Raw genomic sequence first — 40,536 nt, 5'->3', positions numbered from 1 at the left:
GTCGTCGAGCGGCTGGCGGCGCGCGTGCGGCGGGTCGTCCTGCTCACCTCCCCGCACCGGACGCCGCACCCCTTCTTCCAGCAGCCCAATCCAGTGGCGGCGATGCACGCCGACCTCGAACGCCTCCTCGCGGCCACCGGGGTCGAGTCGACGGTCATCCGGCCCGGGATGCTCGCCTCGAACGCGCTGGCGTGGTGGGCCCCGGCGATCCGGGCGGGCGAGGTCGTCCGCTGGCCCTACGGCGCCGCCGAGACCGCGCCCGTGGACGACCGCGATGTGGCGGCCGTCGCGGCGCGCACGCTCCATCAGGACGGGCACGCCGGAGGCGACTACGTCCTCACCGGCCCCGAGTCGCTGACCCAGGCCGCGCAGGTGGGCGCCATCGGCGACGCCCTGGGGCGCCGGATCGCCTTCGAGGAGATGACGCCGCAGGAGTTCCGGAGCCTGTCGAAGGACGTGCCCGCGCCGGCCGTCGAGATGCTGCTCGCCGCGTGGAACGCCGCGCTCGGCCGGCCCGCCCACGTCACCTCCACGGTCGCCGACGTCCTCGGGCGGGCGCCGCGCACGTTCGGCCGGTGGGCCGCCGACCACACCGCCGCGTTCACCCGGGAGGCACGGGAGCTCCAGTAGGTCCAGCAGGCCCAGCAGGTCCAGGGCCCCCTGGGTCCGTGAACTCCTCGGGCCCGGGATGGTTCGTTTCCCGACCGTGCGTCGGTCGTTGAGCGCTGCACCACATCTCAACGGAGAGCCACCCCATGCCCGTTCGCCCCCGGCGCGCGGCGGCCGCAGCCGTCCTCGCCGCCGTCCTGCTCCTGTCCCCCGCCGCCGCCCGCGCCGCGGAGCGGCCGGTGACGTACAGCCTGCGCAACGCCCGGACCGGCACCTGTCTGCACCACGTCCCGGGCACCACCCAGGTGCGGCTGGAGCCGTGCGACGCGGCGGCGCCCGGGCAGCGGTGGGAGCTGCGGGCGGTGGGAGCTGCGGTGAACGTGGCGGCGCTCGACCCGGAGAAGGGCGCCTGGGGGTGTGTGGCGATCGGTGACAACTGGAGCATCCGCTACGGCCAGTGCCGTGCGACCGAGGCGGCGTGGAGCGTGGCGGACGGCGGCCGGTCCCGGGTCCGCTCGGAGTCGGACCTCAACGACAACGACCTCTACCTGACGGAGACCCGCGAGGGCGGCCTGGGCGCCCGGCCCGGGGGCACCGGCCCGTCCGCGGACTGGACCGTGACGGCCGATAATCCGTGAAGCGCCGCGGCGCCCCCTGCTACGGTGCCCGGATGTCAGCGATCAAGCAGTTCCAGGTCACCTTCGACTGCGCGGAGCCCGCGCGCGTCGCCCGCTTCTGGTGCGAGGTGCTGGGGTACGTCATGGCAGCGCCGAAGGGGTTCGCCTCCTGGGACGCGTACGAGGCCTCCCAGTCGGCGCAGGAGCGGGGTTCCTGGTCGGCGTGCACCGACCCCTCGGGGGCGGGTCCGCGGCTGTACTTCCAGCGCGTGCCGGAGGGCAAGGCCGTCAAGAACCGGGTGCACCTGGACGTGCGGGTGGGCACCGGGCTGACGGGTGAGGAGCGCCTGGCCGTGCTCAAGGCCGAGGCCGCGCGGCTGGAGGCCCTGGGCGCCACGCTGGTGCAGGTGCTGTACGACGGCCAGGACTCGTGCATCCCGATGCTGGACGTCGAGGGCAACGAGTTCTGCGTCGACTGAGCACCCCCGTACGTGGTGGCGACGGCCGTCCGACAGCGGGGACAGCGCTCTGCCGGTGAGGTGTGAGCGGCCCGCGCGAACCTGGGGCCGGGGCGTGATCGACGCGCCCCGGCGACCGCGCACAGCACACCCAGGGAGCACCCGTGCCCAACTCCGCACTCCAGAGCCCGCCGTGGGACGTCCACCGGCTGCCCCGCGCCGAGGGGAAGGTGTTCCTGGTCACCGGCGCCAACGCGGGCATCGGCTACTTCGTCGCCGAGCAGCTGGCCGCCACCGGCGCCACCGTCGTCCTGGGCAGCCGCGACCGCGCCAAGGCCGCGGCGGCGATCGCCGCGATCGGCGCGCGGGTGCCCGGCGCGAGGCTGCGCCACCTGCCGCTGGACCTGGCCGACCCGGCCTCGGTCGAGGCGTCCGCGGGGGCACTGCGACCGGAGCGCCTGGACGCGGTCGTCCTCAACGCGGGCATCGCCCTCGACGACCCGCCGCGCCGCACCGCCGGGAGCGGCCACGAGCTGATGTTCGCCACCAACCACCTGGGCCACTTCGCGCTCACCGCCCGCCTGGCCCCGCTGCTGCTGGCCACCCCGGGCAGCCGGATCGTCACCACCGGCAGCTTCGCCGCCAAGTCCGAACGCCTGGACCTCGCCGACCTCCAGAGCGCCCGCGGCTACCGGCCCAAGCGCGCCTACGCCCGCTCCAAGCTGGCCCAGATGCTGTTCGCCGTCGAGCTCGACCGCCGCCTGCGCGCCGCCGGGAGCGCCACGCTGAGCGTCCTGACGCACCCGGGCGGCGCGCTCGACGCCCTCACCCCCGCCCGCCCGCCGCTGCACGGGCGCACCCCCGGCGAGCGGCTGAGCCGCCTGCCGCTGGGCCTGGTCGTCCAGGGCAAGGACGCCGCCGCCTGGCCGGCGGTACGGGCCGTGCTGGACACGGGAGTTCACGGCGGCCCGGTGCTGTGGAGCCCGCGGGTGTTCGGGCTGCGCGGCGAGCCGAGGCCCGAACCGCTGTGGGAGCACCTGGCCGACAAGGCCACCGCGGCCTGGCTGTGGGAGGCCAGCTGCGAACTGGCGGGCTGCGAGCCGGTGTTCTCGATCGGGTGAACTCCCCGACGCCGTGGGGTTGTGCGGGGTGGGGCCCGGCCCCGGTCCGGCAGGATCGGCGGTCTGGGCCGGCAGCGGACCGGGCGGCCGACCACGGGGGGAGGGCCGTGCTTCGCAGGAGCGCGGCACTCCCGCGGGTCGTCGCCGGTGCGTGCGGCAACCGAGCAGCAGGTGATGGAGGGAGTTCGTGCGGGTGGAGGAGACGGATGACTCGGGTCGGGCCGAGGACACGGCGGGACCGTTCCTGATGGGGATCGACGACACCTTCCAGGTCCCCGGGCGGGGGTGCGTGGTCACCGGCCGCGTCGAACGCGGCACGATCACGCCGGGCGGCAAGGCGGAGGTCGTCGGGGTCGGCGCGAACCGGACGGTGGCCTGCGTCGAGATCGAGCGGACCGGCACGCGGGGCGCGCAGGAGCAGGCGCGGGCGGGTGAGTCGGTGGGCCTGCTGCTGAGCGGTGTGACCAGTGAGCAGCTGGCCCGTGGCCAGGTGCTCGCCGAGCCGGGCAGCATCAGCGCGTGCACCACCTTCGAGGCCGACGTCGAGCTGTCGCCCGCCGAGGTGAGCGGGCGGCACAAGGCGGTCTCCCGCGACGACTGGCCGGTGTTCCACGTGCGCGGCCTCGACATCGCCGGGTCGGTGGAACTGCCGGAGGGCACCGAGGCCGTCGAGCCCGGTGCGAGCGTGAGCCTGACGGCGACGTTGACGACCGCGGTCGCGCTGGAGGCGGGGACGCCGTTCCTGCTGCGCAAGGCCGGGAGCACGCTGGGCTCCGGCGTGGTCACGCGGGCCCTCGGGTAACACCCCGCGGGCCGGGCCGGCCGCGGGAGGGGATCCCCCGGCCGGCCCGGCTCACCGGGGCCGGTGTCACCTCAGGTGGCGGTCGTAGAAGCGGCTCGTGTCCTCCAGCTCGAAGGCGGGGGTGCCGGTGTGCCCGCCGAGGTTGGCGTGCAGGGTCTTCTCGCTGGCGGCGAAGGCGTCGAACAGGTCGAGGGCGCGCTCGCGGGGGTTGCCCTCGTCGTCCCACTGGAGCAGGAACAGCAGCGGGACGGTGACCTGCCGGGCCTGTTCACGCACGGCGCGGGGCACGTAGCCGCCGGCGAACAGGCCGACGGCGCCGATGCGCGCGTCGGTGGCGGCCAGGCGGATGCCCAGCGCCGTCCAGCCCGAGTAGCCGACCGGGCCGGTGGCGACCTCGGGCAGGGTCAGGAGGGCGTCCAGGGCGGCCCGCCACTCGGGGACGGCGGCCTCGACGAGGGGGCCGACGAGGGCTTCGAGGATCCCGTCGACCACCTCGCGCGGCTCGCCGGCCCGCATGGCGCCGCGCAGGTCGGCGCGGGCCTGCTCGGCGGCCTCCGTGCGGGGGCGGTCGCCGCAGCCGGGGGCGTCGATGGTGGCCGCCGCGTAGCCCTGGGCGGCGGTGTGGCAGGCCCGGGCGACAAGGCGGGGCTCGCGCCGGGGCAAGCCGTTGTTGTGGGCCATCAGGATCAGCGGGGCCGGCTCGGTGCCGGTCGTCCACAGGGTGCCGGGGGTGTCGCCGAGGAGGAACTCGCGCTCCAGGACGCCGTCGGCGTGGCGCCGTTCGGCGGTGAAGGCCAGGGAGGCGGAGGGGGTGAAGTGCACGGTCGTGCCTTTCGGGAGAGCTGCTGAACGGCGCTCCCGGGCGACGACCTATCGCCCGACCGTGACCCCGGAGGAGAGCACCCATGTCATCGTGTTCACGGGTACCACCTCCTCGTTCTCTCGCACGGCCTGCCGGAAAGGTAGCAGCGCCCGCCGCCCCGCGCCAAACGGTTTCGGACCACGCCCGTTGATCGGTTGTCTACCCGGCGCTGTTGTCCTGTCCTACGCCCCGCCCGCCCGCCGGCCGGCGGTCCGCCGAGCGTAGGAGATCCCCGTGTCCCACCCGTCGTCCACCCCCGCCAGCCGTCCGGCCCCGGGCGCGCGCCGCCGCACCCGCCTGGCGGCCCTGGCGTTCGCCGTCTCCGCACTGTCCGCGAGCGGTGCCACCCTGCTGGCGGCGCCCGCGAACGCCGCGACCGCCGGCACCGCCGCGACCGCGGGCGTGGTCGAGCAGATGGTCACGATCCAGGACCACCAGAACCACCACTCGCTGGCCAGCTCCGACGGCGAGGGCTCGCGGATCGTCGCCCGCGGCTACCAGGACGCCTCCACCTCGTTCTGGATCTCCAACAAGCCCGGCGACCGGGTCGACTTCGCCCGCAACGTCAACGGCACCGAGCGCGTGCTGGAGATGGACACCCGCGACAACCGCACCACCCAGTTCATCCACTGGTGGGCGGGCGCCAACCAGCAGTGGACCCTGGAGTCCGCCGCCGAGGGCGGCACCTACCTGCGCAACGCCCAGGGCAACGGCTGCCTGACGTACCACGGCCTGGACCGGGAGGTCACCGTCGAGGGCTGCGACGGCAGCACGTCCCAGCGCTTCGACCTGGTCGCCTCCGGCGGCACCGGCACCAACCCGGGCAACGGCGGCGGCCCGGTCACCTCCGACCAGCAGCGCTTCCTGGACCGGCTGAACGCCCTGCGCGCCCAGTACGGCAAGGCTCCGGTGCGGTTCAACGCCACGCTCGCCCAGGCCGCCAAGTGCAACGCCGACCAGATGGACCAGCGCCGGGTCTCCGGGCACTTCTGCGACTCGGGCCGCATAGCCTCGGGCCTGGGCTACACCGGGCGCGGCTTCGGCGAGATCGCCTTCTGGGGGCCGACGAACATCGACGCGGCCGTCGACGGCTGGATCAACTCCCCCGACCACCTGGGCATCATGATCGGCAACTACAACGAGGTCGGCCTGGCGCGTACCGGCGCGGCCTCCTGGAACGCCGATTTCAGCACCCGCTGACACCGGCACCCCGTGGACGCCGGCACGGGCCGGCGTCCACGGGAAAGTCCGGTGCGGCGGCGGGGTGCCGCCTCTAGCATGCGCGGGGTGAACCTCTCCCACCTCGGCGTGCCGCTCGGGCCGATGATCCGCGTCCACGGCGGGTTCGCCAACCGGACGTACCGGCTCGACACCGACCAAGGGTCCTTCGCGGTCAAGGAGTTGAGCCCCGCCGACCGCCGCCGCCCCTACCGGGTCGAGGACGTGTTCGCCTTCGAGCGGGCGGCCTTCGCCGCCGGTGTCCCGATGCCGGAGCCGGTCGCCGCCGACCCGCACACGCTCGTGCACCGCTGGGTCGAGGGCGAGAAGGTGCCGGAGGAACCGGTGCCGGAGGCGTACGCGTTCGAGGTCGGCGAGATCCTGGCCCGCCTCCACGCGCTCGACGTCCCGTGGGCCCCTGAGCCGGCCGAGTCGGCCGAGGGGCCGACCCCCCGGGACTGGCCCGCACTCGCCGCGCGGGCGCAGGCGAGCGGACAGCCGTGGGCCGGTGAACTCGCCTGCCGCGTCGGCACGTTCCTGGCCATCGCCGACTTCCTCGACGCCTGCGAGCGGCCCGGCCCCGTGGTGCTGACCCACCGCGACGTCCAGCCGTGGAACCTGCTCGCCCGGGCGGGCCGCCCGGTCCTGCTCGACTGGGAGCTCTCCGGCCCGCTCGACCTCTCCGGCGAGCTCGGCTCGACCGCGCTGGGCATCGCCAAGGGCCCCGGCCTCGACGACATCAGGCCCGCCGTCTTCCGCCGCGTCCTCGACGGCTACGCCGCGGGTGGCGGTGCGCTGCCGCCGCCGGGCCCGAGCTGGTTCGCGTACACGGTCGGCGGCTGGCTGGGGCACACCCGGTGGAACGTCCTGCGCTGCCTGGCCGGGGCCGAGGCGGGCACCGGCCCCGAGCTCGCGCTCTCCCACGCGTCCGTACGCGGCGGCCTGAACGGCCTGCCCGACCTGTTCGACCGGCTCCCGCAGCTGGAGGCGCTGCTCGCGTGAGGGCGGGCCCGCACGCGAGAGCGCTCCGGACAGGCCCTACTCGCTGATGAGGGCCTCGTACTGGGCGACCGTGAGGAGGGTGTCCAGCTCGGCGGGCTTGGTCAGTTCCAGCTCGATGAGCCAGGTGGCGTGCGCGTCCTCGTTGATGTCCTCGGGCGCGTCGTTCAGGTCCTCGTTGATGGCCGTGACCTTGCCGGAGACCGGGGCGTAGAGCTCGCTGGCCGCCTTGACGGACTCCACGCTGCCGAACGGCCGCCCGGCGTCGAAGGTGTCCCCCACCTTGGGGAGTTCGACGAAGACGATGTCGCCGAGCTGGCGTTGGGCGTGGTCGGTGATGCCCACCCGGGCCTTGTTCTTGCCGGTGGGCTGCACCCACTCGTGCGAGTCGGTGTACTTGAAATCCTTCGGGTAGGCCATGGCGTCTCTCCGTGGGGACGAGTTCTTCACTGACGGTCCGTCAGCCAGGGAGGAGCCTGCTACAGATCTCCGCCGCCGAGTGCGACCTTCACCCGACCGGGTGAGCGGGTGAACCACCACGCCAACGCGAGGTTGGGCACCCAGCACAGCCAGGCGATCGCCAGGTAGGAGGTGCGGAAGTCCAGGTGGGCCACCTGGGCGGCCACCAGCATGAGGCGCAGCGTGACGGCGGCGAAGGTGAGCGCGAAGCTGCGGACCATCCAGCGCCGGTGGTCCTCCACCCGACCGCGCAGGATCATCCGCAGTCCGGTGGCGCCGGTGAGCAGCCAGGCGACGCCCAGGCAGGCGAAGCCGAGCCCGGAGACCGCGCCGCCATAGGCGTGCGGCGCCAGCAGGAGTGCGCCGATGCCGCCGACCAGGCAGCCCAGCAGGTAGGTGGTGCCGACGGCGCGGTGCAGGCGCGGGGAACGGCGGCGCAGCCGGGTGGAGAACTGCCAGGGCCCGAGGAGCAGAGCGACGGCGGCGCCGAAGATGTGGAGGCCCAGGGGCAGTTGGTGCGCCAGGTAGGTGGCGCGCTGTTGGGTGAAGTAGGTGTCCGGGTCGAAGCTCGCGTACTTGGCCGCGTACAGGACGATCAGTGTGGACAGCACGGTCATGACGGCCCAGCCGCCCCGAGTGATGCGCATGGCCCGAGTGTCGGGCGCACCGGCGGGCAGCGGGATGGGGGCATCCCCCCGATCCGCCCTGGGGCTGACCGGGGGATGGACATGTGACGGAGCATCAGTCGGGGCGCTGGCCGTGGAGGAGGAGGGGGAGGGCGCGGCCGGTGAGGGCTTCGGTGGTGCGGGCGGCCTGGGAGGGGGCCATGTGGTGGGGGAGTTCGTGGACGGGGACGAAGCGGGCGCCGTGCAGGCGGCTTCGCTTCTGCGGGGGGACGGTGAGGGGGTGTTCGTCGCGCAGGGTGCCGCCGTCGAAGACGAGGTTGAAGCGTTCCAGGTAGCGGTCGGAGGGGGTGTAGTCGAGGGCGACGGCGTGGGTGAGCCTGAGGATGATGCCGGTCTGGGCGTGGAGGTGGCGGGCGGCGGCGCGGTGCGGGGGTTCGTTGGCCTTGCCGGGGCCGCCGGGCAGGATCATGCCGTCGAGGTAGTCGGGGTCGACGAGCAGGACGTCGCCGCTCTGGTTGCGGACCAGGACGAGGCAGCCGAGCCGGCAGATCGGGGGCTTGGCGAGGAGGCGGGGGTCGTGCACGGGGTTCACTTCCTGAGGACGTACAGCAGGACAGCGGAGAAACAGGCCCACCAGAGGAGGCGGGCGAGGAGTTCAGTCGTCATACGTGAGGCGCTCGTAGCGCAGGCCCTTGCGCAGCAGGTCCACGATCCGAAGGAGGTCCAGCGGGCGGGCGGTGAGGTGCAGCAGGTACTCGCAGGTGGAGCGGCCGGTGTCCCAGTCGACTTCGAGGGTGGGCAGGTGGACGCGGCCCAGGGCGAGGACGGTGGTCAGGTCGTCCAGGACGGCGGCGGCCTGCCGGCGCTGCTCGGCCGTGACACGGGAGAGGGTCACAACTCCCCCGGCCGCTTGTGGACTTCGAAGAGCCGCCAGGCGGAGAACGCCTCGGTGAAGGAGGAGAAGCCGCTGCGCTCACCGTTGGGCCTGCACAGCCACGCTCCGGTGCACTCGTTGCGCACCCGGTAGCACCGGGCCTCGGTGTCCCAGCGGACACCGTAGCCATGGAGACGGGGGATCTGATCTTGAGCCATGGGAATAGGACTCTCTGCGACGGGAGTTTCACGTTCCGTTGCACATGGTGAGGCAGTGGCGCCTACGATCGGAAGCAGCCTGCGACTTGCCACGGGCTCGCCAGAAGTTGGGGACTGCCATGAACAAGAAGAAGATTGACCCGGAGTCGAGCCCTTGGGCGCCGTTCGGCATCCAGCTCCGCAACTTCCGCGAGGCCAAGGACATCCTCCAGGAGGAGCTGGCGCCGTTGCTGGAGTGCTCGCCGTCGCACCTCTCCTACATCGAACTTGCGCACCGGCCGCCGAGTCGCAGGCTCGCAGAGCTGGCGGACATCGCGCTCAACACCGGCGGCACGATGTTGCTGATGTGGTATCAGCTGAAAAATGCGGCGATCCTGGAGGGCTTCCCGGAGTACGCCCGCTACGAGGGTGTCGCAGAGCAGATCAGGGTCTTCGAAAACGACGTCATGTCAGGGCTTTTTCAGACCCGGGCATACGCAACCGCAATCGAGACGGGCTATGCCAGGCAAGGCAATGTCCCCCTGAAACTAGCCGAGGAACGTATCGAGTTCAGGCTTGCACGACAGCAGCTCCTGGAACGCCCCTCTCCCCCACTCGTACACGCGGTACTGGGCGAGACCTGCCTCAGGCGAATCGTCGGCGGACGGGACGTCATGGTGGAACAGCTGCTGTACCTGGAGAAGTTGATTGATCGGCCCAACGTAGTGATCCAGATCGCGCCGTTCACCCTGGGTGAAACTCGCCCCCTCACCCACCCAGTAAGCCTCCTTACCATGCCGAGCCGAAAAGTTCTCGCCTACGGCGAGATCGAGCAGCGTGGCTACATCGACCGCGATACCAAGTCTGTTGGTGCCTTGGTGAAGCAGTACGATCGGCTGGCGGTCGAGGCTCTCGGCCAGGCCGAAACACTGGCTTTCGTTCGTGCGGCAAGGAGGGACCTGGAGTGGATGTCGACCTGACTGGCACTTCCTGGCGGAAGAGTTCGTTCAGCGGCGGGGGCGGCGCGAACTGCGTCGAGGTCGCCGACGGCTTCACCGGCGTCCAGCCCGTCCGCGACTCCAAGGACCCCCACGGCCCCGCCTTGGTCTTCTCCGCCACCGCCTGGCAGTCCTTCGTCACCGCCGTACGCACCGGCGAACTCGATGCCCGCTGACCCCAGCGCCAAGCCCCGCCGCCCCGGCCCCGGGACGGCGGGGCTTTCTCCGTTCCCCGGGCCACCGCGACTCCGGCCGGGAAGTCGACCCTGCCGACTTCCTGATCCGCCCCCGGTGTACTTGACCTCAACCTCGCTTGAGGTCGAAGAATCCACGGTGTCGAAGTCGCCGTCACCGGACAGGAATGTGATCAGCATGCGGACCGTACAGGCAGTGCGTTTCGGGGGCCCCGAGGTTCTCGTCCCCATCGAGGCACCGGAACCCGCTCCCGGGCCGGGGCAGGTACTGGTCGACGTCTCCGTCGTCGGCATCACCTTCGTCGAGACGCAGATCCGCCGCGGCGTCGACCCGTGGCACCCCAGGCCCGAACTCCCCTACGTGCCGGGCGGCATGGTGGCCGGCCGGGTGAGCGCCGTCGGGGAGGGCGTGGACCCCGGCTGGGCCGGCCGGTCGGTGCTGGCCGACGCCGGGTCGACGGGCGCCTTCGCCGAGCGGGTGGCGGCCGACGCGGGGAGCCTGGTCGCGGTCCCCGAGGGGCTGGGCCTGCCCGAGGCGGCGGCCCTGCACAGCGACGGCGCCACCGCGACGGGCCTGGTCGAGGGGGCCCGGATCGTCCCCGGGCAGTGGGTGCTGGTCGAGGCGGCGGCCGGCGGACTCGGCAGCCTGCTGGTGCAGTTGGCGCGCTCCGCCGGGGCCAGGGTCATCGGCCTGGCCCGCGGGGAGCGCAAGCTCGACCTGGTCCGCGGCCTGGGCGCCGAGGCCGCCATCGACTACTCCTCCCCCGACTGGAGCGAGCAGGTCCTGCGGGTGACCGGCGGCGCGGGCGTCGACGTCGTGTTCGACGGCGTGGGCGGGGAGATCGGCCGTGCCGCCTTCGAGGTGACGGCCCGCCACGGCCGCTTCTCCGTGCACGGCGCCTCCAGCGGCCGCCTCACGGCGATCGCACCCGAGCAGGCGCGGCGGCGCGGGGTGGAGGTGCTCGGGATCGAGCAGCTGTTCTCCTTCCGGGCGCGGATGCGGCCGTGGCTGGAGCAGGTGATGGCGCAGGCCCTCGCGGGCCGGGTGCGGCCGGTGATCGGGCAGACCTTCCCGCTGGAGCGGGCCGCGGACGCGCACGCCGCGATCGAGGGCCGCACGGCCCTGGGCAAGACCCTGCTCCTGGTCCGACCGCGGCCGTCCCGGGGTGGCGGGTCCCGCGAGCGGTCCGTTCCGGTCGCTTTCGGCCAATAGCGGTCAGCAGCTGGTGCGGTGAGTGACCGACCCATTACGGTCGGCCACGAACCAACCCCCGACCGAGGCGGTACACCATGGCCGTGAACCCCCGTATCGACGTCTCCACCTCCCTCGCCACCAGCGGGACCGACCTCACCCCGGAGGAACTCGCCGAAGTCGCGGCGACCATCGCCTCCGACATCTTCTTCACCACCGACATCGGCCTGCCGGGCGTGCGCGTGCCCGACGAGGTCTGGGAGCTACCGGGCGAGCGGGCGAGCGGCACCGCGGCCGTCTACTACGGCGACGGCCGCACCCACCTGGAGAAGCCGTTCCTGTTCGCCGACGGCTTCAACTACGGCCCCAGCGACCTGCCCGCGCTGTTCAACCACTTCAACTCCCCCTACGAGAGCGGCCGTCCGGGCTTCCTCGACCAGCTCCTCACCCGCGGCCACGACGTCGTCCTGATCGGCTTCGACGAGCGCCACACCCACATCCAGCACAACGCCGACGTCGCGATCCAGGCGATCCGGCGCGCCATCGCCGAACGCGTCGGCGACCAGCCGCTGACCGTCGGCGGCGTCAGCATGGGCGGCATCATCACCCGCTACGCGCTCGCCAAGCTGGAGAACGACGGCATCGACCACCAGGCCACCACCTACCTGTCCTGGGACTCCCCCCACAACGGCGCCTGGATCCCGCTGATCCTCCAGCAGATGGCGTACTTCTTCGAGAAGCTCGCCCCCGCCAAGCCCGGCGAGCCCTCCCAGGCCGACCTGATCCGCAGCCCCGCCGCCCAGCAGCTGCTCTGGGCCTGGGTCCCGGACGCCAAGTACTCGGGCGAGGTCGCCACCGCCAGCGAACTGCGCACCGCCTTCGTGCGCGAGCTCGCCGACCTCGGCGACTTCCCGCGCCGCCCGCGCCTGCTCGGCGTCGCCAACGGCCGCGGCGACGGCACCGGGCGCCCGCTGCCCGCCGGCGAGATCGCCTTCGACTGGCAGGCCCTGGTCGCCAGCGCCACCGCCCGCTTCCAGCCCGACCGGGGCACCGACCAGCGCATCGGCGGCATGCACGCCGGCCTGTCGCTGCGCCGCTCCACCACCACCGAGGTCCCGGCCCTGGACGGGGTGCCCGGCGGCACCCTGGACTCCTTCGGCAAGGTCGCCGACGCCATCAAGGCGAAGATCAGCGAGGAGCACCGCAGCGGCGCCTTCGTCCCGGCGGTCAGCGCCTCCGCGCTCGTCTACGACCCCATCGCCTGGGACGTCGACCCGAACCTCAACCTCCTCGACCAGGGCCCCGAGCGCTTCCACCTGAACGAGGTCGCCTTCGACGCCGAGAACACCGAGCACAGCCACGTCTCCGGCGTCCTCGTGGAATGGATCCTGGGCCGGCTCGACTGAGCAGCCACCCGCGCGTCGCAGGAAGCAGAACAGGGAGCGCAGTGGGAAGTCGGCCCGGCCGACTTCCCACTCCCCGCACAGCCCTCACCCGCTCCGGCCGCCGGTGTGCCGGTGGCGGCGGGCCCGGGGTGCCGCCAGGCGGGCGACGGTGCGGCGGGCGGCCTCCCGGTGGTCGGGGCGGGGCGCGGGCACCCGGGGGCCGGTCAGGTCGCGGGCGGTGAGGCACTGCGCGCCGACCCCGGTCCAGTCGGCGCGGTGGACGACGGCGAGGTGCCCCTCCCCGTGGGCCTCCTCGCCGTCCTCGTCGTCCGCAGGAGCCATCAGCACGCGCAGGTCCCGGTCGTTCGACCACTCCAGGGCGAGGACCTGACGGCCGCATCCGAAGCCGCACCCGATCAGGGACCGGACCTCGCCGCTGTCCAGGTGCACGAGCAGCAGCTCCCCCTCGAAGTGGTAGCCGCCGTCGTAGTCCCCGGTGCCCACGGCCGGCAGGGGGCGGGCCGGACGGAAGGCCATCGCGTGCACGGGCAAGCCCGTGCCGATCAGCAGACGGCGCCGGGGGCCGCCGCTGACGTCGAAGACGCCGACCCTCCCGTCCCCGTCGTCCCCGCAGCCGTCCCCGCAGTCGTCCCCGCACGCCCCGGCGACGGCGAGCAGGGCGCGCCGCCGGTCCGGGACGGCCAGGACGGGCTCGCCGAGCACGGCGAACGGGTCGTCAGGGGTGCCGGGGGTGCCGGGGGTGCCGGGGGTGCCGGGGCCGGTGGGCGGCGGTGGCGTCATGCCGGTGGTCCTCGCAGGGCGCGCCGGGCGGTGCCGCACCCCGTCCGAACTGCCCGTACGGGCACGCAGCGCTGCCCCCACGGCCCTTCCGCCGCACCGCGCCGCCGGATGACCATGGAAGGCCAGCGGACACCCCGGGGGGACACACCCATGCGCACACACGACGGCCGGCGGCAGCAGGGCGGCCGGGAGGACGGCACCCGGGCGGCGGGCACCGACCGCACCCCCGGCCCCGACCGCCGGCCCGCCCCGCGGCTGCTCGCCCTCCAGGCCGCCGCGGGCAACGCCGCCGTGGTCCGGATGGTGCAGCGCTCCGCCGTCGACGGCGTACTGCGCAGCGCGGGGCGCCCGCTGCAGGAGGCGACCCGCGCCGAGATGGAGGCCCGCCTGGGCGCCGACTTCTCCAACGTCCGCCTCCACGAGGGGGCGGCGGCCCGCGCCTCGGCGGCCGAGGTCGGCGCCCGCGCCTACACCTCCGGCCACCACGTCGTCATCGGGGAGGGCGGCGGCGACAAGCACACCCTCGCCCACGAGCTGACCCACGTCGTCCAGCAGCGGCACGGCCCCGTGGCCGGCACCGACACCGGCACCGGACTGCGGGTCAGCGACCCCTTTGACCGCTTCGAGCGCGAGGCGGAGGCCACCGCCCGCCGGGTCATGTCCGGGCCCGCCCCCGAGGCCGGGCCCGCCGCCGTGGTGGAGCAGGGCACGGCCCGTGCCGGGGCCGGCGGCGCGCTCCAGCGCACCGCCTCCGACGACCTGCCCCAGCCCGAGGAGCCGTCGGCGGCCGTCCCCGAACTGCCGGCCGCCCTCGTCCAGCAGTTGCAGGAGGCGAAGGAGACGACCGGGTCGGACGCGAAGGCCGTACGCCAGGCGGCGCTGGACGCGCTGCTGCGCTACGTCCTGGACCACCTGCCGCAGGCCGTGGCGGACGAGGGCAACCTCGTCCTCGGCTACAAGCACTCCCGCCAGGGCGCGGGCAAGGCCATGGCCCTGACCACGACCGGCACTTCGGGCGACAAGGTCACCATGGCGCTGTACCGCAACCTGTTCGACGACTACGGGCCCGCCGTCATCCACAGCACGCTGCGCCACGAGCTCATCCACGCCGCCCAGGCGATGCTGATGCCCGACGAGGACGCCGCCGACGGCGGGGACCCGCACGTCTACATGGACGTGATCAGCGACATCGGGCAGGAGACCTTCACCCTGCTCCAGCAGCCGATGCGCGAGATCGAGACCCACGTGTGGGAGTTGGAGCACGCGGGCCGCACCGGGATCGACGCCGGCTACCTGAAGGAGACCGTCGACTACCTCGTCCAGTACGTCGACGAGTTGTCCGCCAACCTCGGCCAGGCGGCCGTCACCGACCGGCACGTCGAGTACTGGAAGGCGTACCTGGAGAACTCGGTGACCGCGCTCGGGAAGGCCGCCGCCACGCCCGCCGTCACCACCCACCCCGACCGGGCCCTCGCCGGCAGGATCACCGGGGCGCAGGCGCAGCTGCGCGGCGCCGTCGACGCCAAGGAGGCGGCGGCCCCGGCGGGCGGCAAGCGGGCGGGGGGCACCGGGCGCGGTGCCACCGGGCAGCGCAAGCGCGGCAAGGGCGGCGAGGACTGACGGTCCGTCAGCAGCCTCAGGGTTGCGGGGAGTTGCGCCGGCCCCACGGCCTGCGGGGGTGGCGCACGGTGACCCGCCCGAAGCTCTTCCTGCCGATCAGCTCGATCCGCAGCCGGACCGGGGTGCCCGGGTCCGGGTCCCGGTGGCCCTTCACCTTGGAGAACTCCAGGCTCAGGCCGTAGGGGTCGACCACGATGCCCGGGCCGACGATCAGCGTCAGGTTGCCGCCCTGCATGTCGACGTCGACCTCCAGGGTGTCGTGGGTGATCACCGCCCGGGTGAAGTCCAGCTTCACGTGGCACCACTCGGCGGCGATCTCCAGGCGGCGCGGCAGCACCCAGGCGCCCACCCGCTCGGTCCTGGTGAACTTCTGCTCGATCCGCAGGACGTCCCGGCCCTCCGCCACCACCCCGGTGGCCGAGACCGACACCGGCGGCAGGTCGGCGGTCAGCGCGGCCAGGTCGGCGACGGTGCGGGCCGACAGGGCGGCCTCCACCCGCTCGTCCAGCTCCTCCGGGCTCAGCCGGCCGTCGCCCGCGGCCACGCCCAGGGCGGCCACCACCCGGTCCCGGTCCGCGTGCGAGGCCCGCAGCGCGGGCGGGGCGGCCTGCGGGGCCGCGGGCCGCGGGGAGGGTGAGGTCTCTCCAGGCATGGCTTCCGGTCCCCGTCCTGAATTCGGTGAAGGTCCTCGCACCGGGGTGAGCGGCACGCGGACGGCAACTTACGCTATATCGCGATACGGTATATCGCGTTGTGCGCTCCCCGCCAGGCCGGGGCACCCGGCCCCCGCCCCGCTCCCGCTCCCGCCCCCGCCCCCGCCCCCGTGGAAGCGTCGACACCCTTTCCCTCCGAGGGTTCTGTCCACAACGGCGGGGCCCGAAGCAGCCGTCGGCCCCGGGAGCCTCAGGAACCGGCGGACTTGCGCAGGCGCTTGGCCAGGGCCGGGTCCGACTCCCACCACAGGCCGTTGCCGGCGCCCTCCCCCTCGACGCCCTCCCCCTCGGCGGGCCCGGCGGGCTCATCACCCTGGACGGCCGGGAGGTAGGAGTCGCCCACGGCCCGCACCCGGAACAGCAGGCCGGGGACGGCCCAGAAGAGCGCGCACATCAGCAGCAGCATCGCGACCGTGCAGTACCAGGGCAGCACGGTGCGGGCCAGGACCGGCAGCAGGAAGGCGTACCCGAGTCCGGTGCCCCGGCCCGCGACCAGGAACTCCCGGTCCTCGCCGACCTCCACCGTCACCGCGTTGGAGCGGGTGCCGTCCCAGACCGTGAGCCCGACGGCATGGGTCCCGGCGGGCACCGGGAAGCGGGCGACGGCGCCCTGTCTCACCCGGCCGACCCGCACCCCGTCGATCACCACGCCGTACGAGCCCTTCACCAGGGCCACCAGCGGCGATTCGGCGTGCACGACGACGGTACCGGCCATCAACAGTCCCCCAGGAGCGGTGATCATCAAGCGAAGCGCGCCCATCATAGGGGCCGCCCCGCGGCCCGCGGCACCTCAGCCCGGACGCCGTACGTCCTCGTAGCACGGGGCCGTGCGCCCCCAGTCGTGGTAGCCGCGGATCCAGGCGGCGTGGGCGTCGGCGTAGCGGGCCAGTTCGGGTACGCGGCCGCCCAGGTCGCGTTCCAACTGCGCGAGTCCGGCGCGTAGTTGGAGGAAGGTCTCGACGGAGCGGCGGGCCGTGCCGCCGACCTCGCGCAGGGCCTCGGGGCGGGCGCGGCCCTGGTGGCGCATCAGGCTCAGCACGAGGTTGGGGCGCCCGGCCGCCTCGTCGCGTTCCAGGGCGTGGACCTCGTTCATGGCGATGATCGCGTCGCAGGCGGCGATCCGCATGCCCTCCAGGTGGCTGGAGCACCAGGCCGGCAGCGGGACCTCGTAGTGGCCGGCCCGCTCGGCGAGGGCGAGCAGCGGGCGCAGGCCGATCGTGCGGCGGCGGGCGCGCAGGTGGGCGGCGGGGTCGGGCAGGACGCCCAGGACGCGGTCGGCGATCTTGGTGGGCCAGCCGGCCAGGTAGTCGACCCAGTCGTGGGCGGTGCGCCGGCGCCACTCCTGGGACATGCCCTGGCCCATCCGCTGCCAGCAGTCGGCGAAGGCGGCCACGGCGGGGGCGGCCCCCGCGCCGGGGCGGGTCCCGTAGCGCAGGTGGTCCACCAGGTCCTGGCACAGGGCGACGGCGTCCTCGGTGCGGGCGGCGGCGGGCCGTGCGCCCGACCCGTCGTCCAGGCGGCCGTCGAGGCGGCCGTCGAAGTGGTCGTCGAAGTGGTTGTCGAGGAGGTAGAGCCAGCCGAGCAGGTCGAAGCAGAGGTCGAGGTCGGCGCCGGCGGCGTACGGGAAGCCGTACGCGGCGCTGTCGGCCACCCGGGAGGAGGCGTAGCGGCGCAGCGCGTCCTCGCCGTGCAGCAGGCCCGACTCCCGTACCCAGGCCAGGTGGTGGCGGCGGGCCCGGGGCAGGTCGGGGCTGACCCGACTCTCCAGGGGCACCGTGAACTCGACGTCCTGGGGCATACGCCTTCCGCACTCCCGACCGGTTCGGGGCCTGACGGCCCGGGCGAGGACCGCCGGCGCCCCCGTGGACGGTCCGGGCCCAGCGTGGTGGACCCGGCGGCGGCTGCGGAAGAGCGCAAAGGGGAGCACCCCCGGCGCACGCCGCGGCAATCACCGCCGGGTCGGTGCCCGCGCGCGGGCCCGCGTCCCCTCCGGCGGGGCGGGGGCTACCCGCCGGCGGGGGCGGCGATGCCCCAGGAGGTGTCCGCGGGGGCGACGCCGCCCCACGAGGTGTCGGCCGGGGCGGCCCGGCCCCAGGAGGTGTTCGCCGGGGCGGCGGTGTCCGCGGGGGCGGTGCCGCCCCACGAGGTGTCGGCGAAGGCCTGGCCGCTGCCGAGGGCGAGCAGGGCGGCGGTGGCGGTGCCGACGGCGATGCGCTCGCGCCTGTGGATCCTTCGACGTTCGCCGGGCCGGATCCGACAGTAGATCAGGAGGCGTGCAGTTGTTCGATCGTTTCCGGAAATTCTGGGCCCGCACAGGAGGCCACCCCCGTCGACCTCCTGTGCGGGCCGCGCCGGGCCGGTCGGCCGGTCCGGCCGGACCGTGCCGGGCCGGGCCGGTCGGTCCGGGAGGTCGCCCTCGCCGCCCATGTCGGCGGTGATGCGGCGCAGCACGTTGATCGTGGTGACGACGTCGGCCTCGTCGGCGCCCTGGTGGGCCCGGAGGTGGACGCGGTGGACGCGGTGGTTGCGGTCGCGGGCGCGCAGGCGGGCGGCCTCGCCGTCCTCGGTGAGGGTCATGGCGCCGGTGGCGGCGGACTCCAGGAGCCGGCCGCGGGCGGTGAGGCCGTCGAAGACGGCGGTGGAGTCGGTGGCGAGGTCGTCGTAGCGGGCCGGCCGCCGGACCAGGGTGGCGCGGTTCCAGCGGCCGGGGGGTGCCGGCGGCGTGGTTGGGCGTCCACCAGCGCGGCCGGGTGAGGCCTTCGACGGCGAGCTGCTCGCGCAGGGCGCCCACCACCCGGTGGAACACCTCGGCGCTCCAGGCGCCGACGGGCTGGGCGGCCAGGACCGCGTGCGGGTACTCCCCGAGCGCCACGGCGGTGCGCCCCCTTCACTGTTCGGACTTCGGGACGCGCCCACCGTAGGAGCTCAAGCCGTCTTGAGGTCAACCCGGTTCGCAGGAGGGACGGTGGCGCCGTGGCGGCGGGTTCGGGCCGACCCCGGGCCGGCCCCGCCGCCCGCCCCGGTCCGGGTGCCGGGGCGGGCGGGGGTCCTTTCGTGCGGTCGGCGCCGTGCCGGAACCGTCGTGCCGGAGCGGGAAGTCGTCCCCGCCGGCTTCCCGCTCCCCCGGGCCGCTCCCCGCCGCCGCGGGGCCAGGGCTGACGTGGTTGCGTGGCAGAGGGATCGGGCGGCACGGTGGTGCTGATGTGCGGGCTGCCGGGGGCGGGCAAGAGCACCTACGCGGCGGGGCCGGTGCGGCGCGGCGGGCGTCCGGCTGTCGATCGACGAGGCGGTGTGGCGGCGGCGGCTCGGGCGGCGCGACGCGGGGCCGGTGCCGGCGCGGGAGGCGTTCGACCGGCCCAAGGAGGAGGTCCGCCGCGAGCAGCGGCGGGAGTTGGTGGAGCCGATGCGGGCCGGGCGCGACGTGGTGGTGGACCACACGTTCTGGAGCCGGGCCGCCCGCGACGACTACACGGCGCTGGTGGAGGCCCACGGCTGCCGGTGGGAGCCGGTCCACCCCAAGGCCGACCGGGCGACGCCGGAGCGCCGCCCGGCGGTGCGCAACGGCCGGGAGGGCGCGAACTGCGCCACCGTGGACGAGGCGCAGTTGGCCCGCTACCCGGCCGCCTTCGAGGAGCCGGACGGCGAGGGCGAGCGGGTCGTGCCGCAGCCTCCGGGGTGAGGCCCCGGGGCGGGCGGCGGGGCTCTCCAGACTTGAACCACCCGTACGAGTGATCGTCATTTCATCGGGCGGGCTGCCGTGCCGGGCCGCCGCTACGTTCCGGGCCATGGACTTCACCGCTGTCGCCGACAGCTTCGTGCAGCACTACTACTCCACCTTCGACGGCGGCCCCGCCTCCCGGCACAACCTCGCCGCCCTCTACCGGCCCGAGTCGATGCTCACCTGGGAGGGCGCCCAGGTGATGGGGGCCGCGAACGTCATGGAGACCCTGGACAAGCCCCAACTCGCCGTCGTCAAGCACGCCGTGAACACCAGCGACGCCCAACCCGCCCCGGGCAACGGGGTGCTGGTCGCCGTCACCGGGAACCTCGCCCTGGACAACGCCTACGACAAGCCGATCCAGTTCGCCGAGACCTTCCTCCTCCAGCCGATCCCCGGCCAGGCCGGCGGCTTCTTCATCCACAACCAGGTCCTGCGCCTCGTCCTCGGCTGACCCGCGCCGGCGGCCCGAAGACCGGTAGCCCGCGGTCCCGTCGCCGGGTGACGACCACCGGATGGACGCGGACGACTTGCCCGCGGTCCCGTCGCCGGGTGGCAATCACCGGATGGACGCGGACGACGAGGGCCGGTGGCTGGTGCGGGTGGTGCAGACGTTGTGCGGGCTGCCCCTCGCAGCGGGCCGGTGCCGGTGGGCGGGCGCCGGCGGGGCGGGCGGTGTCGGACCCTCGCGCCAGCGTGCGGGGCATGACCGACGACACCGCCCCAGACGGGGCCCTCGGCCGCCTCACGCTCGCGCCCTGGTCCGAACGCGGCCCGGAGGTGCCGCGACGCCAGAACACGCCCGAACTGACCGAGCACCTGGGCGGGGTGGAGAGCGAGGAGCAGGTCCGGCAGCGGCACACGCGGTACCTGGCGCTGGGCGGGGGGCAGATGTTCCTGCTGCTGTTCGACGGCCAGGTGGCCGGGTCCGTGGGGTACTGGCCGCACACCGGGGAGGGCGGGGACGTGTACGAGACGGGGTACGCGGTGCTGCCGCAGTTCCAGGGCCGGGGCCTGGCGGTGCGGGCGCTGCCGCCGTGCGCGCAGCGGGCCGCCCGCGCGGGCGGCCCGCGGTGGCTGCACGCGGTCCCGTCGGTGCGGCACGCCGCCTCCAACGCGGCGTGCCGGCGGGCGGGCTTCGAGCCGGTCGGCGAGGCGGCCTCCGACTACCCGCCGGGCCACCCCATCCGCTCCAGCAACCGGTGCCTGGCACCGGCCGGTCGACGCCGGCCCCGGCAAGGGGCGTTCGGGCAGGGGGCGTTCGGGCAGGGGGCGTTCGGGCCGCCCGGGCCCGGGCCCGGCGGCCTCCCCGCGCCGCCCGACGGCCCCGCTACGCGAGGGGGTCCGGGGCGGGTGCGGCGGGCGAGGGGACGGGGCCGTCGGCGAGGGCGGCGTACAGGACCACCGGCAGTTCCTTGTCCTGCTGCCCCAGGCCCAGCCCGAGCCAGCGCCCGCCGCCGGGCAGCGGCCACACGTGCAGCACGACCACCCACTGGCAGAGCAGGTCGACCACCGGTGCGGGGCGGTGGCCGCCGCCGTCCTCCCCCTCCACACTCGCCCGCAGGTGGGGCCACAGGTCGATCTCGTACGGTCCTCCCCAGCGGGCCGTGAACACCCCGGCCAGGGCGGCGAGTCGGGCCTGGGCCAGCTCGTACTCCCGCTCCCGGGCCCCGTCGTCGCCGTCCCAGAAGTCACGGCTGACACCCAGCTCCTCGACCCACCAGCCCGGACCGCAGTACCCGGCGCGGTGGCCGCCCACCTCGGACGGGAAGGGCCGCGGGCCGGCGAGGAGTTCGTCGACACGGGCGAGGTACACGGAGGCGGATCCGGCATCGGCATCGGCGTCGGCGTCGGCGTCGGTCCGGGCCACTGTCACGGTCCGGGTCACGGTCTCGGCCACGGCCGCAAGGCCAGGCCCCGGCACCGACCACCGGCGGCGGGGAGCCGCTCAGCGTCGGTAGGAGGCGGTCGCGGCCTGGACGAAGGAGCGGATCAGCGGGTTGGGGTCGCCCTCGTTCCACACCGCCACCACCCGGCTCGGCGCCATGTCGACCAGCGGCACCACGGCCAGCCCCGGGGGCAGGTCGTGTCCGAGCGCGGCGAGCGGGGTCAGGCCGAGCGTGCCGTTCCACAGCACGGTCTGCAGGCACTCCTGGACGGCGCGCACCACCGGGCCCCGGCGCGGGCGGCCGCCGTTCCAGTACGACTGCCAGGCGGGGTCGGTGCCCTGCGGGAACCGGAACCAGCGGCGGCCGTCCAGTTCGGCCAGGCGCAGCCCGTCGCGGCGGGCCAGCGGGTCGTCGGCGCGCAGGACCACGCCGACCGGGTCGGTGCGCAGGGTGCGTGCGGTCAGGGCGGTCCCGTCGAAGGGGGCCCTGGTCAGTGCGACGTCGACCAGGCCGGCGCGCAGTCCGCAGGTGGGGTCGGTCAGGTCGGTGTCGCGGATGCGGATGTCGATGCCGGGGTGGTCGCGGCGGTAGGCGGCGGCGAGTCTGCCCACGGCCGGGTCGGTGCCCTCGCCCAGGATGCCGATGGTGAGGGCCGCGGTGCCGGCGGCCGAACCCACGCGGACCCGGGCGCGGTCGGCGCGCTCCAGCAGCGCCCGCGCCTCCTCGAGCAGGACCGTGCCGGCCGGGGTGAGGGCGACGCCGGCGGGCGAGCGGGTGAGCAGCAGGGCGCCGAGGCCGGCCTCCAACCGCTTGATCGCCCGGCTCAGCGGCGGCTGACTCATGTGCAGTCGGGTCGCGGCCCGGCCGAAGTGGAGTTCCTCGGCGACAGCCACGAAGTAGCGCAGGGTGCGTAGCTCCACACTGCGACGATACCCGCCGGGTATCGGCGTCACGGGACCGGTCTTGGACACGGTGCCTCCGGCGGCGGTGCACTGGTGGACATGACCGAAACAGCGAACACCAGCACCTTCGAACCCGCCCCCACCGTGTCGGTGGTGGGCCCCGGTGACGGCGAGACGATCGTGCTGGGCACCACGCGCATGCGCGTCCTGGAGGACGGCAGCCGCACCGGACACCGCCTCGCGATCGCCGAGTCCGTCCTCGCCCCGCACACCCAGGGCCCGCCCCAGCACCGCCACGGGCTGCACGACGAGGGCTTCTACATCCTGTCCGGCGCCCTGCGGTTCACCATCGGGCAACGGGAACACGACGCCGTGGCGGGCACGTTCGTCCTGGTCCCGCCCGGCGTGCCGCACACCTTCGCCAACCTGGGCGACGAACCCGCCGTCATGCTCAGCACCTTCACCCCCGACCTGTACCTGCAGTACTTCCGCGACCTCCAGAAAGCACTCACCAACGACCACGCACTGACACCGGCCGACAACGCGGAGGCGATGAGCCGCTACGCGACCGAGCCCGCCACCGAGGTGGCCACCGGGCCCGCCACCGCACCTGCCACCGCATCCGCCGCCGCATCCGCCGCCGACGCCTCCTGAACGGGAACCATGAACGCCGCCTACTGGATCGTCGCGGGACCGCTCGCGCTCTTCTACTCCTACGCGGGCACGCTGAAGACGGTCCGCAGCCGTGACCGGCTGCGGCCGATGATGGCCTGGGTCGACCGCGTGCCGCTGCCCGCCCTGCGGGCGCTGGGGACGGTCGAGGTCCTCGGCGCGGCCGGCCTGGTCCTGCCGCCGCTGACCGGCACCGCCCCCGCGCTGGCGCCGGCCGCGGCCGCCGGGTTCCTCCTCCTCCAGGCCGGCGCGATCCCCGTGCACCTGACGGGCGGGGACCGCCGGATCGCCCTCAACGCCGTCCTCGCCCTCGCCGCGGCCGCGACCCTCTGGCTGGCCACCGGGCTGTGACCGGGCGCGGGCGGGGCGGGCGGCGGAGGGGCGAGGGCGGGGCGGGCGGCGGAGGGGCGAGGGCGGGGCGGTCTCGACGGCGGCGCGCGGGAGGGCCATCCTCGTGGCGGACACACACCGCACGAACCCTCGGACCCGGGTGAAGGAGCCGTCGTGGACGACGAGTTGAACCAGGCGCCCGCTTGCCCGGTGGAGCACCGCCTCGTCCTGGACCCCACCGGCCGCTCCCGCGACGCCGAGAGCGAGGAGCTGTGCGCGCGCGGGCCCGCCACCCCGGTGGACATCCTCGGCGTGCCGGCCTGGGCGGTCGCCGACCCGCTGCTGCTGGAGGAGCTGCTCCAGGACCCGCGGGTGTCCAAGGACCCTCTCCCGCACCGGCCGGACTCCGAGCGCCCGCTGCCCGACCGGCCGCCGGCCCTGCGGGTGGGCGCCCGCACCGTGTCCACCGCGCACGGCGCCGACCACCGCCGGCTGCGCCGCCTGACCGGCGCCGCGTTCAGCACCCTCCGGGTCACCGAACTGGCCGACCGCGTCGAGGAGTCGACCGGCGAACTCCTGGACGCCATCGCCCTCACCCCGCCGGGCACCGCGGTGGACCTGCGCGAGCGCCTGGCCCGCCCGCTGCCGCTCCGGGTCACCGCCCACCTGCTCGGCCTGCCCGACACCCTGCACGAGCGCTTGCGCCACCACGCCGACCGGGCCTTCGCCACCACCCCCACCCCGCAGGAGGCCGCACCCGACACCACCGCGCTCTCCCGCATGCTCGACCAGCTGACCGCCGCCAGACGCGCCCACCCCGGCGAGGACCTGACCTCGGCCCTAACCGCCGCACGCGACACCCAGGGCGACGACGGCGCGCTGAGCGAGGAGGAACTGCACAACACCCTGCTGCTGACCCTCTCGGCCGGTCACGAGAGCACCGCCAACCTCATCGACAACGCGATCACGCTGCTGCTCACCCACCCCGGGCAGCTGGACCTGGTGCGCGCGGGCAAGGCCGGCTGGGAGGACGTCGTCGAGGAGTCGCTGCGCCGCGACACCCCGGTGGCGCACCTGCCGCTGCGCCACGCCGTCGAGGACATCGCCCTGCCCGGCGGGGTGACGATCCGCCGGGGCGAGGCGATCCTGGCCTCCTGCGCGGCCGCCGGACGCCACCCCGCGCGCTACGGCGCACACGGAGCGGTGTTCGACGTGACACGGCCGGCGAAGGACCACCTGGCCTTCGGCCACGGCCCGCACCTGTGCCCGGGCGCGCCACTGGCCCGCTTGGAGGCCCGCACCGCGCTGCGGGCGCTGTTCGAACGCTTCCCGCGGCTGGCACTGCTGCCCGGGGCGGAGCTGGAGCCGCTGGACTCCCTGACCTCCAACGGACACCGGTCACTGCCGGTGCTGCTCACCCAGGACCACTGAGGACCACCGAGAACCACCGACGGACCGTCACCGGGAGCAGGACCGGGACCGGGACCGGCGAACCGGGGCCACCGGCCCACCGCTCCACCGGCTCACCGCTTCACCGGTTCACGCCCGGTCGGCGACGGTACGGGCGAAATCGGCGACGAAGGCGGTGATCAGGCGGGCGAACGCGGTACGGTCGCCCTCGCTCCAGCCCGCCATGGCCTGGGCGAAGACCACACGGCGCAGCCGGTGGGCGGCCTCCGCCTGCGCGCGTCCGGCGGGGGTGAGGGCGAGCAGGGTGCGGCGGGCGTCGCGCGGGTCGCTGCCGCGTTCCAGCCAGCCCTGCTCGACGGTGCGCAGCACCAGGCGGCTGGCCCGGGGCTGGTCGACGCCCAGGGCGGCGGCGACGTCGGTGACGGCGCACGGGCCGGGGTGGGCCTCGACGGCGTCCAGGACGCCGAACAGGGTGGGGTCGATCGCGCCGGCGCCCTCGGGCCGGGCGATGCGGCCCAGCGAACGGCGGGTCTGGCTGTGGCGGATGGCGACCATGGCGCGTTCGACGGCGGCGGCATTCGCGTCCTCGACGGCGGTGTCCGGCCCGGTTTCCTGGTACTTCCTCTCCCGCTCAGACATGCATGCTAGGTTACAACTTTTGTCAAAGGACATGTATCAGGGGGGACCTGTTATGCCCGAAACCGCCACACCCGCCGCCGCACCCGCGCACGTGCCCGCCACCGGCCTGCCCGACGTGCCCGGGCAGCGCCCGCTCGGGTACTGGCTGCGCCACATCGACGGCGCCATCGAGCAGTCCATGGCGCGCCTGCTCGCCGCCGACGCGCTGAGCCGGCGCGACTGGCAGGTGCTCAACACCCTCTCCCACGGGCCGACGGACACCGCCGCCCTCGACGCGGCGCTGGCCGCCTTCCTCTGCCCCGAGGAACCGACCGTGCGCCCGCACCTGGAGGGGCTCGCCGCCCGCGGCTGGGTCGCCCTGGACGCGGACGGGCGCGCCGCCCTCACCGGGCAGGGCCGCAGCGCCCACCGGCGCGTGGCCGCGCAGGTCGCCGGGCTGCGGGAACGGCTGGCGGCCTGTCTGACGCCGCAGGAGTTCACCACCCTGACGAGCCTGCTGGTGCGCTGGGCCGGACACCTGGACACCCTCGCCAAGGCGCGGTGAGCCCACCGGCCCGCCCCGCACCGGACGCTCACCGACGAACCCCGGTGAACACCGGCGAACCCCGGTGATCACCGGTGGTCACCGGTGCCCTAGGCGTGTCTGACAATTCGCGTCGGATCAGCGCCCGGCGTCGGGGTGCGTGCATCGCAAGGCGGAGGAGGGAGCCCATGCGGTGGGGGCGCCTCCCGGCCGAAGGCTGGGGGCCATCGGCGACCGACGACAACGCGGCGAGGCGCGCTTGTGCCCTGGGGGTACCTCCCCGCCGAAGGCCGGGGGAGCGTCGCGCGCCCGGCGGGAACTGTCAGACACGCCCTAGGGTGGCGGCCATGCCCACACCCATCGAACTGGTGATCTTCGACTGCGACGGCGTCCTGCTGGACAGCGAGCGCCTGGCGGTGCGGATCGACGCGCAGGTGTGCGCGGCGGTCGGCTGGCCGCTGTCCGAGGCGGAGATCGTGGAGCGCTTCGTCGGCCGCAGCCACGCCCACATGAGCGCCGAACTGCAGGCGCACGCGAGCGTGCCGCTGGAACCCGGCTGGGAGGAGGCCTTCCAGCACCTGTACGACGAGGCGTTCGCCGCCGAACTCACCCCCGTGGACGGGGTGGTGGAGGCCCTGGCGCAGCTGGCGCGGGCCGGGGTACGGGACTGCGTGGCCTCCTCCTCCGGTCACGGCCGGCTGCGCCGCACCCTGGGGCAGACCGGGCTGCTGGCCCGCTTCCAGGGGCGGGTGTTCAGCGCCGAGGACGTCGCGCACGGCAAGCCCGCCCCCGACCTGTTCCTGCACGCCGCCGCCACCACGGGCGTCGCGCCCGGGGCCTGCCTCGTGGTGGAGGACAGCACGTACGGGGTCGCCGCCGCCCGCGCGGCCGGGATGCGCTCGCTGGGCTTCCACGGCGGCCTCACCCCCGCCCACCGGCTGACCGGCCCCGGCACCCGCACCTTCGACGACATGCGCGAGCTGCCCGCCCTGGTGGCGGCCGCCGGAGAACTCCCGCTGCCCTGACGGCCCCCGCCGCCCCCGCCGCCCCCGGCGTGCCCGGCGTGCCCGGCGTGCCCGGCGGTGAACGGTCACGGCAGCCCGCCCCGTTGTGCCAGGTGGGGGGACCGTACGGCACCGGCGCGGTGGCGGCGTGGCGACAAGGAGGCGGAGCGTGGCGGCGGACCACACGGTCATCGAGCAGGTGCGGCGGCTGGGACGGGGCCCTGAACGGGACCTCTCCCCCGACTACGGGCTCCTCCCCCCGGCCGAGCCCGACTGGCGACGCCCCCTGGACTCCCTGGGCACGGTGCTCATCCCCCCGCAGGCCCGACCCGCACCCGCCACACCCGCGACGCCCGCCGCACCCGCCCTCCTGGCGCCGCCTCCCCCGCCGTACGCCCCGCCCCTGCCCGCCCCCGCACCGGTACCGGCGCCCGTCGCCGCCCCGCCCGCCCCGGCCCGGCGCCCCCGCCTGCTGGGCGCCGGGCTGGGCCTGGGCCGGGGCGAGCAGCGCGAACGGGAACGGCTGGAGGCCCTCATCCGCACCCCGCTGCACCGCTCCTTCCGGATCGCGGTCATCGGCCTCAAGGGCGGCGTCGGCAAGACCTCCGCGACACTCGGGCTCGGCAGCGTCCTCGCCCAGACCCGCTCCGACAAGGTCGTCGCCGTCGACGCCAACCCGGACACCGGCACCCTGAGCCGGCGCATCCGCCGCGAGAGCCCCGCCACCGTCCAGGACCTGCTCGCGGCCGCACCCTCCATCACCGGCTACATGGACATCCGCCGCTTCACCTCGCTGACCCCCAGCGGACTGGAGGTCCTGGCCAACGACACCGACCCCACCATCGCCGACACCTTCGGCGGCCAGGACTACCGGCGACTGGTCGACCTCCTCGCCCGCCAGTACCCGATCGTCCTCGCCGACTGCGGCACCGGCCTGCTGCACGACTCGATGAGCGCCGTACTCGACCTCGCCGACCAACTCGTCATCACCGCCACCACCAGCGTCGACGGCGCCAGCGGCGCCGACACCACCCTGGACTGGCTGCACGCCAACGGCTACCAGGACCTGGCACGACGCAGCATCACCCTCATCTCCGGCATCCGCGCCAAGAACCGCACGATCAACACCGACGACCTCCTCACCCACTTCCGACAACGCTCCCGCGCCGCCCTCCTCCTCCCCTTCGACGAACACCTCGCCCTCGGCGCCACCTTCGACCCCACCCGCCTGCACCCACGCACCCGCCGCGCCTACCTCCACCTCGCCGCCCACGTCACCGAAGGCATCCACCCCACCAACACCTGACCAGCCACCACCGGGCCCGACACCACGGACCCCGACGGGCACGGACCGGCACGGACCGGAACCGCCCCCCGGCCCGGGCCACGGGCACGGTCACGCAACGGTGCCATCGCCCATCGGCCCACGCGCCAGGCATGGCAGGCGTGGCAGGCGTGACAGCGGGCGCCACGGCCTGGGCGTGTGATCGATCCGGCGCGGTTCGGTGCCGGCCTCGTGGTGGGCCGGTCCGCGGCACGGCTCGCCGGTGGCGGGAGCAGGCCCACGGCGTGGCGGGTCGCGGGGCGGCGGTTCTTCAAGTCGGGTGGGCGTCGGGGGCCGGGCCCTCAAAAGCGCGACAGTTGCGCGAACGGCTCGCACTGCACGCCAAGGCTCCACCGCCGTCCCGAAAACACTCGGACCAGTGATCGTCGTGGCCTTGGCGCCAGGTTGTCCGCCCGGCTCATGCCCCCTGGGCCTCCGTCACGGGCAGGCACTCGGCGAGCAGGTCGACGACGTCGCGCCAGGCTCGCTGTGCGTGCCGCGGGTGGTAGCCGACGCCGGGGACCGTGGCGTGGTCGACCGGGGGGTGGTGGAAGGCGTGCAGGGCGCCGCCGTAGACCGTCAGGCGCCAGTCGACGCCTGCGGCCTGCATCTCAGCGGTGAACGCGTCCCGTTGCGCGGGCGGCATGATCGGGTCCTGCGACCCGACCCCGGCCCACACCGGGCAGCGAATGCGCGCCGCCTCGCCCGGCCGGCCCGTGGTCAGTGCGTTGACCGTCCCGATCGCGCGCAGGTCGGCGCCGTCGCGCCCCAGTTCCAGGGCGACGGCGCCCCCGGTGCCGTAGCCGACGGCGGCGATCCGGTCGGGGTCGGTCCGCGGTTCGCCGCGCAGCACGTCGAGCGCGGCACGGCCGATGCCCCGCATCCGGTCGGGATCGGCGAGCAGCGGCAGGCACCGGGCCAGCATCTCCTCGGGGTCGCCCACATAGCGCCCGCCGTGGAGGTCGAAGGCCAGCGCCACATATCCCAGCTCGGCGAGTGCGTCGGCCCGGCGGCGCTCGACGTCGCCGAGCCCCATGCCCTCCGGTCCGAGCAGCACCGCGGGCCGGCGGTCGACACCCGCCGGGAGAGCGAGGTGGCCGATCATCGTCAACCCGTCCGCCGGGTACGCGACCGCACGCGTCGCAATCGTCCCCATGGGACCGGACTGTAGTGATCCTCGAGCCCGGACCGGATGGTGTTCTGCCGCCGGCAGAGCAACGACGGAACAAGCACCGGGAAGAAGCCAAGGGCCCGAGCCACCCACCACCGCCCGGCACACACGGACTGAGAGCAACAGGCGCGGCAGTGACGCCGGGTCAGACCTGCCAACGCCCCGGACGCCACGCACGACGGCGAGCGGCCGCACACACGACGGCCAGACCCACAGTGACGGTGACAGTGGACAGCACAGCGACAGCCACCACAGCAGCCCGGCCCGGGGCGGGGTCCGGGGGCGGGGGTGCCAGGAGGGCGGCCCGCGGGGCGGGGAGGGCGGCCGCGGCGCTGGGCACGGTGGCGGTGAGGGCGGCGAGGGGGTCCACGGTGCCGTAGCCCAGGCGGGGGTCGGGCAGGGCGGTGCCGGGGTGGTAGGCGGTGGCTTCGAGGCGCTCGCGCAGGTGGGCCGGGTCGAGGTCGGGGTGGTGGCCGAGGAGCAGAGCGGCGGTGCCGGCGACGACGGCGGTGGCGAAGCTGGGGCCGCTGGCGGTGAAGTAGCCCTTGCCGGCCGGTCCGGTGCTCATCATGGCCTCGCCCGGGGCGCTCAGATCGACCCGGGCACCGGCGGCGCCCGCACCGGCAGCGGTACCGGCGCCGGCAGCGGTGCCGGCAGCGGTGCCGGCGGGGGCCATGCCGACACTCGTCCCCGTCCCCGTCCCCGTCCCCGTCCGCGTGCTCCCGTCCGCGCCCGCCGCCGCGCCGCCGCCCGGGGCCAGGGCGGCGACGGTGAGGACCTGCGGCGGGGCGGAGGGCACGTTGGCGTTGGCGCCGCCCTGGTCAGGGGTGGCGGGGGCGATCACCAGGGCGCCCTTGGTGTCGGCGTGGCGCAGCGCATCGTCGAGGGCGGTGTCGCCGGCGGGCAGGGGCAGGGCGGAGGCAATGATGCGGGCGCCGGCGTCGGCGGCGTCCCGGATGCCCTTGGCGAGGAGGGCGGGGGTGGTGGTGCCGGTGTCGTCGGTGACGGCGACGGCGAGGATCCGTGCTTCGGGGGCGATCCCGGCGAAGCCGGTGCCGTCCTGGTGGCGGGCGGCGATCAGTCCGGCGAGGAAGGTGCCGTGGCCGACGCAGTCGCGGGTGGAGTCGCCGGTGCCGTACTCGCGCGGGCCGGGTACCAGGCGCTCGCCCAGGACGCCGGAGGTGCCGTCGACGCCGGAGCCGACGACGGCGACGGTCACTCCGGCGCCGCGGCTCAGTGTCCAGGCGGCTTCGGGGCGGAGGAAGGCCTGGGCCCAGGGGGTGCGGTCGGTGCCCTTGTCGGAGGGTTTGAGGCAGTCGCCGGGGCGGGTGGCGGGGCGGTTCTGGGCGATGACGGGCAGGGCGGAGGGGTCGCCGGGGGCCGCCGCGGCCGGAGGGGCGGCGGCGGCCGGGACGGCGGAGGGGACGGCGGCCAGGGCGCAGGCGAGGGCCCCGGCGGTGAGGGTGCCGGCGGTGCGGCGGGCGCTCACACCGTGCTCCCCTGCAGCAGGGCGGGGATGTCCTGGGGCAGCAGCAGGCTCAGTTCGGACACGTCGCCGATCTCCAGGCGGGCCAGGCGTCCGGCCTGACGGGTGACCATGGCCTCCAGGGTCTGCCGGGCGAAGCGGCCGTTGCCGAAGTTGCGGTCGCGGGGCACGGCCGCGCACAGTGCGGCCAGCGCGGTGAGGGTCTCGGGGGCGCAGAGGTAGCCGGCGTCCTCGGCCTGGCGGGCGACGATGGTGACGAGTTCGTCGGCGCTGTAGTGGTCGAAGGCGATCTGCTGGGGGAAGCGGGAGGCCAGGCCGGGGTTGGAGGCGAGGAAGCCGCGCATCTCGTCCTCGTAGCCGGCGACGATGACCACGACCTCGTCGCGGTGGTCCTCCATCAGCTTCATCAGGGTGTCGACGGCTTCCTGGCCGAAGTCGCCGGAGGCGGCGCCGCCGCGCGGGGTGAGGGTGTAGGCCTCGTCGACGAACAGGACGCCGCCGCGGGCACGTTCGAAGGCGTCCTTGGTGAGCTGGGCGGTGTGGCCGATGTAGCGGCCGACCAGGTCGGCGCGGGCGGTCTCGACGAGCTGGCCGGTGGGCAGGACGCCGAGTTCGGCGAGCAGGGCGCCGTAGAGGCGGGCGACGGTGGTCTTGCCGGTGCCGGGCGGGCCGGCGAAGACCAGGTGGTGGCTGATCCTGGCGGCGGGCAGGCCGGCCTCCTCGCGGCGGCGGGCCTGGGTGATCAGGTTGACCAGGTTCTCGACCTGTTCCTTGGCGGCGCTCAGGCCCACCATGGCACGCAGTTGGGCGAGCAGGTCGCTGCCGCCGTCGGTGCCGGGGACGGGGGCGCGGACGGCCTCGGCGCCGAGGTCCTCGGGCAGCAGCAGCGGCAGGTCGGCGTCGGTGACCTCGGCCAGGGCGGCGAGCCGGGAGGCCTGGCGGTCGACCATCTCCTCGAAGACCTTGCGGGCGGCGCGGCCGTTGCCGAAGTCCGCGCCCTTGGGCATGCGGGTGAAGTGCGCTTCCAGGGCCTGGCTGGTGGCTTCGGCGAGGTCGAAGCCGTGGGCGGCGGCGGCCCGTTGGACGATGGTGACCAGTTCCTGCGGCGAGTAGTTGCGGAACTCGACGGTGCGGCTGAAGCGGGAGGCCAGGCCGGGGTTGGAGGAGAGGAACTCGCGCATCTCCTCGGAGTAGCCCGCCACGATCACCACGATGTCGTCGCGGTGGTCCTCCATCAGCTTGACCAGGGTGTCGATGGCCTCGCGGCCGAAGTCGGGGCCGGTGCCGCCGCCTCCGGCGGACAGGGTGTAGGCCTCGTCGATGAACAGCACGCCGCCGAGCGCCTCGGTGAACACCTCGGTGGTCTTGATCGCGGTGCCGCCGACGATCGCGGCGACCAGGTCGGCCCGGGCCACCTCGGTCAGGTGCCCGCTGCGCAGCACCCCGAGCTCGGCCAGGATGCTGCCGTAGAGCCGGGCGACGGTGGTCTTGCCGGTGCCGGGCGGCCCGGCGAAGATCAGGTGCCGGCCCATGGGGAGGGCGGGCATGCCGGCCTGTTCGCGGCGCCGGGCCAGCTTGTTGAGGTTGACCAGGGTGGCGACCTGTTCCTTGACGCCTTCCAGGCCGACGAGGGCCTGGAGGGCCGCCTGGGGGCCCTCGGGGTCCGGTGGCAGGGGTTCGGTGGCGGCGCCGTAGGGCCCGGGGGCGCTCTCGCGGCCGTCGCCGTACGCGTCGCCGGGCCCGTACGCGTCGCCGGGCCCGTCGCCCTGCCCGTAGCCGTCGCCGGGTCCGTAGCCGTCGCCGTACGCGTCGCCGTCGGTGGGGGCGGCGCCGGTGGGGCGGGTGCCGGGTGTGGCGCCGGGGCGGGCCTGGGCGCTGCCGTGGCTGTCGGCGTGGGCGTTGTCGCGGCTGGTGAGCTCGGTGACCGCCAGGCGGGTGCCGGGCCTGCTCTGGCGCAGGCCGGAGCCGCGGTTGCCGGTGACGGTGCAGCCGGTGACGCGGACGGGTTCCTCGGAGTCCACCCTCAGGCCGTCGCGGGCGTTGTCGGCCAGTTCGCAGCCGGTCAGGGCGGCCCGGGAGCCGGCGGCGAGCAGGACGCCGTGGCGGCGGTTGCCGTGGACGCGGGTGCGGGCGGCGGTGAGTTCGCCGTCGTCCTCGACGAGCAGGCCGTCGCCGGTGCAGTCGGCGATGTCGCAGTCGCGCAGCGAGGCGAGGCCGCCGGGGCCGATCTCGACGCCGTTGACCCCCGCGCCGGCCGCCCCGGCGGGGCCGGTGGTCGTGGTGGTGCCGCGCACGGTGGTGTTGCCGACCTGGGTGTTGCCGCCGTCGGAGACCCGCAGGGCGGCGCGCGCGCCGGTGCGCAGCAGGCAGGACTCCAGGCGCCCGCGGCCCTCGCGCAGCACCTCGACGCCGTGGCCGCCGACCTCGGCGACGTCCAGGCGGCGCAGCAGCGGGTTGGCGCCGTCGCGCACGACGACGCCGCTGCCGGCGGCGCCGCGCACCTCCAGGCGGTCGAACTCGGCGGCGCTCTCGCCGGTGAGGTCGACGGCGTCGCCGGCGCCGGCGGTGACGGTGGTGCGGGTCAGGACCGGGCTGGAGGACTCGTCGACCAGGACGCCGGTGCCCTGGGCGTCGGCGACCTGGCACTCCTCGAAGCGGCCGCGGGAGCGGCCGGTGACGTGGATGCCGTGGCCCTTGGTGCGGGCGGTGCGGCAGCGGCGCACCAGCGGGTCGGTGGCGCCGGCCAGGACCAGGCCGTGGCCGCGGGTGGTGTCGAGGGTGCAGTCCTCCAGCAGGACCTGGGCGGTGGAGCTGACGTAGACGCCGATCGCGACGTCGCGCACGGTGGTGCGCAGGACCCGGGTGGTGCTGTGCTCCTCCAGGGCGATGCCGGGTTTGTCGGTGGCGGAGATCTCGCAGTCCTCGATGGAGCCGCGGCCCTCGCCGTTGGCGCACACGCCGTTGCCGCGGGCGTCGCGCAGGACGCAGTTGCGCACGACGGGGTTGGCGCGTTCGCCGATCACGACGGCGGAGCTGCCGAGGTGTTCGATGGTGCAGTCCTCGATGACGCTGGTGCCGGTGGAGGTCTCCACGATGCCGGCGCCGGCCGGGTTGACGACGCGGCAGCCGCGCATGGCCAGGGAGCCCTGGCCGCGGGTGAGGACGGCGGTCCAGGAGTTGCCGACCACCTCGCAGTCCTGGAGGGCGGCCTGGCCGCGCGGGACGTCGACGGTGGGCAGTTCCTCGTCCTGGCCCTGGAGGACCAGGCCGGTGAGCTGGACGGCCTCGGCGACGACCTGGACGACGGCGCCCCGGCGCGGGGAGATGCGCACGCTGCCGCGGGCCTCCTCGGCGGTGATGGTCACCATCTTGGTGATCACCAGGTTCTCGTCGTAGCGGCCGGGGCGGACGCTGATCACCGCTCCGCTGCGGGCCGCCTCCAGGGCGGCGCCGATCGTGCGGTAGCCGCCCTCGCGCGGCTCCGCACCGACCGTCAGCACATGGCGGGTCATGGGGCGTTCTCCTCCGTCGTTCGTGGCTGTGGTGCCGGTGGTGCTCGGTCGTGCGGGTTCGTACGGGGTCCGTACGGGGTTCGTACGGGGTTCGTACGGGGGGTGCGGGGCCGGGGTCAGCCGGTGCAGTCGGCCTTGACGGCGGAGGCGGCGTGGTGGGCGTAGGTCTTGACGCTGTCACCGACCCAGTCCTGGCCCCGGCTGTGCATCACCACGGCGATCCGGCCGCCGCTGAGCGGGAAGGTGCCCGCCGGGACCCACTGGCCGCGGGAGGAGGTCTGGTTCACGTTGAACGACTGGCCCTGCACGGTGTAGTAGGTCGGGGCGCCACCGACGGCCTTGATGTCGCCGTTGTTCGGGACGTAGACCGACAGACGGCAGCTGCCGGTGGTGAGCGAGCCGGTGTTGAAGGTCCACACCACCGAGTTGCTGCTGTCGTCCTTGTTGGCGGCGCCCGACATCGGCATCGAGGTGAAGCCGCCCGAGCAGCCGTCGCCGCTGTAGCCGCCGGAGTTCTTGCGCCAGCCCTTCTGCCCGTCGTCGTACCAGCCGTTCTGCTGCATGGAGGTGGATCCGCCGCAGCCTGGGCCGGCCACGCCGTGGTAGGTGGGCGCGGGCGGCGGGGCGGGCTGGCTGGGCTTGTCCGGGGGCGGGGCCGGCTGCTGGGCCTTGGCGGGGGGCTGCGGCTGGGTCTGCGGTGCGCCGCCGCCCTGGCCGGAGCCCTGCCCCGCGCCCTGGCCGCTGTTCTGAGCGGTGTTCTGGCCGCCGCCCTGGGGTGCGGCGGGCGCGCCGGCGGCGGCATGATTGGTGCCCGGGGTGCCCTGGCCGGCGGCGATGCCGGGCAGCGCGGCCCCGGCGGCCGCCGCAGCGGGCACCACTGCACCCTCACCGGGCTGGGCGCCGGCCGGCTGGCCGGGCTGGCCCGGCTCAGCGGGCTGGCCGGGCTGCAGCGGCTGGTCGCCGGGCGGGTTGCCGGGTGCGTCGGCGCCGGGGACGTAGCCGTTGCCGCCGCCGTCGGGCGCGGAGAACCCGGCGGGCGGCGGCCCGTCGGCGCCGGGGGTGCCGGGGCCGTCCCCGCCGAAGCCCGCGATGCCCAGCGGCACCCCGACCAGCACCAGGCCCGCGATCACCGCGGCGGCCACCATCGGCTTGGGGATGCGCCGCCCGGCGGCCTCCTCCTCGGTCGCGGCGGCCGGCGCGGGCGCGGCGGTCACGCCAGGGCGGGCCTGGCCGGCGGCCGCCACCGCCGTCGGGCCGCTCTCCCTGACCTCGGGCACCGCACCGGCGGCTCCCACCGCCGCAGCTCCCGCCTCGACGGCGGCCGGTGCCACGCCCGCCTTCCCGGCCTCGGCGGCCGGCTCCGGCACCTCCCAGGCCACCGCGGGCAGCTGGATGCCCCCGACGGAGGACCCGTTTCCCCGCGCACTACGTTCCCTGCCCACCCACGCTCCCTGGCCTTGGACGACGCCCGACGGGGCCGCCCCGCGCGGCCGAACCGCCGCGCGGCGAAAACCGCCCCTCCCCCAGACCGACGGACGGCACGTCGCGTCGGGTTCAGCCGATCTCCAGGCTCCAGGCCGGCTCGTCCTGGCGGGGCGGGTTCAGCACGAAGTCCACCGCCCGCCCGAGGGCCTGCGGCGACGGCTGCGGGCACGGCCCGGTGCGCCCGAGCAGGTGCGCGAGCAGCCCGGGCTCGGGCGCGAGGTCGTACTCCTCCAGGTAGTAGGCGACGGTGTCGGTCCAGATCCACTCGCCGTCGGTGCGGTAGTTCATCGGGACGGCGCCCCGGCGGGAGGTGTCGAAGACGTCGTCCATCAGCATCGGCGTCACCAGCACCTCCACGCCGGACCGCAGGTACGCCAGTAGGGCGGCCCGCTGCCCGGCGTCGCGCACCAGCGGGTGGTCCGGCGCGAAACCGGGCCCGGCCACCGGGTCGACCGTGCCGAACACCGCCGCCAGCCGGAACTCCGGCTCCACCGCCTGCCCTTGCTGCTGTTCCACGCGTCGTGCTCCCGCTCTCGTGGCCCCGCACCGGGGCGCCCTCACCCGGTCAACGGCTCCGGGCGCGGGCGGCGTTCACCCGGTGGCCGTCCCGCCGGTCAGGCGGTACTGCCCTTGAGGTCGGGCCTGGGGTCCTTCTGGTACCAGAGCAGGAGGGCGGCCTGTACCTCGGCGCTGGGCTTCCACGCCATGATGCCCTTCTTCATGACCTTGTCCAGTTCCTTGACGAAGTCCTCGGGCTTCCCCTTGTAGGTCTTGGCGAACTCCGTGACCTGCCTGGCCGGCGCCGGCTTGATCCCTTGGTCGACCACGCTCGTGGCATTGGCCTCGGCAGCCCGCACCGCCTCCTCGGCCGCCCGTCGCGCCGCCGCCTCCTGCTCGGCCGCCCGCTCCTCGAGCCGCCGGGCCCAGGCGGCCTCGTCGTTCTTCGCGGGGAAGTACCTGAAGGCGATGTCCTTCCCCTTGGGCACGTACGCGCTGATGGAGTTGAGCCTGGCCACGTCATTCCACCCGTACTCGATGACGCCCTCCACGTCCTTGCCGCCCCTGTGGTAGGTGCGGGGCTGGTTCGACAGCGTCGACTTCTGCCCGGCGGCGATCGTGTACCCCACGTAGGCGCCGACCCCCGGGAACGCCTCCTGGAAGTCCTTGACGACGGACTTGCAGCTGGCGCACGTGCCTCGGGAGGAGAGCACGGTGAGGACGCCCTCGGGCTGGGCGGGCAGTCCGGCGCCCGGCTGTCGGGAGACCGCCTTCTCCGGCGGCTTTCCAGAGGGATGGGGGACCTGCTCGAAGCCCCACTCCTTCATCTGCTGGAACGCCTTCGCCAGGCCCTTCACCTCGGCGTCGTAGCGCTGTGTCGGCAAGCCGTTCTCCTTCGCCCACCGGTCGGCGGCCTGGAGCGAGCGGCTGTCGTTGATGGATTCGTCATGGCCGTTGGTGACGGCCGCGGCCGTCTCCCAGCTCTTGTCGCCCTTCAGCGCCAGGGAGATGACGGCGTAGGTCAGGCTCTTGTCGGTGCCGGTGAAGAGCTGCTGGAGGAGTGAGTCCTTCAGGACCACCGTCGCCGCGGCCACGGAGTCGGGGTCCGGTTCCGCCGCCGGAACCGGCTTCGGTTCATCGGCCCTCTCCTTGCCCTTCGCCACCGTTCCCTCCGGCTGCTTCGCCACCTCCTGCGCCTCGGCCGACCGCTGCCCGCCCGACAGCACGTCCGCGATCCGCTCGGCGGAGTTGGTGGTCTCGGGCGGAGCGGACTCGGTGGTCTCGGGGGAAGCGGTCTTGGTGGTCTCGGGCGGAGCGGTCTTGCTGGTCTTCTTCTTGTTCGCGAAAGCCAGGGCGCCCTCCGGTTCGCGGTCGGGGTGGAGGGTGCCCGGGGCGGCGCTGTCGTAGCCCTCGGGGCGGTCGCGGTCGCGGTCCGGGTAGACGGGGGCGGGCAGGTGGGCGCCGCGGTCGACGATCACGGGCGCCTGGCCCTCGGCCGTGGGCCGCTCGACCTCCAGGAAGTGCCCGCCGGCGACGACGGCCGGGTGGCCGTCGGCCGTGAAGCCGACGGCGGAGGCGACCACCAGGTGCCCGGGGCCGTCCGTGCCGTCCACGCGCGGGGTGAAGTACACCGGGCCCGTGGCGACCAGTGCGCTGCTGCCCAGGTCAGCCAGGCCGAGCTGGCGCATCACCTCGGTGGTGTACTCGAGCCCGGGCGCCCGCCCGAGGTTGCAGGAGACGAGTTGCAGCCGGTCGGTGCCGTTCCAGACACCGCCCTGGTGCAGTCCGGCCAGGATCCCGACGAGTCGGTCCTCGGTCAGCTCCACCGGCTCGCGGGTTTCGGGGTCGGTGCCGAGCGGCAGCGGCAGGCCGGTGTCGGGGTCGGTGTGCACGGCCAGGGTGAACACGCCGTCCTGCGCGGGGAAGCGCGCCAGGGCGTACCGCTCCGCCGCCGACGGCTCGGGGTGGCCGAGCCACCAGCCGTTGCCGGGGCCGCCGAACGCACTGAGCGGCGCGCCGACTTCGCCCGCCTCCGGCACCGGGTCGGTCCACAGGAAGCCGCTCGGGAGGTTGATCGTGTCGAAGGGGGCTATCTTGTCCAGCGTGCCTGCCCGCAGGTCGTTGACCACCTCGTGCAGGGTTTCTCTCGTGTACTGGAACTCCAACGGGGGATCGCCCCAGCCGGCGTCCTCGGTGTTGTGGGTCCGCAACAGGAGGGTCTCGTTCCCGTTCTCTCCCTCCTCCAGGCGCAGGTGCACCGTCGCGTTCTGGCCGGTCAGCTTCGGGTGGGTCGAGGTGATCTCGACCGTCTTCTCCCGCCCGTCCGCGGACAGGCGCTCGGTGACACGGAAGTCGGCCCGCAGGTTCTCGGGGAAGGCCGCGCGCAGCGCCTCCTCGCTGTAGAAAACGGCGAACAGGTCGAACACCTCCCTGACGGGGGTCTCGTTCACCCAGCCCGCGATCGTCTCCTGGACGTCGTGGAGCGTCATGGGCTCAGCCTCCGCCCGGATGACGTGGAACGGGCCGTCCTCCTCCCGGCCGGTCACCGTCAGTCGGCTCGGGCCGAGCGTCACCTCGTACTGGGTCGTGTTCACCTCGTCCAAGTGGCCGTGCGCCGCGGCGTGCCCCGGCGGGAAGGACAGCGCCAGCATGGGGTGGGACAGCGGCACCTGGATCTCGAACAGCGCGTAGCGGTCGGGGTTCGACATCCAGCCCTGGGCGAACGCCCGGTCGTAGGTGGTGGAGGAGGGCAGGACGTCGGTGAAGCTCTCCTGCTGCCGGGTCTGCGGCTCCATCCGCACCGCGCGGTACAGGAGCACGGTTCCCTCGGCGCCCGGATGTCCCTCCGGGGGGCGCAGGCGCTCCGCGTGGTTGTAGAACGTCCGCAGATTGCCCATCATCTTGTCGAAGGTCACCGTGCCCTCCCGCTGGAAGAGCCTGCCCTCCGGGTTGCGCAGATTGGTGAAGACCCCGTTCTTGATCTGTCCCATGAATGTGCGCAGCGGACTGTCGGGTGGGGCTGCGGTCAGGTGGTCCACTGACAGCGCCACTGCGGCTGCCGCCTGCTCGGGGGTCGACTCGGCGTACTTCACCGCCTGGGGGTTGCGGTGCTCCGGTGCTATCGACTCCACCAGGCCGTAGCCCTCGGGGTGGTCGTGGAAGGAACCGTCCGGCGCCCGGTGGGCCCCGCGCTCCTCCACCTGGACGTGGATCTGACCGGAGTCGCCGTCCCGGACCGCCTGGAACTCCAACCAGTGGTCACCGCCCACCATGACCGGGTGGCCGCTCTCGGTGAAGCCGATGTCGGAGGCGACCACCAGGTGCCCCGGGCCGCCTTCGCGCCGCGGGGCGAAGTACACCGGGCCGGTCGCGGCCAGCGCCCGCGGGCCCAGGTCCAGCTCCTTGAGCCGGAGCATCACCTCGTCGACGAACTCGCGCCCCGGCCCGCGGCCCAGGTTGCAGGCCACGAACTGCACGGTGTCGGTGCCGTTCCAGATCCCCGCCCGGCGGAGGCGGGCCAGGACACCCGCCGTCTGGTACGCCGACAGCGTGCCGTCCGGCCCGTTGAGCCAGACCGGCCGCCCGGTGGCCTCGTCGGTGTGGACGGGGACGACGAACACCCCGGGCTGCTCCGGGAAGTGCGCCAGCGCGTCGCGCTCCGCCTGCGGCATGTCGGCCTCGCCGATCCGCCAGCCCTTGGCGCCACCGCCGAAGGCCGACAGCGGCTGCCCGATGTCCTCCGGCATGGGCGCGGTGTAGTCGAACCAGTCCCAGGGCAGGTCCAGCATCTCGAAGCTGGGGTTCTCGGTCAGTTTCTGCGACCGCAGGCCGCCGCTGACGTCGCCGATGTTGTCGGCGTTGAAGACCATCGGCTCGCGCGGCTCGGTGTCCTCGCTGGTGCTCCAGCGGATCGACACGGATCCGTCGCCGCCGTGATGGATCGTCACTTCGGCGAACTGTTCGGCCAGTTGCTCGTGGGTGTGCTCGATCCTGATGGTCTTCGTGCGGCCGTCCGGCGAGGTCTCCTCGGTGATGCGGTGGAAGTCCGTGAGGTCGCGCGGGTAGGCGGCGCGCAGTGACTCCGGGGTGTAGAAGTCGGTGAAGCGCCGGAACGCGTCCGGGATCGTCATGCTGCTGGACCAGTTGGCGACCTCGCCGCGGATGTCGTCCACCGTCATCGGTGAGGCGTCGACCTTGATGACGTGGTAGCCGCCCGAGTCGTCACGGC

General features: G+C 74.6%; 40 protein-coding genes and 1 pseudogene. 21 read left to right on the top strand and 20 right to left on the bottom strand.

Annotated features, from left to right (window positions below; translation table 11 throughout):
• The 5 genes from ACFC1T_RS34465 to ACFC1T_RS34445 form a co-directional block, all read left to right on the top strand.
• Positions 1-630, top strand: a 630-nt coding sequence (locus tag ACFC1T_RS34465) for an NmrA family transcriptional regulator (protein ID WP_375895575.1), incomplete at its 5' end; no start/stop codon positions are given.
• A 125-nt stretch (positions 631-755) separates the two neighbouring features.
• The gene (locus ACFC1T_RS34460; protein WP_375895574.1) at positions 756-1,247 is read left to right on the top strand and encodes a hypothetical protein; all 492 of its coding nucleotides are present in this window, start codon (positions 756-758) and stop codon (positions 1,245-1,247) included.
• A gap of 32 nt (positions 1,248-1,279) precedes the next feature.
• On the top strand, positions 1,280-1,705 hold the full coding sequence (locus tag ACFC1T_RS34455) for a VOC family protein (RefSeq protein ID WP_375895571.1): 426 nt from the start codon (positions 1,280-1,282) through the stop codon (positions 1,703-1,705).
• 143 nt (positions 1,706-1,848) lie between these two features.
• Entirely contained in the window at positions 1,849-2,805 is a 957-nt protein-coding gene (locus tag ACFC1T_RS34450) for an SDR family NAD(P)-dependent oxidoreductase (RefSeq protein ID WP_375895568.1), read from the top strand.
• A gap of 193 nt (positions 2,806-2,998) precedes the next feature.
• Positions 2,999-3,607, top strand: coding sequence for an EF-Tu/IF-2/RF-3 family GTPase (locus tag ACFC1T_RS34445; protein ID WP_375895565.1), 609 nt, complete (start codon positions 2,999-3,001; stop codon positions 3,605-3,607).
• 66 nt (positions 3,608-3,673) lie between these two features.
• On the opposite strand, the gene ACFC1T_RS34440 is transcribed toward ACFC1T_RS34445, so the two are convergent.
• The gene (locus tag ACFC1T_RS34440; protein ID WP_375895579.1) at positions 3,674-4,405 is read right to left on the bottom strand and encodes a dienelactone hydrolase family protein; all 732 of its coding nucleotides are present in this window, start codon (positions 4,403-4,405) and stop codon (positions 3,674-3,676) included.
• Between the two features lie 298 nt (positions 4,406-4,703).
• On the opposite strand from ACFC1T_RS34440, the gene ACFC1T_RS34435 reads away from it, so the two are divergent.
• Both ACFC1T_RS34435 and ACFC1T_RS34430 read left to right on the top strand, forming a co-directional pair.
• Complete coding sequence (locus ACFC1T_RS34435) at positions 4,704-5,669, top strand: CAP domain-containing protein (protein WP_375895562.1); 966 nt, start codon at positions 4,704-4,706, stop codon at positions 5,667-5,669.
• Positions 5,670-5,756: 87 nt separating this feature from the next.
• A complete protein-coding gene (locus ACFC1T_RS34430) occupies positions 5,757-6,689 on the top strand; it encodes a phosphotransferase family protein (protein WP_375895559.1) in 933 nt (310 codons plus the stop codon).
• Between the two features lie 36 nt (positions 6,690-6,725).
• On the opposite strand, the gene gcvH is transcribed toward ACFC1T_RS34430, so the two are convergent.
• The 5 genes from gcvH to ACFC1T_RS34405 all read right to left on the bottom strand — a co-directional run bounded on the left by gcvH (position 6,726) and on the right by ACFC1T_RS34405 (position 8,863).
• A complete protein-coding gene (gcvH, locus tag ACFC1T_RS34425; RefSeq protein WP_375895557.1) occupies positions 6,726-7,106 on the bottom strand; it encodes a glycine cleavage system protein GcvH in 381 nt (126 codons plus the stop codon).
• 59 nt (positions 7,107-7,165) lie between these two features.
• Positions 7,166-7,792: a DUF2306 domain-containing protein gene (locus tag ACFC1T_RS34420; RefSeq protein WP_375895555.1), complete on the bottom strand. Its 627-nt coding sequence runs from the start codon at positions 7,790-7,792 to the stop codon at positions 7,166-7,168.
• 94 nt (positions 7,793-7,886) lie between these two features.
• Entirely contained in the window at positions 7,887-8,354 is a 468-nt protein-coding gene (locus ACFC1T_RS34415) for an NUDIX domain-containing protein (protein ID WP_375895552.1), read from the bottom strand.
• Between the two features lie 72 nt (positions 8,355-8,426).
• Positions 8,427-8,666, bottom strand: a complete 240-nt coding sequence (locus ACFC1T_RS34410) for a hypothetical protein (protein ID WP_375895550.1) — start codon at positions 8,664-8,666, stop codon at positions 8,427-8,429.
• The gene (locus ACFC1T_RS34405; RefSeq protein ID WP_375895548.1) at positions 8,663-8,863 is read right to left on the bottom strand and encodes a hypothetical protein; all 201 of its coding nucleotides are present in this window, start codon (positions 8,861-8,863) and stop codon (positions 8,663-8,665) included. The genes ACFC1T_RS34410 and ACFC1T_RS34405 overlap by 4 nt, the downstream gene beginning before the upstream one ends.
• A 119-nt stretch (positions 8,864-8,982) precedes the next feature.
• Between ACFC1T_RS34405 and ACFC1T_RS34400 the strand changes: the two genes are divergently transcribed.
• The 4 genes from ACFC1T_RS34400 to ACFC1T_RS34385 all read left to right on the top strand — a co-directional run bounded on the left by ACFC1T_RS34400 (position 8,983) and on the right by ACFC1T_RS34385 (position 12,632).
• Positions 8,983-9,822: a helix-turn-helix domain-containing protein gene (locus ACFC1T_RS34400; RefSeq protein WP_375895545.1), complete on the top strand. Its 840-nt coding sequence runs from the start codon at positions 8,983-8,985 to the stop codon at positions 9,820-9,822.
• Positions 9,807-10,016 (top strand): DUF397 domain-containing protein, encoded by a 210-nt coding sequence (locus ACFC1T_RS34395; RefSeq protein WP_375895543.1) that lies wholly within the window; start codon positions 9,807-9,809, stop codon positions 10,014-10,016. Before ACFC1T_RS34400 ends, ACFC1T_RS34395 begins: the two co-directional genes overlap by 16 nt.
• A gap of 196 nt (positions 10,017-10,212) precedes the next feature.
• Positions 10,213-11,247 carry a zinc-binding dehydrogenase gene (locus ACFC1T_RS34390; RefSeq protein WP_375895541.1) on the top strand — a complete coding sequence of 345 codons (1,035 nt, stop codon included), beginning with the start codon at positions 10,213-10,215 and terminating at the stop codon, positions 11,245-11,247.
• A gap of 77 nt (positions 11,248-11,324) precedes the next feature.
• The gene (locus ACFC1T_RS34385) at positions 11,325-12,632 is read left to right on the top strand and encodes a hypothetical protein (protein ID WP_375895538.1); all 1,308 of its coding nucleotides are present in this window, start codon (positions 11,325-11,327) and stop codon (positions 12,630-12,632) included.
• 84 nt (positions 12,633-12,716) lie between these two features.
• On the opposite strand, the gene ACFC1T_RS34380 is transcribed toward ACFC1T_RS34385, so the two are convergent.
• Entirely contained in the window at positions 12,717-13,412 is a 696-nt protein-coding gene (locus ACFC1T_RS34380) for a hypothetical protein (RefSeq protein ID WP_375895535.1), read from the bottom strand.
• A 150-nt stretch (positions 13,413-13,562) separates the two neighbouring features.
• Here ACFC1T_RS34380 and ACFC1T_RS34375 point away from each other — a divergent pair, with 150 nt between their 5' ends.
• Positions 13,563-15,032 (top strand): DUF4157 domain-containing protein, encoded by a 1,470-nt coding sequence (locus ACFC1T_RS34375; protein WP_375895533.1) that lies wholly within the window; start codon positions 13,563-13,565, stop codon positions 15,030-15,032.
• Between the two features lie 16 nt (positions 15,033-15,048).
• Here ACFC1T_RS34375 and ACFC1T_RS34370 read toward each other — a convergent pair whose 3' ends face one another.
• The 4 genes from ACFC1T_RS34370 to ACFC1T_RS34355 all read right to left on the bottom strand — a co-directional run bounded on the left by ACFC1T_RS34370 (position 15,049) and on the right by ACFC1T_RS34355 (position 18,322).
• Positions 15,049-15,684 carry a DUF1707 domain-containing protein gene (locus tag ACFC1T_RS34370; RefSeq protein ID WP_375895530.1) on the bottom strand — a complete coding sequence of 212 codons (636 nt, stop codon included), beginning with the start codon at positions 15,682-15,684 and terminating at the stop codon, positions 15,049-15,051.
• A gap of 251 nt (positions 15,685-15,935) precedes the next feature.
• Positions 15,936-16,460 carry a hypothetical protein gene (locus ACFC1T_RS34365; RefSeq protein WP_375895529.1) on the bottom strand — a complete coding sequence of 175 codons (525 nt, stop codon included), beginning with the start codon at positions 16,458-16,460 and terminating at the stop codon, positions 15,936-15,938.
• Between the two features lie 75 nt (positions 16,461-16,535).
• Positions 16,536-17,543, bottom strand: coding sequence for a pentalenene synthase (locus tag ACFC1T_RS34360; RefSeq protein ID WP_375895527.1), 1,008 nt, complete (start codon positions 17,541-17,543; stop codon positions 16,536-16,538).
• A gap of 206 nt (positions 17,544-17,749) precedes the next feature.
• Positions 17,750-18,322, bottom strand: coding sequence for a hypothetical protein (locus ACFC1T_RS34355; protein ID WP_375895526.1), 573 nt, complete (start codon positions 18,320-18,322; stop codon positions 17,750-17,752).
• Between the two features lie 694 nt (positions 18,323-19,016).
• Here ACFC1T_RS34355 and ACFC1T_RS34350 point away from each other — a divergent pair.
• The 3 genes and pseudogenes from ACFC1T_RS34350 to ACFC1T_RS34340 form a co-directional block, all read left to right on the top strand.
• On the top strand, positions 19,017-19,424 hold the full coding sequence (locus tag ACFC1T_RS34350) for an AAA family ATPase (RefSeq protein ID WP_375895577.1): 408 nt from the start codon (positions 19,017-19,019) through the stop codon (positions 19,422-19,424).
• Positions 19,425-19,530: 106 nt separating this feature from the next.
• The gene (locus ACFC1T_RS34345; protein WP_375895523.1) at positions 19,531-19,917 is read left to right on the top strand and encodes a nuclear transport factor 2 family protein; all 387 of its coding nucleotides are present in this window, start codon (positions 19,531-19,533) and stop codon (positions 19,915-19,917) included.
• A gap of 251 nt (positions 19,918-20,168) precedes the next feature.
• A pseudogene (locus ACFC1T_RS34340) lies at positions 20,169-20,546 on the top strand (GNAT family N-acetyltransferase); the annotation flags it as partial.
• Positions 20,547-20,793: 247 nt separating this feature from the next.
• Here ACFC1T_RS34340 and ACFC1T_RS34335 read toward each other — a convergent pair.
• Together ACFC1T_RS34335 and ACFC1T_RS34330 are read right to left on the bottom strand one after the other, a co-directional pair.
• Positions 20,794-21,363: a hypothetical protein gene (locus ACFC1T_RS34335; RefSeq protein WP_375895582.1), complete on the bottom strand. Its 570-nt coding sequence runs from the start codon at positions 21,361-21,363 to the stop codon at positions 20,794-20,796.
• Between the two features lie 48 nt (positions 21,364-21,411).
• Complete coding sequence (locus tag ACFC1T_RS34330; protein WP_375895521.1) at positions 21,412-22,272, bottom strand: LysR family transcriptional regulator; 861 nt, start codon at positions 22,270-22,272, stop codon at positions 21,412-21,414.
• Positions 22,273-22,353: 81 nt separating this feature from the next.
• On the opposite strand from ACFC1T_RS34330, the gene ACFC1T_RS34325 reads away from it, so the two are divergent.
• The 3 genes from ACFC1T_RS34325 to ACFC1T_RS34315 all read left to right on the top strand — a co-directional run bounded on the left by ACFC1T_RS34325 (position 22,354) and on the right by ACFC1T_RS34315 (position 24,687).
• Positions 22,354-22,908 carry a cupin domain-containing protein gene (locus tag ACFC1T_RS34325; protein WP_375895518.1) on the top strand — a complete coding sequence of 185 codons (555 nt, stop codon included), beginning with the start codon at positions 22,354-22,356 and terminating at the stop codon, positions 22,906-22,908.
• Positions 22,909-22,917: 9 nt separating this feature from the next.
• Positions 22,918-23,277, top strand: coding sequence for a DoxX family protein (locus ACFC1T_RS34320; RefSeq protein WP_375895517.1), 360 nt, complete (start codon positions 22,918-22,920; stop codon positions 23,275-23,277).
• A gap of 153 nt (positions 23,278-23,430) precedes the next feature.
• Entirely contained in the window at positions 23,431-24,687 is a 1,257-nt protein-coding gene (locus tag ACFC1T_RS34315; protein WP_375895514.1) for a cytochrome P450, read from the top strand.
• A gap of 108 nt (positions 24,688-24,795) precedes the next feature.
• Here ACFC1T_RS34315 and ACFC1T_RS34310 read toward each other — a convergent pair whose 3' ends face one another.
• Positions 24,796-25,305, bottom strand: a complete 510-nt coding sequence (locus ACFC1T_RS34310; RefSeq protein ID WP_375895511.1) for a MarR family winged helix-turn-helix transcriptional regulator — start codon at positions 25,303-25,305, stop codon at positions 24,796-24,798.
• A gap of 52 nt (positions 25,306-25,357) precedes the next feature.
• On the opposite strand from ACFC1T_RS34310, the gene ACFC1T_RS34305 reads away from it, so the two are divergent.
• The 3 genes from ACFC1T_RS34305 (at position 25,358) to ACFC1T_RS34295 (ending at position 28,138) form a co-directional block, all read left to right on the top strand.
• Positions 25,358-25,849, top strand: a complete 492-nt coding sequence (locus tag ACFC1T_RS34305; protein ID WP_375895508.1) for a MarR family winged helix-turn-helix transcriptional regulator — start codon at positions 25,358-25,360, stop codon at positions 25,847-25,849.
• Positions 25,850-26,175: 326 nt separating this feature from the next.
• Positions 26,176-26,853 carry an HAD family hydrolase gene (locus tag ACFC1T_RS34300; protein WP_375895506.1) on the top strand — a complete coding sequence of 226 codons (678 nt, stop codon included), beginning with the start codon at positions 26,176-26,178 and terminating at the stop codon, positions 26,851-26,853.
• Positions 26,854-27,001: 148 nt separating this feature from the next.
• A complete protein-coding gene (locus ACFC1T_RS34295) occupies positions 27,002-28,138 on the top strand; it encodes a MinD/ParA family protein (RefSeq protein ID WP_375895503.1) in 1,137 nt (378 codons plus the stop codon).
• Positions 28,139-28,574: 436 nt separating this feature from the next.
• Here ACFC1T_RS34295 and ACFC1T_RS34290 read toward each other — a convergent pair whose 3' ends face one another.
• From ACFC1T_RS34290 to ACFC1T_RS34265, 6 genes are all read right to left on the bottom strand, one after another.
• Positions 28,575-29,312 carry a dienelactone hydrolase family protein gene (locus tag ACFC1T_RS34290; RefSeq protein ID WP_375895501.1) on the bottom strand — a complete coding sequence of 246 codons (738 nt, stop codon included), beginning with the start codon at positions 29,310-29,312 and terminating at the stop codon, positions 28,575-28,577.
• A 160-nt stretch (positions 29,313-29,472) separates the two neighbouring features.
• On the bottom strand, positions 29,473-30,816 hold the full coding sequence (locus tag ACFC1T_RS34285) for a S8 family serine peptidase (protein ID WP_375895498.1): 1,344 nt from the start codon (positions 30,814-30,816) through the stop codon (positions 29,473-29,475).
• Complete coding sequence (locus ACFC1T_RS34280) at positions 30,813-34,325, bottom strand: right-handed parallel beta-helix repeat-containing protein (protein ID WP_375895496.1); 3,513 nt, start codon at positions 34,323-34,325, stop codon at positions 30,813-30,815. The genes ACFC1T_RS34285 and ACFC1T_RS34280 overlap by 4 nt, the downstream gene beginning before the upstream one ends.
• A 116-nt stretch (positions 34,326-34,441) precedes the next feature.
• The gene (locus ACFC1T_RS34275; RefSeq protein ID WP_375895494.1) at positions 34,442-35,767 is read right to left on the bottom strand and encodes a hypothetical protein; all 1,326 of its coding nucleotides are present in this window, start codon (positions 35,765-35,767) and stop codon (positions 34,442-34,444) included.
• A gap of 112 nt (positions 35,768-35,879) precedes the next feature.
• A complete protein-coding gene (locus ACFC1T_RS34270; protein WP_375895492.1) occupies positions 35,880-36,326 on the bottom strand; it encodes a hypothetical protein in 447 nt (148 codons plus the stop codon).
• A gap of 98 nt (positions 36,327-36,424) precedes the next feature.
• A partial coding sequence (locus ACFC1T_RS34265) for a hypothetical protein (RefSeq protein ID WP_375895490.1) occupies positions 36,425-40,536 on the bottom strand: 4,112 nt, incomplete at its 5' end.

This window comes from Kitasatospora sp. NPDC056076 (assembly GCF_042266305.1).
Taxonomy (GTDB): Bacteria; Actinomycetota; Actinomycetes; order Streptomycetales; family Streptomycetaceae; genus Kitasatospora.
Note: the sequence above shows the minus strand (reverse complement) of the source record. Positions and strands in the feature narration are given on the sequence as shown.

Coding starts and splice junctions, on each gene's coding strand:
- ACFC1T_RS34305 (WP_375895508.1), top strand. CDS start 25,358: ATGCCCGAAACCGCCACACCCGCCGCCGCACCCGCGCACGTGCCCGCC.
- ACFC1T_RS34320 (WP_375895517.1), top strand. CDS start 22,918: ATGAACGCCGCCTACTGGATCGTCGCGGGACCGCTCGCGCTCTTCTAC.
- ACFC1T_RS34390 (WP_375895541.1), top strand. CDS start 10,213: ATGCGGACCGTACAGGCAGTGCGTTTCGGGGGCCCCGAGGTTCTCGTC.
- ACFC1T_RS34355 (WP_375895526.1), bottom strand. CDS start 18,322: ATGACCCTCACCGAGGACGGCGAGGCCGCCCGCCTGCGCGCCCGCGAC.
- ACFC1T_RS34405 (WP_375895548.1), bottom strand. CDS start 8,863: ATGGCTCAAGATCAGATCCCCCGTCTCCATGGCTACGGTGTCCGCTGG.
- ACFC1T_RS34420 (WP_375895555.1), bottom strand. CDS start 7,792: ATGCGCATCACTCGGGGCGGCTGGGCCGTCATGACCGTGCTGTCCACA.
- ACFC1T_RS34460 (WP_375895574.1), top strand. CDS start 756: ATGCCCGTTCGCCCCCGGCGCGCGGCGGCCGCAGCCGTCCTCGCCGCC.
- ACFC1T_RS34280 (WP_375895496.1), bottom strand. CDS start 34,325: ATGACCCGCCATGTGCTGACGGTCGGTGCGGAGCCGCGCGAGGGCGGC.
- ACFC1T_RS34400 (WP_375895545.1), top strand. CDS start 8,983: ATGAACAAGAAGAAGATTGACCCGGAGTCGAGCCCTTGGGCGCCGTTC.
- ACFC1T_RS34385 (WP_375895538.1), top strand. CDS start 11,325: ATGGCCGTGAACCCCCGTATCGACGTCTCCACCTCCCTCGCCACCAGC.
- ACFC1T_RS34380 (WP_375895535.1), bottom strand. CDS start 13,412: ATGACGCCACCGCCGCCCACCGGCCCCGGCACCCCCGGCACCCCCGGC.
- ACFC1T_RS34300 (WP_375895506.1), top strand. CDS start 26,176: ATGCCCACACCCATCGAACTGGTGATCTTCGACTGCGACGGCGTCCTG.
- ACFC1T_RS34325 (WP_375895518.1), top strand. CDS start 22,354: ATGACCGAAACAGCGAACACCAGCACCTTCGAACCCGCCCCCACCGTG.
- ACFC1T_RS34290 (WP_375895501.1), bottom strand. CDS start 29,312: ATGGGGACGATTGCGACGCGTGCGGTCGCGTACCCGGCGGACGGGTTG.
- ACFC1T_RS34360 (WP_375895527.1), bottom strand. CDS start 17,543: ATGCCCCAGGACGTCGAGTTCACGGTGCCCCTGGAGAGTCGGGTCAGC.
- ACFC1T_RS34310 (WP_375895511.1), bottom strand. CDS start 25,305: ATGTCTGAGCGGGAGAGGAAGTACCAGGAAACCGGGCCGGACACCGCC.
- ACFC1T_RS34365 (WP_375895529.1), bottom strand. CDS start 16,460: ATGGCCGGTACCGTCGTCGTGCACGCCGAATCGCCGCTGGTGGCCCTG.
- ACFC1T_RS34370 (WP_375895530.1), bottom strand. CDS start 15,684: ATGCCTGGAGAGACCTCACCCTCCCCGCGGCCCGCGGCCCCGCAGGCC.
- ACFC1T_RS34345 (WP_375895523.1), top strand. CDS start 19,531: ATGGACTTCACCGCTGTCGCCGACAGCTTCGTGCAGCACTACTACTCC.
- ACFC1T_RS34375 (WP_375895533.1), top strand. CDS start 13,563: ATGCGCACACACGACGGCCGGCGGCAGCAGGGCGGCCGGGAGGACGGC.
- ACFC1T_RS34455 (WP_375895571.1), top strand. CDS start 1,280: ATGTCAGCGATCAAGCAGTTCCAGGTCACCTTCGACTGCGCGGAGCCC.
- gcvH (WP_375895557.1), bottom strand. CDS start 7,106: ATGGCCTACCCGAAGGATTTCAAGTACACCGACTCGCACGAGTGGGTG.